Source organism: Kribbella sp. NPDC002412 (genome assembly GCF_053592935.1).
Genome location: NZ_JBSFBL010000049.1, coordinates 1 through 55,259, shown reverse-complemented (window position 1 = coordinate 55,259; position 55,259 = coordinate 1). Strand labels below are relative to the sequence as shown.

Sequence of the window (55,259 nt, the reverse complement as noted above, 5' to 3'; positions counted from 1 at the left end):
GACGCCCTCGCTCGCCGAGATGACGAACAGGGCGCAGTCGGCGGCCCGGAGTCCGGCCCGCAGTTCGCCGACGAAATCGGCGTACCCGGGGGTGTCGATCAGGTTGACCTTGATTCCGTCGTGCGGCAAGGAGGCCAGCGAGAGCCCGACCGACCGCTGCTGGCGGATCTCGGCGTCGTCGAAGTCGCAGACCGTGGTGCCGTCGAGGACGGTGCCGGGTCTGGACAGCACGCCGGAGGCCACCAGCAGGGCCTCGACGAGAGTGGTCTTGCCGGTCCCGGACGGGCCGACGAGCACCACGTTGCGGATGGCGGCCGGGCTGTCCACAGCGGGGGCGGCTCCGGTGCCCTGGGAAGTGTTCGTCTTGTCTGCCATGACGTTCCTCCTGGTCCACCCACGATTCCCCCAACGGCCACTCAGCACAAGAGTCTTCAGCTTGCGTTTTCCGCTGACACGTCAGCGTCGTTCCACCGGCGGACCCTCACGCTCGGTACTGTCGCGCCATGCGAAGGGCCCTCTTCACCGCGATCACGCTGCTTCTCACCGCACTGGCGCTCGCCGGTTTCGCGGCACCCGCGTCCGCGGCTCCCGGTGACGAGGTGAAGAGCTTTCGGATCGACTACACCGTCACCCCCGACGGCGTCCTCCAGGTGAAGGAGACGATCGCCTACAGCTTCGGCAGCACCGGCCGGCACGGCATCTACCGCGACCTGGTCATCCGGGAGCCGTGGCGGGACGACGACTCCAAGGACCAGGAGTACCAGGTCTCGAACATCGCGGTGCAGAGCCCGGACGCGCGCGCCGACTTCAGCACCGAGACGACCAAGTCGAACCACGACCGCTACCAGACCCTGCGGATCAAGATCGGCTCCGAGGACGAGACGATCTCCGGGTACGACGCGACCTACGTGATCACGTACGACGTCCGCGGCGCGCTCCGGCACTTCGACGACCACAGCGAGCTGTACTGGGACGCGACCGGCTCCAGCTGGGAGGCCGTCCTCAACGAGGTCACGGTCAACGTCACCGTGCCCGAGGGCGTCACACAGGTCGAGTGCTTCACCGGTACGGCGGGATCGACGCAGGACTGCCCGCAGAAGACGGTCAGCGGCGGGAAGGGCGTCTTCGGCGCCAGTGACCTGCCTCGGGGCGAGCAGCTGACCATCGTCGCCGGGATCAAGCCCGGCGTCGTGAGCAACGACACCCCGATCCTGGTCGACCCGCCGAGCTGGATGGAGCGGGAGGGCATCACCGTGCCCGCGCTGATCACCTCCCTCGCGGCGACGGTGATCGCGATCGCCGGCGCGGTGGTCTACGCGAAGAAGGGCAGCCCGGACCAGCGGTTCGCCGGCCTGCCGCCCGGGACGTTCCCGCCGGACGGGATGGCCGCGCAGCCCGTCAAGGACGAGCTGTCCGAGGACCAGATCCCGGTCGCGTTCGCGCCGCCGCGGATCCCGGTCGCGGAGGGTGGCCTGTTGATCGATGCGAAGGCGAACACGACCGAGACCGCCGCGACGCTGATCGAGCTGGCGGTGCGCGGCGGCGTACGGATCGAGAACACCGGCAACTCGCAGAGCGCCGTACTGGTGAATCCGGCCGCTGCGACGGCGCCGCACGAGCAGGTGCTGCTGTCGGGGCTGTTCCCGTCGCTGCAGCCGGGGGAGTCGGTTGTCCTGCGGCGTGGCGCGGTCGGCGATCACACCATGCGGCGAGCGCACGACGGGATGATCAAGGCGCTGCGGGAGCAGGTGAAGCAGCGCGGGTGGTACCTGCGGATGCCGCGCCAGGGCGGCGGCTCGGTCTTCAAGAACGGATTCGGCTGCGCCTGTATGGCGATGATCGGGATCTGGGTGTTCGGCGCCGGACTGATGGGGACCATCGTCGGGGCGGCGACCGGGGGACTGGGCCGGGCAGTGGTGATCGGGCTGCCGGTGGTCGCGGTGATCGTTGCCATTGGCATCTGGATCGGCAAGCGGGCGCGCGGGCAGCGAAACCCGGCCGGGCGGGCGGTGGCCGATCAGCTGATCGGGTTCCGGAAGTACCTGGCCACGGCGGAGGCGGAGCAGCTGCGGTTCGAGGAGGGCGAGGACATCTTCAGCAAGTACCTGCCCTGGGCGATCGCCTTCGGCCTGGCCGACCGGTGGCAGCGGGTCTGCGCCCAGCTGGTGGCAGCTGGGCGGATCACCCCGGACCCGTACTGGTACGTGGGCCCGTCGTACTACAGCTCGGGCTGGACCGCCGGGGCGCTCAGCAGCACCGTCGCCAGCACCTTCGACCCGCCACCCACTCCCTCCAGCTCCTCGGGCGGCGGCAGTTCCTCCGGCTTCAGCGGCGGCTCCTCCGGCGGGGGCGGAGGCGGCGGAGGCGGCGGCTCCTGGTAGTCCGCCTGCCCCCGGACCGTCTCAGCGCGAGCAGACCCTCAGACCTTGCCGCCGGCAATGGCCGGCGCCGTGGGATCGGAGACCCCACCGTCGCCGGCGCCCTCGCGGGCCAGGAAGTCCTCGAGGTGGAACAGGTTGTCACCGGCCCGCTTCGCCACGTTGACGAGGGTGTTCATCGCGGCGACCTCCTCGACCTGCTCCTTGAGGAACCACTGCATGAACTGCTCGCCGATGTAGTCGCTCTCGTCCCGCGCGGTCCGGGCCAGCGTCTCGACCTGCTTGGTGACGGTGATCTCCTGCTGCAACGCGAGCTCGAGCGGCTCCAGCGCGGACTTGAAGTCGGACTCGACCTCGCCGACGCTCGGGATGTGCGGCTTGATGTCCTTGTCGAGCAGGTACTGCACCATCATCATCGCGTGGTTGCGCTCTTCCAGGGACTGCTTGTAGAAGTGCGCGGCCAGCCGCGGGAGATCCTCGGCGTCGTACCAGACAGCCACTGCCACGTACTGCTGTGACGCGGTGAATTCGTTACGGATCTGTTCTTGCAGAAGTTTCTCGTACGTGCTCATTGCGCCAATCTAGTGGTCCCGAGCGCTTTTCTCACGGTTGGCGAGCCTGCCCTAACCGACTCGATCCGAACCCAGTTCGACCACCTCGGCGCCGCCGCCGGGCAGACTGATCCGGACCGTCGTGCCGTCCACCTCGACATTGATGCCTTCGGCAAGCGCTTCCGGCCGCAGCGCGTCCCGGGTGAGCAGTACGGCGCTCACCAGCACGAGCGGATCGCCGTCGTGCGGAGCCGTCAGGTACGGCGTCGCCGAGTGCACCCCGAACGGGTTGGCGCCCAGTCCACGATGCACCCCGGCCTCGTCGTACCCGTGCAGTCCGACCATCGCCGACAGCAGCCCGTCGGCGTTCCGCGCGGACGCCGCCCGGTACCCGCCGGTTGCCTCAGGCAAGGACTCCCCGGCGACCGCGAACCCGCCGCTGCGCACCATCGCACCGGCCGGCCCCTCGACCAGCGCGCACCGGATCTCCCAGCCCCCGTGCACGACCGAGGTCGTCTCGATCCGCCACGGCCCGCTCGACCCCAACCACGCCTTGTGCCACGACGACGCCGTACGGCCGCTGACCGAGATCCGCCGGATCCGCCCCCGCGCGCTCGACCGTCCGTCGGCATCGACGAGTGAGATCAGGTTGTCGATCCGCGGCGCGTGGTCGGACAACTCCGGACCGGCGTGGTTCGCATACGCCAGCCGGTTGTAGTGCGCATCGCCCTCCGGCTCCACACCCTCAGGCTCAGCGACCGGCGCGTGGTCGGCGCCGTGGTTCACCAGCTGGACCACCTGGTCGTGACGGCTCGCGTGCACGATCCAGCCCGGCGCCGGCATCGCCCGTACCTGGTCCGCGTCGTCCAGCGGCACCGAGCCCTCCGGATCGGTCCACACCGGGTGCTCCGGCGGCAGCACCAACCCGATGAACCCCTTCGAAGCCCAGTACGGCGAGCCGGGACCGGAGTACTGCTGTGTCGTCGGCAGGAACGTGTCGTACCACCCCAGCGTCAGCAGCCCACGCTCATCCGGTACGTCGTGCTGCACGAAGTGCCGCGCGATCCCAGAGCACAGCCGCCGCGTCTGCCCCGGCGACAGGGGAGTGGCATCCAGCAACGCGCCCATCCAGTACGGCGTCGCCGCAGCCATGCGGTAGGTCAGCGACCGCCCCTGGTACACCGGTGCGCCGTCGTTGCCGACCAGGTGGACCGCGTCCTCGAGGAACAGCCGCAGCCGCTCGCGGTAGAGCTTCAGCCGGTCCTCGTACTCCGCACCAGGCGTGGCGGCTGCCATCCGCGTCCACAGCCCCGGGTAGAGGTGCATGGCCCAGCCGATGTAGTTGTCGAAGTTCTGCCCGTCGCCGTCCGAGTACCAGCCGTCGCCGACGTACCAGTCCTCGATCCGGTCCAGCCCGCCGTCGATGTCCTCCTGCCGGTACGGCGCTCCGACCGACGCGAGGAACTGCTCACTCACGACCTGGAACAGACGCCAGTTGTTGTCGTGCGTCGTCGACCCGTTGAACCCGCCGAGCCACTCCGCCACGTGCTCCTGCGCCCGGGTGTCGAGCCGGTCCCAGATCCACTCGCGGGTCTCGTGCAGCGCGACCGCGATCGCTGCGGCCTCGACCATCTGCTGCGACCGCGGGGTCAGCCGCAGCCACGCCTCGGGGTGGTCCGGATTCGCTCCGTTGGCCACGCCCCGCGCGTACCGCTCGATGAGCTGCTCGCAGCCCTTGCCCTGCACACCCGCGATCCGGAACGCGGCCAGCATGAACGACCGCGCGAAGCCTTCCAACGCGTCCGACGCCGTACCAGACCGACTCGGCCGCCCGGGCAGCGCGATCAGTGACGCGCCGGGAGAGAAGTACGGCACCAGCGAGTCGAGTAGGTGATCGGCCAACGCCTCCCAGTGCCCCCGGCTCCACCCGGTCTGACGAGACAGCACACGATCGGTATCAGGCAGGACGAGGCGGGTCATGCGATTCTCCCAAGCTCGGTGGGGCTGATGGCGTGCTGGAGGGGTTGGCCGGCGATCAGGCGTTCGAGCTCGCTGACGGCGAGCTCGCCGAGGCGGGCGATCTCGTTGCCGACGGCGCCGGCGACGTGCGGGGTGACGAAGACGTTCGGCAGGTCGAGCAGTGGCGAGTCCGGCGGCAGCGGCTCGGGGTCGGTGACGTCGAGTACGGCGTCGATCCGCCCGGCCACGCACTCACGCTCGAGCGCGGCCGCGTCGATGATCTTGCCGCGGGCGGTGTTGATCAGCACCGAGCCGTCCCGCAACAGCCCCAGCAGGCGCGCGTCCACGAGACCGACGGTCTCCGGAAGCAGTGGCGCGTGCACGCTGAGGATGTCGCTGCGGGTGAACAGCTCGTCGTTGCTCACCAGCTCGGCGCCGAGCGCGGCCGCTTCGGCCTCGGTGAGGTACGGGTCGCTGATCAGCACGTGCAGGTCGAAGGTCCGCAGCCGCTCGGCGACCATCCGCCCGATCCGTGACGCGCCGAGCAGCCCGACCGTTGTGCCGTAGCTGCCTGGCATCCCGTGCGGGTCCGCCTTCTTCCGCTCGGTCCGGTACTGCGCCGCGAGCCGGAACGCCCGCTTCCCGGCCAGCACGACCGCCGCGACCGTGAACTCGGCGACCGGCAGCGCGTTGGCGTGCGCCGCCGACGACACCTTGATGCCCCGGTCGAACGCCTCGGGCGCGACGATCGCCTTCACCGAGCCTGCCGCGTGCAGGATGGCCTGCAGCTTCGGCGCCGCCTCCAGCACCTCCGGGCTGATCCGCGGGCAGCCCCAGCCGGTGAGCAGTACGTCGACGTCCGGCAGCGCGGCCAGGATCTCCGGGTCGTCGAGGAACGTCCGGCCCGGTCCGACCGGTAGCACGGTGGCGATCGCGTCCAGCCGCTCGCGGACGCGCGGGACGAGGACGCGAGCCCGGCTGGCGTCGTTCATCGCCAGCATGACGGTCAGGGCGGAGTCTGGTTCGCTGCTCACGCTGCCAACCTAGCAAGCGCTTTCCAATGCTGTCTTCCCCCGCGCCGGATATTGAAAAGAACCTTAAAGATTCCAGTCGCGGAATTAAGCCCCGGACGGCGGGCGTTGACACTCGTGAGGGCAGGATAGAGGGGCCTACCCGCCCTGTCGGCCACTGTGAAGGAGAACGACGATGCTGCGACCGGACGACCTCTACGAGATCGTCGACGAGTCGGTGGCCACCGGCCCGGCGGCGACGCCGAAGGTGCTGGTGCATTCGCTGGACGGATTCATGGACGCGGGTCAGGCGGGCCGGGTGACGGCCGACCACCTGCTCGAGGTGCTGGACAGCCGGTTGCTCGCGCGGTTCGACGTCGACCTCCTGCACGACTACCGGGCCCGGCGGCCCGAGGTGACGTTCGCCGAAGACCGGTTCATCGACTACACCCCACCGCACCTGAACCTGCACCTGCTGAAGGACGACGCGGGCGTCGAGTTCCTGCTGCTCGAAGGCGTCGAGCCGGACAACCACTGGAACCGGTTCGCCGGCGCGGTCCGGCAGCTGATCGAGCGCTACAACGTGACGCTCACGATCGGCGTCCACGGCATCCCGATGGGCGTTCCGCACACCCGCCCGCTCGGCCTGACCGCGCACGCGACCCGGCCCGAGCTGGTCACCCGGTCGAACATCTGGGACGGCGAGATGCGCCTGCCCGCGAGCGCCGGCACGATGCTGCAGGTCCGGCTCGGCGAGGCCGGCAAGGACGCGATGGGCTTCGCGGTCCACGTTCCGCACTACCTGGCCGAGAACCGCTTCCCGGGCGCCGCGCTGGCGCTGGTGCACGCGATCTCGGCGGCGACCGGCCTGCTGCTCCCTAGCAAGGCCCTGCTCGACGAGGCCGCCGTGACCGGCCGGCTGGTCGACGAGCAGGTCGAGGCGTCGGAGGACGCGAGCGCAGTGGTCAAGGCGCTGGAGACGCAGTACGACGCAGCCGCCGGCTCGGTCAGCCGCGGCAGTCTCCTGGCCGGCTCTACTCCGTCGGCCGAGGAGCTCGGTGCCGAGGTCGAACAGTTCCTCGCCGAGCTCAACCGCGAAGACGACAAGTAGCCCGTCGGGGCGTTGACCACCCACGCGGGGCCGTGAACAGGAAATAGCCTGTTCACGGCCCCGCGTTCGGGGGTGGGGTCCCGTCAGGCGGCGACTTTGGCCCGGCTGGAGGAGCGGTTGAAGATGCTGTCCAGGCTCACCCGGCCGGCGCCGACCACGGCGAGGGTCAGCGACAGCAGCCCGAGTACGCCGACCAGCTCCCACCCGCCGTTCGCGACGAAGACGCCGTTCGACAGGTGCACGAACGCGAGCGCGCCGACCATGTCCAGCGTCAGCAGCACGCCGACGACCGGCGTCAGCACCCCGAGGATCAGCGCGATGCCCCCCAGCAGCTCGATGCCGGTCGCGTAGTACGCGGACAGCGTCGGCGCCGGGACGCCCATCTTGTCGAACATCGCGGCCGTCGCGTCCAGGCCGTTGGTGCTGAACTTCTGCCAGCCGTGCGCGACGAAGACGACTCCGAGCCCGACTCTCGCGAGCAGCAGGACGAGATCGCGGGCGGCGGCGGTGCGGGACAGGCTCACAGAGGGTCTCCTCAAACAAGTGTTTAGTGATTGAGCGTTCAATCATAGCCTACCGACCGCCACCGAAAGCTCACCGAAAGAACCCGAGTGACCGGAACCACAGCCCGCACGGCGTCCGCGGCCACCGACCGTGCGTCGCCGTACCCGCCGGACCTGTCAGGATGAGGCATGCCTGAGTCGCTGGAGGATCTGGTCGAGCTGCTCGACCTCGAGAAGATCGACGTCGACCTGTTCCGGGGGCGGCAGCCGCAGACCTCGATGCAGCGCGTGTTCGGCGGGCAGGTGCTCGGGCAGGCGCTGGCCGCGGCGAGCCGGACCGTCGAGCCGGAGCGGATAGTGCACTCGCTGCACGGGTACTTCCTGCGTGGCGGCGACACCTCGGTGCCGATCATCTACCGGCCGGAGCCGACCCGGGACGGCGGCTCGTTCAGCAGTCGGCGCGTGGTCGCCTCGCAGAACGGCAAGCCGATCTTCTACATGTCGGCGTCCTTCCAGCGGCCGGAGTCCGGTCTGGACCACCAGGACCCGGTGCCGGACGACCTGGTCGCGCCCGACGAGGCGCCGACCTTGGCGGCCGTCCTGGAGGCGCGGTCGGGGCGCAAGGCCGCTGATTGGGACAGGGAGTGGGCGGCTCTCGACGTACGTCTGGCCGGGGTGACTGGACGGCAGTTCTGGATCAGGGCCGCCGGCAAGCTTCCTGACGATCCGGCCTTGCATGCTTGTGTTCTGGCGTACGCGAGTGATCTGACGTTGCTGGGGGCAAGCTTGCTGCCGCACAACATCGTGATCGGTGACCGCCGGATCCAGCCGGCCTCTCTTGACCACGCCCTGTGGTTCCACCGGCCGTTCCGCGCCGACGAGTGGCTGCTCTACGACCAGGCGTCTCCGTCCGCTTCCGGCGCCCGCGGCTTCGCCACCGGCCGCCTCTTCACCGAAGACGGCCACCTCGTCGCCTCGGTGGCCCAAGAAGGCCTCATCCGCCCAGTCGGCCTCGACCTCGACTAGCTCAGCGCGCCTGGACGGCGAGGGCGATGGCGTCGGCGACCCGGTCGGCGTCGGGGATCGGGAGGCCGGTGGCGATGCGGATGCAAGGTGGCGCGGTCTTGGTCCAGCTCGCGCTGGCTCCGGCAACGGCGATCCCGTGCGAGGCGAGCACCAGCAGAGCCTCGTGCTCACTACGCACCGGAACCCAGATCGCAAGACCGTCCACCCCAGCCGACGCCACGCCGCGCTCGGCAAGCAACCCAGCAAGATGCTCCCGACGCTTCTGGTACGTCGTCCGCGCGGTGGCGACCGTGGTCCGTGACTTCTCGTCCTCGAGCAGCCACGCCAGCGCGTTCTGCAGCAGGCGACTCGTCCACCCCGAGCCGAACTGCCGGTAGACGCGGACGCGCTCGATCGGCTCGGCCGCACCGGCCATCACGCCGAGACGCAGATCGGGGGAGTGCGACTTCGAGTAGCTGCGGACGAGCACGCTCTGATCCGGCAGCAACTCCGCGACCCCGTGGTAGTCGAACGCGCTCAACTCACCAAGCCCGTCGTCCTCGACCACCAACGTGTCCGTCCCGGCGAGTAGTGCCGCCAGCTCGTCCCGCCGCCCAGGCGTCACCGAGGCGCCGAGATACGAGCTACTTCGAGGCTCGTAGACGAACGCGACCGGATCGAGCCGGAGGGCGTCTCGCAGGGACGCAGGAATGGGGCCTTCGGCATCAGTCGCGACGGGTACGGCGCGAGCGCCGACGTTGTCGAGGATGTCGAGCAGCCGGGGTGTCGCCGGGTCCTCGATCGCCACGTGCTCGCCGGGCACGACCGTCGTACGCATGAGGAGCAGGAGGCCTTCGTAGCCGCCGTTCACGCACATCCAGTTGTCGGTCTCGAAGGGCCAGGTGTGTCCGGCGGCCGCGCGGAGCGGTTCGCTGATCGACACGACGTCGTACGAGTGCACGTCGGGGTCGCGGAGGGCGTGGACGAAGGCGGCCGACATGCTCGGGAGCAGGGCCGGGTCGGGGACGGCGCGGGAGAGGTTGAGGGTCTGGTTGGGCCAGAGGCGGGAGATGTTCTCGTAGCGGGCCGGCCGGGGGACCGCGAGGCCGCCGAGCACCCAGGTGCCCTGCCGTCCGCCGCCGGCCACCACGCGTTGCTTGCGCAGGGTCGCCCAGGCCGCGGACACGGTCGCCGGGCTCACGTCCAGGCGTGGTGCGAGGGCGCGAACAGTCGGCAGCCTGGTCTGCGGCGCAAGCTCGCCGTGCCGCACCAGACGCGCGATCGCCGCCGCGATCCCAGCCGCGCTGGCCTCGCCGATCTGCTCGGCCAACCAAGCAGACGAAACCGCCGGCCCATCCTGCGGCGGAACCTCCTCAGCCAACTGAACCGCCCACCCTTTTTGATCAGTAACATTCGAGAGCATTGTTCGAGCAAACGTGCTGAACATAGGCTACCGAACATTCCCCCTCGCGACAGTGTGGTCGCGACACCGACCCGGACCCCACGAGAGCGTCCCGGCAGCAAAGGAATGACACCGCGTGAAGCTCGAGCTCGGCGTTCGCCACTGGGACCACGTGATCCCGCTGGCCCTCGGCGACGTCCAAGGTCCGGTCGTCACCCGCCTGGAGGCGACCCCCGACCTGTGGTCGTCGCCGGAGTACGACGGCGGCGAGACGTCGTTCAGCCGGTACGTCCGGGCCCGCGCCGCCGGTGACGACCGGGTGGTCGCGCTGCCGGTGTTCCTGATGCGCGGCTTCCGGCACCGCTGCATCATCGTCCGGCGCGACTCCGACGCCGAGACCGCCGCCGATCTCAAGGGCGCCCGGATCGGCCTGACCGGCTGGCCGGACAGCGGCAACACCTGGACCCGCGCGATCCTCGCCGAGGCCGGGATCGGCATCCACGACGCCGAGTGGCAGGTCGGTCCGCTGACTGCCGCGCACCCGGTCGTCGACCGCATCGGCGGTGTTGCTGTCAGCAACAACGTCCGGCACACCACCGACGGCGCCCGCCTGGTCGACCTGCTCCGCGCCGGGGTACTGGACGCGGTGATGACTCCGTTCATGCCACCGGGCTTCCACGACGAGGACTCGCCGTTCCGCACGCTCTTCCGCGACACTCGCGCCGAGGAGCAGAGCTACTACGCCCGCCACGGCTTCATCCCCGGCATCCATCTACTTGCCCTGCGCAAGGAGGTGCTCCGGCCTGAGATCGCCCAGCAGCTCATCGACCTGTTCGAGCAGGCCAAGCAACTCAGCTTCCGGCGCCGGAACAAGCTGATGGACGTCACCCCCTGGCACAACGAGGAGGTCGGCGTCACCACCCGCATCTTCGGCGCGGACTGGATGCCGTACGGCGTCTCGCCCGACCGCCGCATGGTCGCCGCCTTCCAGGAGCAGCTCGTCGCCCAGGAGCTGCTCGCCCACGCCGTACCGGAAGAAGACCTCTTCCCGTACCAGATCGATCCCCTGGAGAGGACCGCATGAGCACGCTGAAAGTCGCGGCCGCGCAGTTCGTCGCGAGCATCGACTGGCAGGAGAACCTCGAGACCGCGCGTGGCCTGATCAAGCAGGCCGATGCCGACGGCACCGATCTCCTGGTCCTGCCCGAAGGTGTGCTCGCCCGCTTCATCGAGGAGCGCGAACGCATCCGCGAGCACGCCCAGCCCCTCGACGGCCCCTTCGTCGAAGGACTCCGGCAGGCCACCGTGGGCCTCGAGGTCACTGTCGTCGTCGGCATCCACGAGAAGTCCGGCAGTGAGAAGCCCTACAACACCCTCGTCGTCCTCGAGGACGGCAAGATCACCGGCCTCTACCGCAAACTCCACCTGTACGACGCGTTCAGCCAGCTGGAGTCCGACAACGTGACCCCGGCCGACGTCGTACCCGAGCTGGTCGACGTCAACGGATTCAAGGTCGGCTTGATGACCTGCTACGACGTCCGTTTCCCGGAGCTCGCCCGCCTGCTCACGCTGCAGGGCGCGGACGTCCTCGTGCTCCCGGCCGCCTGGGTCAAGGGCCCGCTCAAGGAGCACCACTGGCAGACCTTGGTCACCGCCCGCGCGCTGGAGAACACCGTGTACGTCGTCGCCAGCGGCGAGTGCGGTCAGCGCAACATCGGCCAGAGCCTGATCGTGGACCCGCTCGGGGTCCCGCTCGCCCAGGCGGGAGAAGAGCCGGCCACCATCTCGGCCGTCGTCTCCGCGCAGCGTCTGACCGACGCCCGCCACCGCCTGCCGGTCCTGATCAACCGGCGCTTCACCGTCAGCCCCACCCCTCGACCGGTCGAAGCTGTCCCCAGCAGCTGACCCCGTAGGAGTAGTCATGTCACGCAGAACCGCCGTCGCCGTACTGGCCGCCAGCCTGCTCGGCGTCACCGCCTGCACCGCCGACCCTGTCGCGACCGGTGCCGGCAGCGACGCCAAGGCTCCGGCCGCCGCGATCCCGCAGCAGCAGGTCGACAAGGCCCTGCACGACCAGTTGCCGGAGAAGATCAAGACGGCCGGCAAGATCATTGCCGTCAACAACGGATCGTTCCCGCCGTACGTGATCGTCGGCACCGACAAGGGCGCCCCGGTGGAGGGGGCCACCGCCGACCTGTCCCAGGCGGTCGGCCAGCTGCTCGGCGTACAGATCGAGCACACCACCGTCGACGGCCTGGCCAGCGTGCTGTCCGGCATGCAGGCCAAGCGGTACGACCTGGACATGGGGCCGACCGGTGACTTCGTCGAGCGGCAGAAGCAGGCGACCTTCATCGACTACGTCCAGGAGTACGTCGTGTTCGCCGTACGCAAGGGGAACCCGAAGGGTATCGAGGACCTCGACACCGCCTGCGGCAAGCGCGTCGGCGTGATGGCCGCCGGGTCCGCGGAGAAGGTGATCAAGGCGCAGTCCGCCAAGTGCGTCGCGGCCGGGAAGCCGGCGGTCGAGGTCCAGTCGTACAAGGACCAGCCGTCGTCGATCCTCGCCGTCCAGTCCGACCGGGCCGACGCGTTCTTCTCCTCCCAGGCGCCGCTGACGTACTTCGTCGCGCAGTCCGGCGGCAAGCTGGAGCTGGCCGGGGTCGGCAAGGGCAACGGTTTCGAGGACCTGTTCCAGGGGGCGCTGGTGCCGATCGGCTCACCGCTGGCCGGCGTACTGCTCGCGGCCCTGGAGAAACTGCATGCCAACGGCACCTATGACGCGATCATGGCCAAGTGGGGCCTGGAGCAGAACAAGCTCGCCAAGCCGGGCCTGAACCTCGGGAAGAGCTGATCATCATGACGACAACCGTGCAAGACGCCCCACCGGCCGGCGCGGGCCTCGACGTCCGCGACGCCGCCCGGCGCAAGCATCCGTGGCGCTGGTTGTCGGCGTTCGTCGTGCTGGTGTTCGCCGCGCAACTGGCCAAGATGCTGGTGACCAACGAGAACTTCGGCTGGGACGTGGTCTGGAGCTGGCTGCGGGCGGAGTCGATCGTCCGCGGCCTCGGCATCACGCTGATGCTGACCGTGGTCGCGATGCTGATCGGCGTCGTCCTCGGCGTCCTGCTCGCCGTGTGCCGGATCTCGGCCAACCCGCTGCTGCGCGGCGCGGCCGGTCTCTACATCTGGTTCTTCCGCGGGACCCCGACCCTGGTCCAGCTGATCTTCTTCTACAACCTGTCCGCGCTGCTGCCGCAGCTGAACGTCGGCATCCCGTTCGGGCCGGTGTTCGCCAGCTTCGACACCAACACCCTGATCACGCCGTTGCTGGCGGCGATCCTCGGTCTCGGCCTGAACGAGGGCGCGTACATGGCGGAGATCGTCCGCGGCGGCCTGCTCTCGGTCGACGCCGGGCAGAAGGAGGCCGGCCAGGCGCTCGGCATGACCAACGCCCGGATCATGAAGCGGATCATCCTGCCGCAGGCGATGCGGTTCATCGTGCCGCCGACCGGCAACCAGGTGATCAGCATGGTGAAGGCGACCGCGCTGGTCAGCGTGATCGCGCTGTCCGACCTGCTCTACACCGCGCAGTCGATCTACAACCGGACCTTCGAGACGATCCCGATGCTGATCGTGGTGTGCCTGTGGTACCTCGCGGTCACCTCGGTCCTGTACGTCGTCCAGTCGTTCATCGAACGGCACTACAACCGGGGCGCCCGGCACCAGCCGGCCAGCTTCTGGGACTTCCTGAGAATCCGTCCGAAGGGGAGTGCGGCATGAGTACGGCGGTTCTGCAGGCCCGCGGCGTCCGCAAGAGCTTCGGCCACACGGAGGTGCTGTCCGGGATCGACCTCGACGTGGCATCCGGCGAGACGGTCGTCGTACTCGGCCCGTCGGGCTCCGGCAAGTCGACGTTCCTGCGTTGCGTCAACCTGCTCGAGTCGCTCGACGCCGGCCGGATCACGGTCGACGGTCGCGACGTCGGGTACGACGTACGCAACGGCCGGCTGCACGAGTTGCGGCCGAACGAGATCGCGCGGCGGCGCCGGGACATCGGGATGGTGTTCCAGCAGTTCAACCTGTTCCCGCACATGACCGCGCTGGAGAACATCATCGAGGCGCCGATCGCCGTGCTGGGTGAGGGCCGCCGGGAGGCGACCGCGCGGGCCGTCCAGCTGCTCGACGAGGTCGGGCTGGCCGGGCGCGAGAAGGCGTACCCGCGGCAGCTGTCCGGTGGGCAGCAGCAACGGGTGGCGATCGCCCGGGCGCTCGCGATGCGGCCGAAGCTGATGCTGTTCGACGAGCCGACGTCGGCGCTCGACCCGGAGCTCGTCGGCGAGGTGCTGGTGACGATGAAGAAGCTCGCGTCGGCCGGGCTGACGATGGTCGTGGTCACGCACGAGATCAGCTTCGCGCGCGAGGCCGCGGACCGGGTGGTGTTCATGGACGACGGGCAGGTGGTCGAGCAGGGGACGCCGGAGCAGGTGATCGACAATCCACAGCACGAAAGAACTCGGGCGTTCCTGTCCAGGTTCCTCTGATACCGTGAAGGCATGTTGCAGCGCGCTGTAGTGACGACGCCGGAGTCCGTCCCGGCGCGCTGACACCTGACTGTCCGACAAAGCCCCGGGGCGAGTGCCCCGGGGCTTTCTCGTGCTCCGATGGCTCCTCGCCCCACTTCGCGAGGAGCGAACGATGTACGACCACCGCAAGATCGGCCGCGAGCTCGGCCTGTTCGACTCGGACCCGCTGATCGGAGCGGGCCTGCCCTACTGGTTGCCTGCCGGTGCCGCGGTTCGGCACGCCTTGGAGAGCTACATCGCCGAGGTGGAACGAAGAGCCGGGTACCAGCGGGTCTACTCACCCGTGCTCGCCAAGCGGGAGCTGTACGAGATCTCCGGCCACTGGGCCAAGTACAGCGACGACATGTACCCGCCGATGGACATGGGCGCCGAGCAACTCGTGCTGCGGCCGAGCATCTGCCCGCACCACGCGCTGATGTACCGGTCGCGGTCCCACAGCTACCGCGAGCTTCCGCTGCGCATCTCCGAGCTCGGCGGGCAGTACCGCGCTGAGCTGTCCGGCGCGATCGGCGGCCTGAGCCGGGTCCGTGCGATGCAGCTCAACGACGCGCACATCTTCTGCCGGCTCGACCAGGTCGCGGAGGAGGCCGGCAACGCGCTGGCGCTGATCAACCAGGCCTACCAGGACATGGGGATCAGCGCATCGCGCTACGTCCTGGCCTTGCCTTCCGAGGAGGCAGTCATCGGCTCTGAGGAGAGCAAGTACGTCGGCGATCCGGCCAGCTGGGCGCGCGCCGCCGGCCTCCTGCGCGAGGTGTTGGACAACGCCGGAGTGGAGTACGAGGAATCGCCTGGTGATGCGGCGTTCTACGGACCGAAGATCGACATCCAGCTCGCGGACTCGGCCGGCCGCGAGTTCAGCCTGTCGACCGTGCAGATCGACTTCCACATGCCGAACCAGTTCGGCCTCGAGTACGTCGGTGCCGACGGCAACAAGCATCGTCCGGTGATGGTCCATCGGGCGATCGTCGGCAGCATCGAACGGGCGATGGCGCAGCTGATCGAGGTGCACGGCGGGGCCTTCCCGGCCTGGCTGGCGCCGGTGCAACTCGTCGTACTCCCGATCTCGGACGCCGAGGAGAAGCTGGCCGTCGAGGTGGCCCGGCGGGCGTCGGACCGCGGCCTGCGGGTCGAGGTCGCGCATGCCGACGAGGGCAGTCTGGGCGCGCGGATCCGGGAGAACCGGCTGGCGCCGTACCAGGCCGTCATCGGTGCACGCGAGGCCGCGGACGGCGACCTCGCGATCCGCGAGCGGAACGGCCGGCAGCGCGAAGCGGCGCCGGTGGGCGCGGTGCTGGACCGCATCCGGGCGGAGGTGGACGTGTTGGCGGACCGCCAGGCCATCGCAAACGATGCCCCTGCACCGAACTGAGCGTGCCGGCCGGCCGGGGCGGCGGATTGTGATGGCCTGGCGGTTCAGGCCAACCGCCGGCGCAGGATCCACGCCGCGATCAGCACCACGATCAGGGCGCTCACTGCACTTCCTCGGTCCAGGCGAGGAAGTGCGGGTCAGTGTTCCTGCAGCTGTCCGATGAGGTGGGTGAGCTCGCGGCGCTCGTCGTACACGGCGAAGTCGGTGGTCTTGCCGGACGTCTTGTAGCCGAACTCGACCCGGGACGGGAGCAGCAGCGGCTTGCGGAAGTCGACGCGGACCGTGTAGGCGTCCGGCAGTTTGGTGGTGCGCTGGATCGAGGCGAGCGACGCCGCCTTGGCCCACATGCCGTGCGCGATCTGGCGCGGGAACCCGAACGCCTGAGCGGTCAGCTTGAACAGGTGGATCGGGTTCCGGTCGCCGGACGCGGCGGCGTACCGGCGGCCGAGGTTGCCGCGCAGGTCCCACCAGGCCGTGGGGCCGACCGCGGGGTCCGGCAGCAGGTCGACGTGCGCGTGCTCGGTCCCGGTGGAGCGGCTGAGCAGCGTGGTCAGGTCGGTCCACACCACCTCGCCGTCGACGCTGACCTCGCTGACGATGTCGAACATCGTGCCCTTCGGGTGCGGGCGTTCCGCCGTGCTGTGCACCCGGATGGACGGCTCGGCGTGGATCGGGATCGGCTGCAGCTGGCTGATCGTGTTCGACAGGTGCACGATCCCCATCGGCTTGTAGGGGAACGAGGGGTCGGACATCAGGTCCAGGTGCAGCGGGAACGCGAGCACGTGCGGGTACGTCACCGGCAGCGCCGGGCCGGCGGTGAAGCCGGTGACGTCCCGGTACGCCGTCAGGTGGTCCTGGTCGATCGCGGACCGGGGCAGCTCGAGCGTGAGGCCATCGGCGTCCGGCTCGTAGTCCGCCCGCCGCAGCGTGGCCCGCACCGTCCTTGCGTAGAGCGCGCCGAAGCCGGGCGTGTCGTCGTACTTGCGGGTCGGCATGTCACGCACCCAGCATGCTCTGGCCGCAGACCCGGACCACGTTGCCGGTCACGCCGGCCGAGGCTGGGTCGGCGAACCAGGCGATCGTCTCGGCCACGTCGATCGGCAGCCCGCCCTGCTGCAGCGAGTTGATCCGGCGGCCGACCTCGCGGATCGTGAACGGGACCTTCGCGGTCATCTCGGTCTCGATGAAACCGGGGGCGACCGCGTTGATCCGGATCTGCCGCTCCGCCAGCTTCGGCGCGAGCGCCTGGACGAGACCGATCACGCCCGCCTTCGAGGTGGCGTAGTTCGTCTGGCCGTTGTTGCCGGCGATCCCGGCGATACTCGCGACCCCGATGATCGAGCCGCCGTCGCGCAGGGTCGCCGAGTCGACGAGGTGGCGGGTGATCCGCTCCGGCGCCCGCAGGTTGACGTCGAGTACGGCGTCCCACGCGTCGGTGCGCATGTTCGCCAGCCGCTTGTCGCGGGTGATGCCGGCGTTGTGGACGACGATGTCGAGGCCGCCGTACTGCTCCTGGGCGTGCGCGGCGATGCGCTGCGCGGCGTCGACCGCGGTCACGTCGAGCAGCAGCTCGCTGCCGCCGATCCGGGAGATCACCTTGCGCAGGGCGTCCGCGTTCTGCGGTACGTCGACGCCGATCACGGTCGCGCCGTCCCGGGCCAGCGTGTCGGCGATCGCCGCGCCGATCCCGCGGGCCGCGCCGGTCACCAACGCGATCCTGCCGCTCAGCGGGCGGTCGGGGTCGTTGCTGACCAGCGGGCCGGTCCCGATCCGCGCTACCTGTCCGTCGACGTACGCCGACTTGGGGGAGAGGAAGAAGCGGAGCGTCGAGTCCAGCTGCTCATGGGCGTCCGGAGCGACATACACGAGGTTGACCGTCGCGCCGCGCTTCACCTCCTTGCCGAGGCTGCGGGTGAAGCCCTCGAGAGCGCGCTGGGCGATCTGCTGCTCCGGCGACTGCGCGAGCTCCGGCGTCCGGCCGACCACGATCACCCGGCCGGCCGGAGCCAGTTGGCGGATGACGGGGGAGAAGAAGCGCTGCAGGCTGGTCAGCTCGGTGGTCGAGGTCGCGCCGGTCGCGTCGAAGACCAGCGCCCTCGGCCTGATCTCACTCGATGCGATGCCCTCGGTCGCCGTACTGAAGGAGGCGCCGATGTCCCGGAGCAGGGCCTGGATCGCCTTGCCGGTGTCGGTCTCGGCGATCGCGCCGAACACCACCGGCCCGTCGACCACCGGCGAGCCCTCGATCCAGCGGGGCAGGGGAGTCGGGTCGGGCAGACCCAGGTTCTTCACCAGGGTCTGGCCGAGCGGCGTCCGGGTGAAGGTCTGGTAGCGGTCCGTCATCTGTCAGCTCTCCCACTTCACTTCTCGAGGATGGCGACGACACCCTGGCCGCCGGCGGCGCAGATCGAGATCAGGCCCCGGCCGCCGCCGTTCTCGTCCAGTTGCTTGGCCAGCGCGGCGACGATCCGCCCGCCGGTCGCTGCGAATGGATGGCCGGCGGCGAGTGAGCCGCCGTTCACGTTCAGCTTGTCGCGGTCGATCTCGCCCAGCGGCGCGTCCAGGCCGAGGCGCTCCTTGCAGAAGATCGGATCATCCCACGCCTTCAGGGTGGCCAGCACCTGGGAGGCGAACGCCTCGTGGATCTCGTAGTAGTCGAAGTCCTGCAGCGTCAGACCGGCGCGTGCCAGCATGCGCGGTACGGCGTACGCAGGAGCCATCAGCAGGCCCTCGGCGCCCTTCACGTAGTCGACCGCGGCCGTCTGCGAGTGCGTCAGGTAGGCGAGCGGGCGCAACCCGTGCTGCTCCGCCCATTCGTCGGTGGCCAGCAGTACGGCGGACGCACCGTCGGTCAGCGGGGTCGAGTTGCCGGCCGTCATGGTCGCCGTCTCGCCGTTGCCGTACACGGTCTTGAGCTTGGCCAGCTTCTCCAGCGTGGTGTCCGGCCGGAGGTTCTGGTCCTTCTCGAGGCCCAGGTACGGCGTGATCAGGTCCTGCTGGAAGCCGCGGTCGTAGCTGGCGGCGAGGTTGACGTGGGAGCGGTAGGCGAGCTCGTCCTGCGCCTCCCGGGTGATGCCCCACTCCAGCGCGGTCAGCGCCGCGTGGTCACCCATCGACTTCCGCGTCCGCGGCTCGGCGTTGCGCGGGATCTCCGGTACGACGTCCTTCGGGCGGACCCGCGCGAGCACCTTGAGGCGGTCCTGGAAGGTCTTGGCCCGGTTCAGGTCGAGCAGGACGTTGCGGAGCCGGTCGTTGACCGCGATCGGCGCGTCGGACGCGGTGTCCACGCCACCCGCGATCCCCGCCTCGATCTGGCCGAGCGCGATCTTGTTACCGACCAGGATCGCGGCCTCCAGCCCGGTCCCGCAGGCCTGCTGGATGTCGTACGCCGGGGTGGTCGGCGCCAGCTTGGAGCCGAGGACGACCTCGCGGACCATGTTCCAGTCCCGGGCGTGCTTCAGCACGGCGCCGGCGACCACCTCACCGAGCTCCTGCCCGCCCAGGCCGGCCCGGTCGACCAGGCCGTTGACCGCCGCGGTGAGCATGTCGGAGTTGGAGGCGTGCCGGTACGTCTTGTCCTGCCGGGCGAACGGGATCCTGTTCCCGGCGACGACGGCCACCTTGCGGGTCTCGGTCACGATTTCTCTCCTGCTCTGCTGGAGCGCTTGGGTAGTGCCTTACGACCTACTGCGGTTGCGAGCGTGGCGGTGATCGCGGTCGCCCGGACGGTGGCGACATCGGCATGATGCACCACCGGATGGCCCGGCTGCCCGCTCGACACGATCAGGCCGACCCTTGCCATGTGCAACGATCCGAGCGTCTGGGTGTAGAGGTGGTTGGCCAGGTAGTCGGTGTCGACCCCGTCGAAGACCCCGGAGCGTTGCCCGGCCTTCAGGATGGCGGCGATCCGCGCCAGCGCCGCGGCCATCGCCGTACCCAGTTTGGTCATCACCGGCTCGGTGATCTCGCCGAAGAGCTGGTCGCCTGTTCGTCGCAGCAGGCTCATCGCGCAGTCGGTGAACGCCGGGTACTCGAGGCAGAAGTCGACGAAGACCTCGCTGAGCGCGCGGAGCCGGTTGAGTGGAGCCTTCCGCGAGCTGTCCACCGTCTCGAGGCGCTCGTCCAGCTCGCCGAGGTAGTCCACCAGGGTGAGCGCGAACAGCTCTTCCTTGCCGGCGAAGTGCCGATAGATCAACGCCTTGTTGATGCCGACCCGTTTGGCGATATCGTCGATCTGGGCGTCGATCGTGCCGCGCTCGTCGAACAGCTCGCGGGTGGCCCGGATGATGTCCCGCTCCCGGTCGCGGCGACGCTCCGCCGTCGTCCGGCGGCGTCCGATCGCGAGCAGCGCGGAGCTCATGGATCGATCTTAGCCACAGTGGTACCCCTTGGTGCAAACGACAGTTACACTCGTGGGTAACATTTGACCTTGTGAGGATTGTTCGATGAGCGACCCTGTTGTGTCCGCGCACGTGATGACGCTTGCCGGTGAGCTCGGCGCCGAGCGCTCGAAGCCGGGCTGGAGCACCTTCTCGCTGGCCCTGAACGAGGAGCAGAAGGAGATCCGCGACTGGGCCCACACCTTCGCCGCCGACGTGATCCGCCCGGCCGCCTCGGAGTGGGACGAGCGCGAGGAGACCCCGTGGCCGGTCATCCAGGAGGCCGCCAAGATCGGGCTGTACGGCCTGGACGCGAACGTGAACCTGTTTGTGGACCCGTCCGGGCTGCTGATGCCGCTGGTCCACGAGGAGCTGTTCTGGGGTGACGCCGGGATCGCGATGTCGCTGAAGGGCACCGGGCTGGCGTCGTCCGCGATCTTCTCCAACGGCACACCTGAGCAGTGGAGCCAGTGGATGGGGCGGTGCTACGGCACCCCGGACGACGTGAAGGTCGCCGCGTTCTGCTCCTCCGAACCGGGGGCCGGGTCGGACGTGTCCGCGATCCGTACGCGGGCGACGTACGACGCTGTGACCGACGAGTGGGTGATCAACGGTCAGAAGGCCTGGGCGACGAACGGCGGGATCGCGGACATCCACGTGGTGGTCGCGACGGTCGATCCGGCGCTCGGGACCAAGGGGCAGGCGGCTTTCGTCGTACCCAAGTCCGAGGTGCGCGGCCTGGAGCAGGGGACCAAACTGCGGAAGCACGGCCTGCGGGCGTCGCACACCGCGGACGTCTTCTTCGACAACGTCCGGATCCCGGCGGGCAATGTGCTCGGCGGCAAGGACAAGCTCGACGAACGACTCGCCCGCGCGCGTGAGGCTTCCTCCGGCGGCCGCAACGCCTCGATGGCCACCTTCGAGATGACCCGCCACATCGTCGGCGCCCAGGCCATCGGCATCGCCCGCGCCGCCTACGAGGTCGCCCTCGACTACGCCAAGAGCCGCGAACAGTTCGGCCGCCCGATCATCGACAACCAGGGCATCGCCTTCAAACTCGCCGACATGGCCATGGAAATCGACGCCGCCCGCCTCCTCGTCTGGCGCGCCGCCAACATGTCCGCGGCCCTCATGCGCGGCGAAACCCCCGACTACCGCCACGGCGAAGGCTCCATGGCCAAGCTGAAGGCCGGCGAGGTCGCGGTCCGCGTCACCGAAGAAGCCATCCAAATCCTCGGCGGCAACGGCTACACCCGCGAATACCCAGTAGAACGCATGCACCGAGACGCCAAGATCTACACCATCTTCGAAGGCACCTCGGAGATCCAGAGATTGGTGATTGCCCGCGCGATCTCCGGCATGCGCATCCGGTAGGTGTTTCCGCAGGTCGGAGGCCGATTTCAGGTTGGTCCGGGTACAGGCCGTCGTCCGGCTCCCAGGGGGTAGTGGGGGAGCGGACGGCGGCCTGCTCCGGACTGCTACGTGGGATTTCAGAGAGAAGAGTTGGGCCAGCCTGGAGTCCACAGCCTTACGCGCCCGCTCATGCGATGACGGCAGCATGTGGGTGTACAGCCTGCGTGTGAACCCGGGATCGCCGTGCCCGAGGTACTCCGCCAGCTCCTTGATGTTCACGCCTTCGGCCAGAGTGATGCTCGCGTAGTAGTGCCGCAACGCGTGCATCCCGTTCTCCCGGCTGGACACATACTGCCGCCGCCCGCGCCGGTCCGTCTTCGGTGCAGCGATCACCCCCGCATGGAACAGCGCCGGCTTCCAAACCAACTCGTCGTATGTCCGAGCTCGGACGTGTTTGTCATCCGTCCACCGGAACGTGAGCTTGACCGTCCGCGGCTCCCCGTCAGTCTTCTCCCGAGGCAACGTGTACGGACGTGGCGCATGAGCCTCGATGTGCTCCTTCAGAATCAGTGCCGTGCCGTCCGACATCGGCACGGTCCGCTCGCTGTCGTTCTTCGGCAACGCGAACACGAACTCCCGCCCGAGCTTCTTCACCTGCCGCCGCACGTGGATGACCATCTCCTCGAAGTCGATGTCCTCCTCCGCCTGCCCGAACAGCTCCCCCCTGCCGCAACCCACACGCAGCCCCCACGGACGCGACCGGCCGATACTCCGACGGGTGCCCCTCAACGATCTTCAGTACGACGTCATCGCTCCAGGCAACGACCTTCCCGCCCTTCGGCGACGGCACCGTGACCGCACGTGCCTTCGCCGGATTCTTCTTGATCGTCTCATCATCCACCGCCAGATCCAGCGTCCCGTGCAACACCAGAAACGCCGTACGCGCGCAGTCGACGACCCGAACCGCGCATCCAAATCAGCAACCCAAGCCGCAATCTCCGACGGCTTGATCGTCCTCAACTGCCGCCGCCCAAACACCGGCCCCACATGCAGCCGAAGCGCCGACTCGTACTTGATCGCACTAGCCGGATCCACCACCCGCGACGCCAACCACCGCCCGCACCTCCTCAGACCGAACCTTCCCAGCCTCCGGATCGATGTACTCCCCACGCTCCCGATCCGTCTCCATAGCATTCGCATGCCGCTCAGCAGGCCCCTTCGTACTGAACGCCTTCGTCCGCTCACGCCAGTTGGATCAACCCATCCAGCCAGCCACCGCTTGCCGTGTCCCCACCTCTCATTCCGCACGTGCGCGGTCGTCCCATCCGCCTGCTTAACCGGCCGAGTCCACTGATCCTTCACGTACGCCATCCCGCCGCACCTCCAGCTGTCGTTGATGTGCGGCAGCTCAACGTGCGAGCACAGGAGTTCCGGAGATCAACGCGGCGTACGGCGACCCCGTTAAGGGCGAGTACGGTCAATAGCCCGGCGGTGTGTCGCTGCCATCCGTGCCTGCGGATGACTCAGTCGCGCACGGCCTCGATGGCGAGCTTCCAGGGGTAGCTCGCCATCGCGGTATCACCGGTACGCGGCGGGTGCGGCTCGAACTCGCCCGGACCGAAGAGGATGCGGACACCTGCGTTGCGCAGTGTTTCAACGCTTTGAGAGAATGCGTGGTTTCGGGCCAGCGCCTGATTGACAAACGGAAGTACGACGATCCGCACTCCGAGCCCAGTGAGCTCCGCTAATTGCGTGAGAACGTAGTTGTCTGCGATCCCCGCCGCCCATTTGTTAATGGTGTTGTAGGTGGCGGGAGCAACGATTACAGCATCGGGCTGTGGTGTGGGCGTATTGCCAGCTGTGCGGTACGTCGTGCGGACAGGATGCTGCGTGATCCTTGCCAGCGAATCCGTATCGATGAAGTGCTCTACAGCGCTATCGGTTGCGACGCAGTAGACGTCCCATCCATCACCATGGGCGAGGTCGAGCAGGTCTTGAACTCGCTTGGCCGGCCCGGCGCCACAGATGAACAGATGCAGTACGCGACTTGCTGTCATCCCGTGAGACCTGCCCGCGTCGCCATGTTGTGAACTGTCCGACTGAGCGATCCGTTGGTGCTGGTCAGGAGGGCTCGAAGCAGACCATGTGCCAGTGGTCGGCATCGCACCTCTTGCGGTGCAAGTCGTTCTGCCTCGGTCAAAGACCGCACCGCCTCTTCGTACCTTCCGGTGTAGGTGTAGGAAGTGCTTAGGTCAAGCAGATAGTTCGCCCGACGCTCGGTGGGCAGGGCGACCATGATCGTGGGGTCGATATTCGCGACGTACTCGAGCGCCCGGCCGCCCTCGCGAAGGCGCGTCAAGGCTGCCACTCGATGAGCGGCGACATTTGCTGGACCGAAGACGGTGTAATGCGTCCGATGCTCGTCGCTCAAGCGTGCGACGACGGCATCGGCCTCATCGTGCATCATCAGCGCGACTGCATGATCATCAATCTTCGCGGCTGCTATGGAAGCCGCCAGGAACAGCATGCCGAACAAGGGCAGCAACTCCCCGTCGGACTGTTGCAGGTTCGGGCGCATCCGGTCTGCCATATTCGCCAGCGCCGCGATCGCGTCGGATTCCTGGCCCGCGCTGGTCATTGCTCGCGCAACACTCCGAGTGGCACGAGCCAAGGCCACGGTGTCATCGGTTGGCAGCGCTGTTTGCATGGCTCGGTCGGCCGCGAGCCAGGCAATGTGGTTCGCGTCGAACTTGAGCAGCATCGATGAAGCGAGCCTGTACGTCATGACCAGGGAACGTCGTGCGGCCAGATGTTCAGGCCCGGTGGACGCGATCTCAACCGCGATCTGGGCATCTTCAATCAACTTTGGAAGATGCTGAGCAACTGCCGTGAAGTTCGAGGACAACCAGGCTTGGCCCAGGTAGTCCAGCTGCCGCACGACTTGCGCGTGGGTTGCCGGGGTTGCGCTCGACAGCTTCGCAGAGAGGGCAGGATAGCGGCCGAGAGCAGATCGAATCGCCTGCACTTCGACGGCGTCCACGCAGTCGGCTGCGCGGTGTGCCGCTGGACCGTCCGTCAGTATCTCAGGGGCCACTCCGAGGGCGTCAGCGACGCGCTCGAGCATCGGCAACCGCAGGAGGCTTCGCTCGCCCTTCTCGACCTTGTCCAGCCATGACATGGACCGCCCCACCATGTCGGCGAAGCGCTGGCGGTCGAGGCCGCGACGCCGACGCCAGTACCGCACCCGGTTGCCCGATCGCCTGCGCCTGGTCATCCATGCCCGCTCGCACTCCCTCCTGCTGGTCGCCCACAGAATAGCTAGCCCTGAGTCACACATTTTGTACAGCCAGTGTCTCGCGCCTGCTCGTAGATTCGCCACATGAGGCCCGGCCAGGCTCGGCAAGGCCATGGTGACTCGAGAGGAGATGACCCGTGAGCACTACAAGTGACGTAGGCGTTGCCGGCGCTGTCGGGACCATCAGGCCGACCGCGGATGGGACAAGTCTCGTCCGGGTCTGGTGGGGGCCGCACGTGATCATCAGGTACGAGAACGAGGCTGCGGGAACGTCCGCGTTTGAGGTGGCTATGCAGCGTCGCTACTCGTCGTGCCGGGTTACGAATGATCCTGCGCGATGAGTATTTCGATGTTGATCATGTAGGTGCTCGCTGTGAGCGCCTACGTCCCAATCGTCCGATCCATTTCTCGTGAGCTTAGGGACAGGTAGGCACGGAGCGCCGGGAGGAAGGCTCAGGTCCGGTGACGTCGGAGCTCGTACGAACGGGTCGTTGCTGCTGCCGAGTCAATCCTGATTGTTCCGAGTCTGCTGCACTTCGCGGGCCTCGGCAATCCAGTTGAGGTTCGAGCTGATTTCGAGAGACATGGGGTGACGACTCTGACTGCTCAGCAATGAGCGATGGATGCCTTATCCGTGCGAGTAGAGCTGCAGCGTCTTCGCCGCACTCGGACCTGGCGTCAAGCGCTCTGGGAAGACTGCGCAGGCTCGCGCACTCTGAGCCGGCGGGGCGGATGTGCCGAGTGTGGCGAGATTTCTCTTCGTCCCCTGCGACTCCGCGTCCGTTCCGCCGTTCCAGCCGGCGCTCAGCTTCGGCTGGCGACTCCTTGATGACCACTGTGGCACGACGCCACATCTACGGATAGGCAGCCGTATGTCCGCCGTGCAGCAACTGAAGATGCAACTTCATCAGGTCTCGATGGACGCCAACCGCGCGGCGTGCGGACTCGCCGGATTCCAGCACTCCTACACCCAGAGCAGTGCGCAGGTCCAAGCGCTCATCGCGGGCTCCGCGACGAGCGCTGACCGAGACATCAGCGAGTTGTTGGACGCCGCCAGTCGCGCCGTCGGCCAGGCAGTCGAGGCGCTGCAGATCGCGGCCAGGGGCTGCGCGAGCTACGCCAACCAGATCTAGCGCGCCGCGGTATGCCGTCCGAGCTGCAACGCATCGCGCAGGAACTGCTGAACTCCATCGAGCGCATCCCAAACATGGTGAGCTACCTGCTCAGCTTGGCGCGCCAGCTTCGCGACCAGGCGGCAGCAGTCGGTGCGATGCAGTCGGCAAACCCTGCCGCTCGGTACGCCGCGGTGCAGCTCGACGCCGCTGCCACGGCATGCGAGGAAGCTGCTCACTACGCCGGGCAGGTACCACCAAGGGCGACAGCTTGGGCTCAACAGATGGTGAGCGGCGAGCGGGCTGTCCCCACCAAGGGAGCTCCGAAACCCGACCCAACTTGGCAGCGTGATCCGGACCGGCCAAGGTCGGAGCCCGACTCTGTGGATCCCTTCGACCCAACCGCCAGCCGCGTCATGCGTGATCTGCCGAAGCGGAAGCCGAAGGACAAAACTCGAGGCATCTGGGTCGACGATGCAGGCGAGCGTCATGAGTGGGTCAGCGGCTTCGACGGGTACCGCAAGCAGGCCGACGACCTAGCCGTTGAGTTGGGTCTCGGCCGTCTGTGGACCACATCGCACGTCGAGATAAAGTTCGCGATGTTCATGCGCGAACGTGGCCTGACGAACGCACGCCTGGTCTTGAACAACATCCCGTGCGACGACGAAGAGTTCTCCTGCGAGAACCTGCTGAAGAGGTTCCTCCCGCCCGACTCGAAGCTGACGATCTACGGACCCGACAACTTCAAACGCACCTACCCCCAATCAGACGACGGGAGCGACCGATGACCTACACCGCACGCGCCAACAACAAGCGCGCCAAGAGTCCAGTCCAGATCACCGAACCGCAGGACGTCGAGACGCTGCTCCTTGACCTGATCAACGACGAAGGCGACAACACAATCGCCGGCATCTACATCAACGAACGTCCGCCCACCTCCCAGGGCCTCCCGGATCACGAGCTCCGCATCGCGATCGACGGCGAGCGCAAAGTAGGGGCCATCCGCTACATGTCCGGCAACAACGCCTGGTACGCCGCCGGCCAAGAATCCGCCCTCGACGAGGTCCTCTACTTCTACATGGGCCACGAGGAGCAGTACCCCCAAGACTCCGAGGTAACGGTCGACGAGATCCGTACAGCCGTACAGGAGTTCATCGCCTCAGGAGGCGAACGCCCGACCTCCCCGACATGGTCCGAATGGCCACCGAACCTGTAGCGATCTACGTGATTCTTGGACCGCGGCTGTGCCGGATTCCGGCAGGCCCAGCGCGCGAAGGAGGCTCCCAACTGCATGTCTCGATCACCGAAATCAGTCGGTTCGCTCACGAGGAGCTCCCAGATGATGCCGCGACGCTGAGTGAACTTGGTCGAAAGCGCGGCCGGTGGGCTCCGAATCCTGCTCGGATGAAGTACTGCCGGGACACGTTCGGCGGCTCGTGGCGTCCACTGCTGCCCTTCTCAGCGCTGCGAGTCGTCGAAGAGACCCCAGTTGCGACACCTGGTGCGAGACGAGACCAAGCGCATCTGTGCCTGAGACAGAGTTTCACGGAGCGCGGTCGCGGTTCGGGTCGGCGGCCAAGCTTGCGGCCTGGGCCGGGGTCGCACCCGGGGTCTATGAGTCGGCCGGCAAGCGCACCCCGACGGGCAAGCGGCACGGCAACAAGTGGCTGACCGCGATGCTGGTCGAGGCCGCCGGCTCGGTCGCGTGGATGCACGGCAAGAACTATCTCGCCGCGCAGCACGCCCGGCTCGACAAACGCCGCGGTGCCGGACGAGCCCAGATCGCCGTCGCGCATTCCATCCTCGTCGCCGCTCACCACATGCTCAGCAAGGACGAGCCCTACCGCGATCTTGGCGCGGACTGGCTCGCTCGCCGCACCGACGAAGCCCACACCCGCCGGCTCGTCGCACAACTCGAGAGGCTTGGACACACCGTCCAGCTCGGCCCGGCCGCCTAACCCCAGTCACCCAGGAACGTGTCGGGCGAAGCCCGACGCGCTGACGCGCCTGCGCACCAACAGGTGATTCACGGGTCTGTGACGGTGTGACGGTGTTGGGGTGGTCGTTTCGGGCGCTGGGGCGGGACCTCGTTGACAGGCGGGGATGGCTCAGTGATTATTGAGGCAATGAGTGTTGAGGGAAGATCTCTGGTGGAGCGGGCTCGGGTGCATGCGGCGCTTGGGGATCCGGCGCGGTTGGCGATTGTGGATGCGTTGGCGGTGGGGGATGCGGCGCCGGGGGAGTTGGGGGCGTTGCTGGAGATGCCGACCAACCTGGTGGCGCACCATCTGAAGGTTCTGCAGGAGGCTGGTCTCGTGGTGCGGGGGCGGTCCGAAGGTGATCATCGTCGGACTTACGTGCGGCTGGTGCCTGAGGCGTTGTCGATGGTGGGGATTCCTCCGCTGAATGAGGTGCCGCGGGTGGTGTTCGTGTGTACGCGGAACTCGGCGCGGTCGCAGTTGGCGGCGGCGATCTGGGCGCGGCGTAGTCATGTTCCGGCGGTGTCGGCGGGGACTCGGCCGGCGGAGCGGGTTCATCCGCGGGCGGTGAAGGTGGCTCGGCGGCGTGGGCTGGATCCGGACGGGTGGCGGACTGCTCAGGTGAACGACGTGGTGAAGCCGGACGACTTGGTGATCGCGGTGTGCGACATCGCGTACGAGCATCTGCCGGCGGAGGCGCGTCCGCGGGTGCACTGGTCGGTGCCGGACCCGGCACCGGCGGACACTGATGCGGCGTTCGAGGCCGCGTACGACGAGCTCGCCGGCCGGATCGATCGGCTGGCGCCACTGGTGGCACACAGCAAGAGGAAGGGGACCGGCACATGACCGAAGTCAGTGGGTACCACCGGGAGGATTTGTCGATCGACCAGCACCTCGCGTTGCGCACGGCAGCGTCCCGGCTTGGGGAGCAGTTCGCCGGGATCTACGGGCCGGAGACGATCGAACGGTTCCTGCACTCGAGCTACGACCAGTTCGCCACCGGAAGCACGATTCCGAACTTCCTGCCGCTGCTCGCCGAGCGCTTCGCTCGCCAGCGGCTGACGGCGCTGGCCAGGGTCGAGGGGCATCACGATGATGGGCGGCCGGTCGTGCTGTTCCTGTGCGTGCACAACGCCGGGCGGAGCCAGATGGCGCTTGGGTTCTTCGAGCACCTGGTCGGCGACCGTGCCATCGGCTGGTCCGGTGGCTCCGAGCCAGGTGTCGAGGTGAATCAGGCGGCGGTCGAGTCGATGGCTGAGCGCGGCATCGACATCTCGACCGAGTACCCGAAGCCTTGGACGGACGAGGTGGTCCGAGCGGCAGATGTCGTCATCAGCATGGGCTGCGGTGACGCGTGCCCGATCTTCCCGGGCAAGCGGTACGAGGACTGGGTCCTCGACGACCCGGCGGGCCTCGCGGTGGCCGACATCCGGCCGATCCGCGACGAGATCGAGCGCCGGGTCCGTCACCTGCTCGACGAACTCGACGTACCCGTGGCGAGCGGCCGGTGAACACGACTCCACTGTGGCGACGGGCAGTTGCCGAGGGCATCGGAACAGGGCTCCTGGTCACCGTCGTCATCGGATCCGGCATTGCGGCGTCCGGGCTGTCGCCGAACGACGTCGGACTGCAACTCCTCGAGAACGCCTTCGCGACTGCACTCGGGCTCGCCGTGCTGATCCTGATGATCGGCCCGGTGTCCGGCGCGCACTTCAACCCGGTGGTGTCGGCCGTCGACTGGTGGCTCGGCCGGAGCAGCGGCACCGGCCTGACCGCGCAGGACCTCGCCGCCTACATCCCGGCGCAGATCGTCGGCGCAATCTTCGGCGCCGTACTGGCGAACCTGATGTACGGCGAAGCCGCGGTCTCGTGGTCGACGACGGAACGGGCTACCGGGCCGCTGTGGCTCGGTGAGGTGGTCGCGACGGCCGGCCTGATCGTGCTGATCTTCGCGCTCGCGGCATCCGGCCGGGCCTCGGTCGCGCCGGCCGCGGTCGGCGCGTACATCGGATCGGCGTACTGGTTCACGTCGTCGACATCGTTCGCCAATCCCGCGGTCACGATCGGGCGGGCGTTCAGCGATACCTTTGCAGGGATCGCTCCTGGCTCGCTGCCAGGGTTCGTGATAGCGCAAGTTGTCGGCGCGGCAGTCGGAGTCGGACTGCTGGCGGTGCTGTATCCGGCTGCGGGGCGTGCCGCAGACGCTGTGGTCACAACATCTCAATCAAGTGGAGCATCCAAGTGAGCAAGCCAAGTGTTCTGTTCGTCTGTGTCCACAACGCCGGCCGGTCGCAGATGGCCGCGGGCTGGTTGCGGCACCTGGCGGGCGACACCGTCGAGGTTCGTTCGGCCGGCTCCGCGCCGCGCGACCAGATCAACCCGGTCGCCGTCGAGGCGATGCGGGAGGTCGGCATCGACATCACCGGCGCGGTGCCGCAGCTGCTGGAGACCGAGGCCGTCCGGGAGAGCGACGTCATCGTGACGATGGGCTGCGGCGACGCGTGCCCGATCTTCCCCGGCAAGCGGTACGAGGACTGGGAGCTCACCGACCCGGCCGGTCAGCCGATCGAGGTTGTCCGCCAGGTCCGCGACGAGATCCGCAGCCGCGTCGAGAAGCTCGTCGGTGAACTGCAGGCCACCTGAGTCATTGACCGCTACATAGACGGTGGTGAATATAGACGCATGTCGAAGCCGGGGGGACCGCGGACGGTCGCCATGCCGCTGTCGCGGGAGGACGCCGAGCGACGGGCGGCTCAGCTGAGTGTCGTCGCGGATCCGACTCGACTGCGTCTGATGAGCCTTGTGCTGACCCACCCGGCAGGCGAGGTGAGCATGGGGCAGCTTGCTGCCGAGTTCGATCAGTCGCACACGACGATCAGCCATCACCTGCGGCTGCTGTGCGACGCCGACCTGCTGACCCGGGAGCGGCGGCAGTCGTTCAGCTACTACCGGCCCACACACCACGCCGTCGCGCAGTTGGCGACCTTGCTCGGGGTGGAAGTGCCCGAGCAAGGCGCTGCTCGTGAGTCTGGGTTCGATCTCAGCTCGGCCGTGCTCGATCGCCAGCTCGAGCACATCGCGGAACAGTTGGCGACGCGCTTCACTGGGGTCTTCTCTCCAGGGACGGTACGGCGGTACGTCGGGGAGAGCTACGACCTGCTGGCGGCCCGGTCCCGGGTCCGCAGATTTCTGCCGTCCCTGACCGCGAACTTCGCGGCTGAGCGGCTGACTGCACTCGCGAAGGCAGAGGGCAGGACGCACACCAACGTGTCCGAGCTCCTCTTCGTCTGCGTCCGCAACGCTGGACGATCCCAGATGGCGGCCGGCCTGCTGAGCCAGCTCGCCGGTGACCGCGTCCTCGTGCGGTCGGCCGGTTCGTTGCCCGTGGCACTCGTCGACGCGAACGTGGTCACCGCCATGGATGAGGTCGGCGTCTACCTCGGCGGCGCGTACCCGAAGCCGTTGTCCGACGAGATCGTCCGGGCCGCCGATGTCGTTGTCACGATGGGATGTGGCGACGCCTGCCCGGTCTACCCGGGCAAGCGTTACCTCGACTGGCCGATCGAGGATCCCGAGGGCAGGCCGCTCCCCGAGGTGCGCAGGATCCGCGACGAGATCCATCGCCAGGTCCGGGACCTGGTCGCCGAGCTGTTCGCACCCGTGTGATCAGAGATTGGCGACGAGGTCGCGGGCTCTGCGGCCGGCGCCGATCAGCGTGGCCGACGCCGGTCCGGTCCAGTCGCCGTAGCCGATCAGGTGCAGACGCTGCTCTTTGAGAGCCTGGGTGCCGTCGGTCGGGATCTGGCCGTCGGGTCCACGCAGACCAAGGGCTGTCAGATGGCCGAGGGCGGGGCGGAAGCCGGTGCACCAAACGATCGTGTCGAAGGACGACTCGGTGCCGTCGTGCCAGCGGACGCCGTGATCGACCAGTCGGGCAAAGGGGCGACGGGCATGAAGTACGCCGCGTTCGCGGGCCTCGCGGACGCTGTCGACCATCACGATGTCGCCGAGACCGGCCACCCCGCCGGAGTCCGGTTCGCCCAGCTGACGGGCCCGGTGCCGCCGCGTCGCGATCTCGAACAGGGCCCGGCCGTCGACGTCGTCGGGGAGAAACCGTGGCGGTCGCAGCGTCACCCAGGTCGTCGCCGCGACCTCCGAAACCTCGGCGAGAACCTGCGCGGCGGAGTTGCCGCCGCCGACGATCAACACCCGCTGGCCGGCGAAATCCGATGCGCGCCGGTAGCCGGCGGTGTGCAGTTGGCGGCCGGCGAACGATCCCGGGTACGCCGGAACGAACGGCCGTGACCAGGTTCCGGTCGCCGACACGACCTGCTCGGCCGTCCACTCGCCACGCGAGCTGTGCACCTGAAGTAGCCCGTGACGGCCGCGCGTCACGGAACGCACCGCAACAGATCGCCGTACGTCGAGGTCGTAGCGCTGCTCGTACCGGGTCAGGTAGTCGACGACGTGGGCCGCCGGCGGGTAGCCGGTGTCGCGGGTCCAGGGCGGCATCATCCAGCCGGGCAGCGATGAGTACTGGGTGGGGGAGAAGGTTCGCAGGGTTGGCCACATCTGGGCCCAGGCGCCGCCGGGTTCCGCGGCCGCGTCGAGGATGAGGAAGTCCTTGCCGGGCACGAGACCGGAGCGCCGCAGGTAGAAGCCTGTCGCGAGGCCCGCTTGTCCACCGCCGATGACGACGACCTGCACCATCTCGGCCGTCAGACGGTGGTCGGAGCCGGGACCGAGAGGAGCGTTGACAGCCAGGTCAGGCGTTCGCGGCGTGGCCAGTAGTAGACCCAGGTGCCGCGGCGCTCGCAGTCGACCAGCCCTGCCTCGCGGAGGACCTTCAGGTGGTGCGAGATCGTCGGACCGGAGACGTCGAACTGCGGGGTGATGTCGCAGACGCAGACCTCGTCGCCGGCCGAGGCGATGATCGACATCAGCCGCAGGCGGACCGGGTCGGCGAGCGCTTTGAAGACCGCGGCGCCCTCGGCCGCCGCGGCAGGCTCCAGGGCCGCGTCCACGATCGGGACGCAGCAACCGCTGCCGACAGGCCCGAGGGAGAGCTGCTGTTTTGACATGTGTCTATCTTGACTCATGTCTAATCAGGAGGCAAGGTGGTTGCCATTGATTAGATGATCATCAACTCAGGTCGGCGGCGCGGGTTCCGGGCGCCGGCCCTGCACAGAGTCTTGGGGAGTTGTTATGAGCGTTCCATCGAAGGACCTTCCGGTCGTGGTCATCGGCGCGGGGCCGGTCGGGCTGGCCGCCGCCGCGCACCTGGCCGAGCGCGGGCTGGAGTTCGATGTACTCGAGTCGGGCCCGAGCGTCGGCGCGGCGATCGACGAGTGGCGGCACGTGAAGCTGTTCAGCCCGTGGCGCTACGCCATCGACGGCGCCGCACGCCGCCTGCTGGAGCAGACCGACTGGATCGGGCCCAACCTTGACGACCTGCCGACCGGTGGGGACCTGATCGACGCCTACCTGGCCCCGCTGGCGAAGACGCCCCAGCTCGGTGACCGGATCAAGTACGGCGCTCAGGTCACCGCCGTGACCCGGGTCGGGTTCGACCGGATCCGGACCGCGGGTCGTGAGGAAGCGCCGTTCCTGGTGCGCTTGGCTGATGGTGAGGAGGTACTGGCGCGCGCGGTGATCGACGCGGCGGGGACGTGGCGCCGGCCGAACGTGCTGGGTGGTTCGGGGATCCCGGCTCGTGGCGAGGCTGAGGTGGCGGACGCGATCTCGGCTGCGCTGCCGGACGTCTTGGTCCGTGACCGTGAGCGCTTCGCTGGTCGTCGTACGGCGGTTGTCGGGGCGGGTCACTCGGCGGCGACGACGCTGCTGGAGCTGGGTGATCTGGCTGCGCAGGAGCCGGCCACCGAGGTGCTGTGGGTGGTTCGTGGCGCGAATCAGGCCCGGACCTACGGTGGTGGCGCCGACGACGAGCTTCCGGCCCGCGGCGCGCTGGGCACTCGGCTCAAGGGGCTGGTGCAGTCGGGCCGCGTCGAGTTGGTGAGCAGCTTCCGGATCGAGGCCGTCAACCGTACGGCGGATGGCCGGGTGGAGCTGGCCGCGGGGGACCGGACGATTGTCGTGGACACGGTGGTGAACTCGACCGGCTTCCGGCCGGATCACGAGATGGTCGGCGAGCTGCGGCTCGACCTCGACCCGATCCTGGGATCCACGCGCGCGCTGGCCCCGTTGATCGACCCCAACCAGCACTCCTGTGGAACGGTTCCGCCGCACGGCGTCGACGAGCTCTCGCACCCCGAGCCGGGGTACTACGCGGTCGGCGCGAAGTCGTACGGCCGGGCGCCCACCTTCCTGCTGGCGACCGGCTACGAGCAGGCCCGCTCAGTCGTCGCCGCGTTGGCCGGCGACTGGGACTCCGCACGCGACGTGCAGTTGAACCTGCCCGAGACCGGTGTCTGCTCGTCGAACCTCGCGTACGGCGACTCGGCCGACGAGTCCGTGGGCGGCTGCTGCGGCCCGGCGCCGCAGGCGGTCGGCATCGAGGCGCCGGCCGGGCGCGGCCTGGCCACGGGGATCAGCGGCGGTCTGCTGACGGTGGTCGAGGCCAAGCCGACCACTCAGTCGGGCTGCTGCAACTGAGATGACTGCGAATCCGGGTCTGGTCGAGCACCGAACGGCGGCCAGGGCCGGGTCGCGAGGTTTGGTCGGCGCGCTTGCCGTCACCCAGACAGTCGGGTACGGCGTTCTGTACTACGCCTTCGGCGTCATCCTCGGCCCGATGGGCCGCGACCTCCGGATCTCGAACGCGACTGCCGCCGGCGCCTTGACCGTTGCGGTCCTGGTCACCGGCCTGCTGTCCATACCGGTCGGGCGATGGCTGGACGCCCGGGGCGGTCATGCGCTGATGACCACCGGGTCGGTGCTGGGTTCGCTGGCGGTGCTGGGATGGTCGCAGGTCCATACCGCGGCGCAGCTCTACGCCATCTTCGTGCTGATCGGTGTGGCGTCCGCAATGGTTCTGTACGAGCCGGCGTTCGCGGTCGTCGTGGCCGTCACCGATCCGGCACGGCGGGCGAAGGCACTGCTAGGTGTCACTCTCGTCGCGGGCTTCGCGAGCTCGATCTTCATTCCGCTGACCGGTCAGCTGGTCGCCCGGCTGGAGTGGCGGCCGACGTTGGTGCTCCTCGCGGTGCTGCTGGCGGTCGTCACCGTGCCGCTGCACGGTCTGGCTCTGCGGCGCTCCAAGCCCGTCCTCGACCGGGCAGAGCGGCACCGGCGGCGATCGCCCAGTTGGGTGTTGTGTGATCCCGCCTTCTGGCTGCTGGCGGCCACTTTCGTGCTGCACGGTGCCGCGCTGGCCGTGATCGCCGTACATCTGGTCCTGTATCTGATCAGCCTCGGCCACCCTGCCGCCCTTGCCGCGACTTTGGCGGGACTTCTCGGACTGCTCTCGGTCACCGGGCGGGTCGTCACTACGCTCTCGACCCGATGGTTGCCGATGGCCACGATCGCGGGTGTGATCTTCGTCGGGCAAGGGGTGGCGATGTGGTTGCTGCCAGTCCTCGGGCGTCAGGTGCCAGGAGCCATCGGGTGCCTGGTTCTGTTCGGACTCGGCTTCGGCGTCGCGTCGATCGCGACACCGGCGATCCTGCTCGACCGGTACGGCGCCGCCGGCTACGGCACCGTCGCAGGAACTCTCGCGGCGCCCGTCCTGGTCGCCAAAGCCTCCGCGCCGCTCGGTGGCGCGTTGCTGGTCGCGGCCGTCGGCTACCGGCCGCTCGTCCTGTCCGTGGCGGGAGCCTGCGCGCTGGCCGGCGTACTCCTGCTGCTGGTCAAACGACAGCCTACTGCGCGGCCGGCATCTCTCCGGTGACCAGGAAGATGACGCGGCGGGCCATCGAGACGGCGTGGTCGGCGATGCGTTCGTAGTAGCGGCCGAGCAGCGCGAGATCGACGGCGGCCTCGACACCATGCGGCCAGGACGCGTCCATCATCAGCCGGAACTGGCTGCTGCGCAGCTTGTCCATCTCGTCGTCGGTCGACGCGATCCGCTGAGCGGCTTCGACGTCGCGAGTGTGGATGACGTCGCCGGCCTGGTCGACCATCTGCCGTGCGACCCGGCCCATGTCCTCGACGAGGCCCTCGAGGTCAACCGGGATGGCGGGCAACGGGTAGCGGAGCCGGGTGAGCTTCGCGACGTGCGCAGCGAGGTCACCCATCCGTTCGAGGTCGGCGACCATCCGCAACGCGGCGACCAGCATCCGGAGCTCGTTGGCGACCGGCGCCTGGCGGGCGATCAGGACGAACACCTTCTCCTCGACCATCTCGCCGGTGGCGTCGAGCTGGGCGTCGGCGGCGATGACCTCTTCGGCGGTGCCGAGGTCGGTGGTCAGCAGTGCGTTGGTCGAGCGCTGTACCGCGGTCGAGACGGCTCGGGTCATGCGTTCGAGCTCGGCGAGGATGTCGTCGAGTTGCTCGTGGTAGATGTCGCGCATGTGTGCCTCCGGGTGTGGTGCCGGTTATCGCGCTGCGAGCCAGTGCTGTGCCGCGAGCTGGATGGCGTCCCATGGGCTGCCCAGGGGCGGTGTGTAAGCGAGGTCGAGGTCGAGGAGCTGTTCGACCGTGCGGCCGGTTTGCAGTGCTACGGCGTACGTGTCAACGCGTTTGGCGATCTCGGCGCCGTGAGTACCGACCAGTTGGGCGCCGAGGAGCCGGCCGCTGTCGCGGTCGCCGGTGAGCCGGATGTGGATCGGGGTGGCGCCGGGGTAGTAGCGCTTGTGGTCGTCTGCGGTGCTCTGCACGGTGAGAGGTGCGTAGCCGGCTGCAGTCGCCTCGGAATCCCGCAGGCCGGTGGCGGCGACCACCCGGTCGAAGACGCGGACGACCTGGGTGCCGACGATCCCGGCGAACTCCTTGGCGCCGCCCGCGGCGTTCTCCCCGGCGACGCGGCCTTGCTTGTGGGCGGTGGTGCCGAGCGGGAGGTACGCCGGCCCGGCCAGCAAGACGTGATGGGTATGAACGCAGTCGCCGGCGGCCCAGACATCCGGAAGGTTGGTGCGCATCTGACGGTCCACGATGATCGTGCCGTGGTCGTTCAATTGTACGCCGGCGGCCGCGGCGAGCTCGGTGTTCGGCCTGACGCCGCTGACGACCAGGACGGCGTCGGCGGTCCACTTGGCGTCGTCGGCGACCACGGTCAGCTCACCGGCGTCGCGTCGTACCTCGGTGACGGTCGTGCCGCAGCGAACCTCGACGCCATGGGTCTCGAGCTCGGCGGTGATCTCGTCGGCGAGTTGCCGGTCGAGCGTGCGAGGGAGGACGCCGTCGAGCCGCTCGAGCACGGTGACGCCGATGCCCCTGGTCGTCAACGCCTCGGCCATCTCGATGCCGATGTAGCCGGCGCCGATGATCACCACCTGGCGGGCGTCGCGCCGACGCAGGTCGTCGTCGAGCCTGCGTGCCTCGTCCATGGTGTGCAGCAGGTGGACGCCATCGGCCGGTCCGAGAGTGTCGAGGCCGCCGACGGGCGGCCGGAGGGGTTCGGCGCCGGTGCCGATGATCAGCCGGTCGTGGTCCAGTTCGAGGGCTCCGTTGACGGTGACGACCCTGCGGGCCGAGTTGATGGCGGTCGCGGTGTGGTTGATGCGGACGTCGATGCCGGTCGCTTCGATGTCGGCCGCCGTACGGTGGGCGAGGTCGCGCCAGTCAGGGACCTCGCCGGACAGGTGATAGGGGACGCCGCAGATGGAGAAGTTCGGGTAGGCGTCGGCGACCAGCATGGTCACTGCGCTGTCAGGGGCGCACTCGCGCGCCCGCAGCGCAGCGCTGATCCCTGCGTCGGAACCGCCCACCACCAGAATCCGCATCGTCCCCAGCTCCCGTCGTCCGCAACAGACTTTGCCTCAGGCAAGCAAACCGGATGGACGGGCGGTTTCCCGGCCGGACATCATTCGGCGAATTCCTGGCCGACAACAGGTGGCACCTTGAACTGGTACCCGAGTCCACGGATGACCTTGATCCACTGCGGGTTCCGCTCGTCGTCACTGAGGCGTTTGCGCAGCCGCATGATGTGGACGTTGAGCGTGTTGCTCCGGATCGTCACGCCTTTGCCCCAGACGGCCTCCCGGACCTCCTCGCGGGTGACGAGCTCGCCGGGCCGCTCGGCGAAGAACCGGAGCAGCAAGAACTCCATCGGCGGCAGCTCGATCTGGCGGCCGTCGAGCCACATCTGCGGTACGGCGCCGTCGACCCGCAACCGTCCGAGGTTCAGTGCGAGCGGGCGCAGATCGACCTGGTTCGGGGCCGGTGCGAGTGAGTTGATCAGGGCGAGCAGCTCACGGACCCGGTACGGCCGGGGGACCACTGCGCTCGCGCCGGCGTCGCTGGCGCGGCTGGTGAACTCGCTGCAGCCGGCGTCCGCGCCGACGATGACCGGTTGCTCAGGGTCGTCGGCGCGGACGATGCTGAGGAACTCGATCGGGTCGAGCCGTCCGCCGCAGGGGCCGAGCAGGACGACATCGGGGCACAGCTTGCCGACATGGAGAAGTGCCTCGGCCGCATCGGTGCAGACGTGTACCTCGAGTGGCTGCGCGAGCGCGGCGGTGAGCAGTTCGTCGACCGCGTCACCATGATCGACGACCAGCACCGAGATGCGGAACTCCAGCTTCCGGTGGGCCGGGTGCGCGGATCGTCGGCGAGTGCGTACGGGGTGGTGGCCGTGTGACTCCCTGGCGTTCATCATCGGGGCGGTCATGGCGGATCAGCCGAACCGGCCGGTGATGTAGGCCTCGGTGCGTTGGTCGGACGGGTTGCCGAAGATCTTGCCGGTGTGATCGAACTCGACCAGCCGGCCGGTCCGCTGGCCGTGTTCGTCGGCCGCTGCGGTGAAGAACGCCGTCCGGTGGGAGACGCGAGCGGCCTGTTGCATGTTGTGGGTGACGATGATGATCGTGTAGGTCTTGGCCAGCTCGATCATCAGGTCCTCGATCTTGGCCGTGGCGATCGGGTCCAGCGCCGAGCAGGGCTCGTCCATCAGGATCACCTCGGGGCTGGTGGCGATCGTCCGGGCGATGCACAGCCGCTGCTGCTGGCCGCCGGACAGGCCGTAGGCGCTCTGCTTGAGCTTGTCCTTGACCTCGTCCCACAGCGCCGCGCCGTGCAGTGCCTCCTCGACGACGTCATCCATGTTCTTCGGCTTCATGCCGGTGACTCGAGGGCCGTAGGCGACGTTGTCGTAGATCGACTTGGGGAACGGGTTGGGCTTTTGGAACACCATGCCGATCCGGCGCCGGACTTCGATGACATCGACGCTGGGGTCGTACATGTCGACGCCGTGGAACGTGACGTTCCCGAGTACGTGGGCGCCGGGGACGAGGTCGTTCATCCGGTTGAGGCAGCGCAGTACGGTCGACTTGCCGCAGCCGGACGGGCCGATCAGCGCGGTGATCTCCTTGCTGCCGAAGACCATGTCGACGCCCGAGACGGCGAGGAACTTCTCGTAGTAGACCTCGAGGTCGCGCAGTTCGATCACGCCGTCGGGTTCGGCCGCCGGTGAGCGGTGGTTGGTGCGGTCGCCGAGCTCCACGTGGATCTCGTGCGGTGCGCCCGCCGCGCCGACCGTCTCGGGAACGGTGGCGAGGTCTGGTTCGACGTTCGTCATGGGGTGGTCTCCCGGGGTGGTCATGTCACCAGCGGCGCTGGTAGCGGTTGCGCAGCCAGATCGCGACGGCGTTCATGGCCAGCAGGACGGCGATGAGCAGCAGGATGGCGGCGTACGCGAGGTCGCGGAACGCGTCGCGGTCCTGCGGGACGAGGTTGTAGATCTGCACCGGCAGGGTGGTGTACTTCGACAGCACTCCATCGGGGTTGAAGGTGACGAAGGTGGTCGCGCCGACCAGGATCAACGGAGCCGCCTCGCCGATTGCCCGCGACATCGCCAAGATCGAGCCGGTCGCGATTCCGGGCAGGGCGGCAGGCAGCACCTGGAGCCAGGTCGTTTGCCATTCGGTCGCGCCGAGTGCGAGTGACCCGTCCCGGATCTCACGCGGCACCGCGCGCATCGCCTCCCTGGCCGTGATGATGATGACCGGAAGAATCAGCAGGGCCAGCGCGATACCGCCGGCCAGCACGACCGCGCCGACCGAGAGCGGGCCGCGGACGACGAAGCCGAGGGTGAGGATGCCGTAGATGACTGCGGGGACGGCGGCGAGGTTCTGGATGTTGAGCTCGATCGCCCGGTTCCACCATCTCGCCGGGTTCGCGTACTCCTCCAGGTAGACGGCGGCGGCGATGCCGAGCGGTAGTGCGATGAGGACGGTCATGGCGCCGACCCACAAGGTGCCGAGCAACGCGGACTGCACCCCGGCCGTCTCGGGCCGGATTTTCGACGGCTGGTTCGCGATCAGGCTTGCATCGAGGCGCGCGAGTCCCTTCTGCACGATCACCGCGAGAATGAAGAACAGGAACACGCAGATCAGCGCCAGGCACACCCAGAGGACCGTGGCGAAGATCGCCGAGACGATGCCGTCTCGCCGCCGGCCACGCGTCAGCGTGCCGGCCTGGATCGTGGTGGCTGTGGTCATCAGTAGGCCTGCCTGTACTTGCGCACCAGCCGGATGCTGGCCAGGTTGATCAGGAAGGTGATCGCGAAGAGCAGGGCGCCCACAGCGAACAACGAGTAGTAGACCGGCGAGCCTTGGGGCGCGTCGCCGCTGGCGACCTGGGCGATGAAGCCGGTCATCGTCTGTGCGCCTTCGCGCGGGTCGAAGGTCAGCTGGGCCCGGCTGCCGGCCGCGATGGTGACGATCATCGTCTCGCCGACCGCCCGCGAGAACCCGAGCACGATCGCCGCGACGATCCCGGACAGTGCTGCTGGGAACACGACCCGCAGCGTGGTCTTCATCCGGTTCGCGCCGAGGGCGTAGGACCCCTGCCGCAGTGCCAGCGGTACAGCGGACATCGCGTCCTCACTGAGTGATGCGACGGTCGGGACGATCATGAAGCCCATCACGATGCCCGGCGAGAGCATGTTGTGGATCGTGGTGAACTGGACGAGATTGCCGAGGATGGGCGTGAAGATCGTCAGCGCCAGGAAGCCGTAGACGACGGTGGGGATTCCGGCCAGGACTTCGAGCACCGGCTTGAGCACCTTGCGGACGCGCTCGGAGGCGTACTCACTCAGGTAGATCGCTGCCCCCAGCCCAAGGGGTACCGCGACGGCCAGGGCGATCAGTGTCACGATCAAGGTGGCGACCACGAGGGGCATCACGCCCCACGCCTTGTCGGTCCAGCTGAACTTGTTGCCGAAACCTCCGGTCCACTCCGTGCCGAAGAGGAAGTCACCGAGTCCGACGTGAGTGAAGAACGTGATCGTCGGGGCGAGGAGCGACACCACGATGCCGACAGTGACCGCGACGGACAGCCAGGCCGCCGCGACCAGCAGAATCTTGATGACTCGCTCACCACGCCGGGGGTGTTGCTGTCCCAGGTCGACCGCAGGCCCGCGCCAGGCGGGCGGGCGCCCCCTCCTCGCGGAGGAGGCACTCGTCGCGGTGTCAGCCGTTGTGTCCGGCATGGTCACTGGGCCTTCAGCTTGTCCAGTTCGGTCTTCGCGGTCGCCTTCTGGGCGTCCGTCAGCGGCACGAACTTGGCTGCCTCGACGATCTCCTGGTTCTTCTCCAGGTAGAACTCGACGAACCCGAGCACCTGCTTCTTCTGCAGGCCTTTGTCCGAGGGGTAGATGAACAGCGGGCGGGCCAGCGGGGTGTACGTGCCGTCCTGCGCGGTGGCCACCGACGGCTCCACGCAGCCCTTGCCGCCGTCGACCTTCACGGCCTTCAGCTTGTCCTCGTTCTCCTCGAAGTACGAGAAGCCGAAGTAGCCGAGCGCGCCCTTGGCGCCGGACACGCCCTGCACGGTGACGTTGTCGTCCTCGGTCGGGTTGTAGTCGGTGCGGCTCTTGCCCTCTTCGCCGTTGATCTCACCGGTGAAGTAGTCGAACGTCCCGGAGTCGGACCCGGCGCCGTACAGGGGGAGTGGCTCGTTCGGGAACTTCGGGTCGACCTGGTTCCAGCTCTTCACCTTCGAGCCCGGCTCCCAGATCGCCTTCAGCTGAGCGACGGTGAGGCAGTCGACCCAGTTGTTCTCCTTGTTGACGACGACGGTGAGCGCGTCGTTGGCGACCTGGAGCTCGGAGAACTTGACGCCGTTCTTGTCACAGAGCGCCTTCTCCTCGTCCTTGATCGGACGGGACGCGTTCGAGATGTCGGTCTCGCCGGCGCAGAACTTCTTGAAGCCACCGCCGGTACCGGAGGTCCCGACGGCGACGTCGACGCCGCTCTGCTCCTCCTTGAACAGCTCGCCCGCAGCCGCGGTGAGCGGCTCGACCGTGCTCGAGCCGTCGACGACCACCTGGCCGGACAGCGCATCGCCGCTGCCGCTGTCCCCGGAGCTCTCATTGTTGTTCCCACCGCACGCCGTCAGGGCGAGCAGGGCGGCCGCCGAGACGGCGACGTAGCGCATGTGCTTGACCGGGCGGATGACCACCGGGCAACCCTCCATGTTGTAGGCCCCGGAGACCGGGACACCGCGAGCTGCCACGCGTTCACGTGACAACTAGATCGAAGAAGTTCGATGTAAACGCCAGGTGAACGGGTGGTGATCAAAGGGCTGTAGATAGACGAATGTCGATGTATGGGATCCGGCCTGTGATCAGGCGGTCTCCACGGGTGGCTGTTCACCCAATGGTCACGGACTGGCCACTGGTAACTACATAGATGAGCGCCTATGTAGTTGTTAGCGTCGCCGCGACTGCTTCGATCTCCAGGAGGGGACGCATGACGCTCGCTGACGAGCCACGCCGGCTGCTGCCGCTGGCAGACGGCCATGGTGGCCGCAGTTCGATGACCTGTCTGTACCGGTGCGGGAACGCCTGCGCGCACCCGGCGCCGAACACATCCGGGAACGAGTACTTCGGTGATGCCGTCAAGACGGAGGTGTCGCGGCGCGGCATCTTCAAGGCGGGCGCGGTCGGTGCGCTCGTGATCGGGGCGGGTGCGGCAGGCGCCGTACCGGCCGCTGCTGCTCCGGCCGGCGCCGTGTCCGGCTCGTCGTCGCCGGGAGGCGGCCCATCCGGCGCTGGGCTGACCTTCAAGGCGATCCCGCCGAACACGCTCGACACGGTGATTGTGCCCAACGGGTACGAGGAGCAGGTGCTGATCCGGTGGGGTGAGCCGATCCTGCCGGGCGCGCCCGCCTTCAACGTCGACAAGCAGAGTGCGGCGGCGCAGGCTGGTCAGTTCGGCTACAACAACGACTTCCTGGTCGTGGTGCCGCTGGACCGCCGGTTCACGCGCGGCCTGCTGGTGGTGAACCACGAGTACACCAACGAGGAGCTGATGTTCCGCGGCTATACCGGAGGCGTGACGGCTACGGTCGCGCAGATGCGCATCGCGCTGGCCGCGCACGGCATGAGCGTGGTCGAGGTCGAGCGCGTTGGGCACACGGGGGAGTGGCGGGTCGTTTCGCACGGCCGGCGCCACTACAACCGCCGCCTGACCGGCACTACGCCGATGGAGTTCACCGGCCCCGCCGCGGGGTCGCCGCTGCTGCGGACCGCTGCCGATCCGCGCGGCCTACGGGTGCTGGGTTCGCTGAACAACTGCTCAGGTGGTCTGACGCCGTGGGGCACTGTGCTGTCGGGCGAGGAGAACTTCAACCAGTACTTCGTCGGAGCGGACGGCGCTCCGGCGGCCGCAAAGCCGGCACTCGCGCGCTACGGCATCGACGTTACCAAGCGCTACCCGTCGGGTAGCCGTAACTGGGACAAGATGGATTCGCGCTTCGACGTCACGAAGACACCGAACGAGCCCAACCGGTTCGGCTGGATCATGGAGGTCGACCCGTACGACCCGGACTCCACGCCGCGCAAGCACACCGCCCTCGGTCGCTTCAAGCACGAAGGCGCCGCTGTCGTGGTCGCCACGTCCGGTCAGGTCGTGGCCTACATGGGCGACGACGAACGCTTCGACTACATGTACAAGTTCGTCTCCGACCGCAAGCTCCGCGCCGGCAACTCGAAATCCGATCGTGAGAACAACCGCCGGCTGCTGGAGTCGGGCAGCCTGTACGTCGCCAAGCTCGGCTTCACCAGCCCGGCCGAGATCGACGGCTCCGGCAAGCTGCCGGACGACGGCGCCTTCAACGGGACCGGGACGTGGGTTCCGCTGACCCGCGGCGGCAAGTCACTGGTCGCCGGGATGGCGATCGACGAGGTGCTCGTGCACACGCGACTCGCCGCAGACAAGGTCGGCGCAACCAAGATGGACCGACCCGAGGACATCGAGGTCAGCAGGCGGACCGGCAAGGTGTACGTCGCTTTGACGAACAACAGCAACCGGGGTGCCGCCGGTCAGGCCGCAGCGGACGAGGCGAACCCGCGCAAGAGCAACAAGCACGGCCAGATCCTCGAGCTCGTCGAGGACGGTGGGAACCACGTGAGCGAGACGTTCACCTGGTCGCTGCCGATCGTCTGCGGTGACCCGGCGGATCCGTCGACGTACTTCGCCGGCTACGACAAGACGAAGGTGTCGCCGATCTCCTGCCCGGACAACCTCGACTTCGATGCCCACGGCAACCTGTGGATCTCCACCGACGGCAACGCGCTGGTCGACCATGCCGGAACGAACTTCCACGATGGGCTGTTCGCGGTTGCGGTCGAAGGGCCGGAACGGGGCAAGGCGAAGCAGTTCCTGTCGGTTCCGCGTGGCGCCGAGCAGGCTTCGGCGTACGTCGTACCGGACAACAAGTCGGTCGTCGTGTCGGTGCAGCACCCCGGTGAGATCACTGGCGCGTCGGTGGACAGCCCGGCCAGCACCTGGCCCGACGGCAACTTCGCCCGGCCCGCCGTGGTCGTCACCTGGCGGCCCGACGGCGGCGAGATCGGCGCCTGACATCCGGGCCGGCCGCCTCGCTGACCGGGGCGGCCGGACCGATGGTGTCTAGGTCGTGAACATATTTGCACCCAATACGTTTTCTGCGAGGGCAGCGATCTACACTATTGGCGTGAGCCCCCGTCAGAGCGCCGCGCAAGTCGGCGCGCAGAGCAGCGGCAGTGCTCACCAGGTGACCGGTATCGCGATCGACCGCGACGAGGCCGAACGGCTGGCCGTCATACTCAAGGCCCTGTCGGACCCGACGCGGCTGCAGCTCCTCGCGATGATCGAGGCGAGCCCGAACGGCGAAGCCTGCGTCAACGACCTGACCGAGCCGCTCGAGCTCAGCCAGCCGACGATCAGCCACCACCTGAAAATCCTCGCCACCGCAGGAATCCTCGCCCGGGACAAGCGCGGCCTGTGGTCGTGGTACTCGATCGTGCCGGAGCAGTTGCAGACCCTTCGGGCTCTCCTGCCCGGGCCTACCTTTCTGCGATAGCCCTCACCACGTACTCCGCGTCGCGCGAGACGCCCCGCAAAGTGTTCGATGAGAACGATCGCTGGAACTCGACGCCGAGGTACGCCAGCCCGGGGTGAGTGAGCGAGACTCCGCGCTTGTGGATCGGCGTCCCGGTGCTGTCGAGCGCGCCCAGGGCCTTCAGGTACGGGAGGTTCGGCCGGTAGCCGGTGGCGAAGATGACGGCGTCGACCTGCTCGCGGGTGCCATCTGCCCAGACGACGGTGTCCCCTTGGAAACTGGTGAACACCGGTCGTTGGTCAAGCCGGCCGGACTTCAGTGCGTCGGCGTAGATGCCGGTGTCCAGGACGAGAGTGCCGCGGACCAGCCTGCTCAGTACCGAAGGAGGCAGCAGATCCAATCGCAGCCGGTGCAGCCAGAAATGCAGGTCGCGGCCGCCGCGGACCTGGGGGACGAACTGGATGGGTCGCCGTACTGCCAGCGTCACCTTGGCGTGCTCCGCGAGCTCGTAGGCGACCTGGATGGCTGAGTTGCCGGCGCCGACCACGACGACGCGCTGACCGGCGTACTGCTCGGGCCTGCGGTAGTTGGCCACGTGCAGGAGTTGGCCGGTGAAGTCGCCGGGGATGTTCGGGATGTGCGGGTTGGTGAAGGAGCCGCTGGCGCAGATCACCGCGGCGGCTGGGAACTCGGCACCGCTGTCGGTGTGCACGACGTACCCGCGGCTTGACGTCTCTACCGAGGTTGCTCGGGTTCTGGTGTGGATCTCGGCGTCGAGGCCGAGCGCGATCTTCTCGAGGTAGGTCACCACCTCGTCCCTGGTCGGGTAGCGATCCCGGTCTCCCGGGAACGGCGCACCGGGGAAGCCGCTGTATCGGGCGGGGGAGAAGAGCGTCAGGCTGTCGTAGTACTGCGGCCAGGACCCGACCGTCCGACGGCCGGCCTCCAGCAAAACTGGACGCATGCCGGCATCGCGGACCGCGAACGCTCCGGCCAGTCCCGACTGCCCGCCACCGATGATCACGACAGACCTGTCTGTGGAAGTCATGACGCCAACATATCGTAATATCCCGATATGACGAAATGAAGATATTGGCTACCCTGAACGCATGGCGCAGCAAGCAGACCCGCAGACAGTGCCCGCCTGCGCCGCCGCCGAGCCGGTCGAGCTCCGCGCCGCCACCCACGACTTCCTCAAGGCCCTGTCGAGCCCAACCCGGCAGCGCATCATGCTCCTCTTCGCCCGAGGCGCGGAACTCTCCGTCAACGAGGTCGCCGACCAGGCCGGCATCGGTCAGTCCACCGCCTCCCAGCAACTGGACCTGCTCCGCCGCGGCGGAGTGGTCACCTCTCGCCGCGAAGGCAAGGCAGTCCTCTACCGCGCCGACAAACAAGGCACCTCAGCGGCCCTCACTGATCTGCAGACCTACTTGCGGAACTGCTGCTGACCTCGCATTCGGTTGGCAGCAGTCCTTGCTAGGTGGCGTCCGAGGTTGTCCTCCAGACTCCACGTTGCGGTGATGCGGCCGTTCTGGAGTGTGTAGATGCTGACCTCGTCGACGTTGTCGAAGCGTCTGCCGGTGGGCGGATGGCCCTGCCATGCGCCGTTGCCGTGGACGCGGACGGTATGTCCGGCGGTCACGAGATGTCGAGCAATTGGCAAAGACTCCTACTCCCGGCGACCTTGACCACACGCTGAGCCAGATCATGGCCGGCGGTACGCGTGCTCCTGGATGGCGCGCTTGATCGACTGGGGTGCGGTTGCGAGTTGGCGGGTGCTCGGCTGGCCGGAGTTGTGGCGTTCGCCTGAGTTGGAAGGCGATGGCGGCACGTGGTTCAGCGATCGCGGCGCGGGTCCTGCGTCGTGGGACGATGCGTTCATGGCTGATGAACTCGGGGGCCCGCAGCCGCCCGCGATGCTGGGAAAGCTGACGTTCCTGCTGGCGATGGCGGGCGGGTCGGCTCGGGTGAGGGTCGAAGAGGTGCTGTCCGCGTTCGGCATCGGGATGCGGGGATTGGGCATCCTGGCGCATATCGCGGCCGAGCCTGACCTGTCGTACTCCGCGTTGGCACGCCGTTCCAATGTCACGGCCCAAACCATGACGGCGTCGATCAAGGCGTTGCAGACCAGCGGCCACATCGCGCCGCGCGATCCCACCCAGGCCGGCCGGGCGGCGCGGCTTCTGCTGACGCCGCATGGACGGCGGACCCTGGCGGCCGCGGACCAGTCGATAGCCGCGATGTCTGACGGTTGGCTTCCGCTGGATGCGGACGAGCGCCAGACGCTCGCATCCCTGCTGGGGAAGGTCGTGCGAGCCACCGTCGAACGCGCCACCTGAACTGCCGCCCCAGACCAACCTACAGGGACCCTGTAGGTTGGGCTCCATGCTCTCCGACTCGAGACCTCCTGCGAAACGCGTCCGGCCGACGCGTCGTGCTGTTCTCACGCACGGCGCCTCGGCGGCCACCGCGGCCGCCGTCGGTGCGGGCGTGGGTACACAACTCCGTTCCACCGATGCCTCCGCGGCGCCGAGCCCGGTGGTGCCGTTCCATGGCGACCATCAGGCGGGCATCGTCACCGAGCAGCAGTCGAACGTCGTACTGGCGGCCTTCGACGTCACCGCCGACCGGGCCGGCTTGCGCCGGCTCCTCGACGGCTGGACAGCCCTCGGTGTCGCGCTGAGTCAGGGCAGCCCAGCCCCCGCACGCGAGCAACGGCCGACCGGTCTGGCGGCTGACTCGGGGATCGCCGCCGGGCTTGGTCCGGCGCGGTTCACGATGACAGTCGGTTTCGGCCCGGGCCTTTTCGATCGCCGTTTCGGCCTGGCCGCGCATCGACCGGCGAAGCTCGACCCGTTGCCTTCGTTTCCGGGCGACGCGCTCGACCCGTTGCGCAGCGATGGCGATCTGATCGTGCAGCTCTGCGCGGACGACCCCCAGGTGCTGAGTCATGCCTTTCTGCAATTGCGGGCGACCACCGTGGGACTGGCGATGCTTCGCTGGTCGGATACGGGTTTCATCAGCTCGCCCACCGGCGGGCGAGCTCCTCGCAATCTGCTGGGACTGCATGACGGTACGGCGAACCCGGCACCTGGTCCTGGCCGGGACCGCTTGGTCTGGGCCGACAACACAGCGGAACCCATCTGGATGCACGGAGGCACCTACCTGGTGTTCCGGCGCATCCGGTTGCGGCTGCCGGAGTGGTCGCTGACCCCGGTCGCCAAGCAGGACCAGGCAGTCGGACGCCGCGCCGACGGATCGCCACTCTCGGCGCCGCCCGGGGCGGACCCGTCCACGCCGCTCGACCTCGACGCGACGGATTCTGCAGGCGGCCCGGCGATCCCGGCCCGTGCTCACGTGCGGCAGATGCATCGTTTCGAGATGTACCGCCGCTCGTACAACTACGACCGGGGCTTTGATCCCCACGCGGCGTCAGGGCACGGGACGGAGGGGCAAGCGTCTCACGGTCACGGTCACGGACACGGGCACGATCACGCCGGGCACGATGGCTACGACGCCGGTCTGTTGTTCCTGACCTTCAACCAGGACCCGGTCCGGCAGTTCGTCCAGGCGCAGCATGTGCTGGCCACCGTGGACGATTTGAATCGCTTTCTGCAGCCCACGGGGAGCGGAATCTTCGCGATCCCTGCGGGAGTGCGCGCGGGTCGGTCATTGGCACAGGGGCTGGTCTGAGCTGCGGTGCAACTCGACGGCCGCGACATATAAGTTGTCTGGCTACATGTAGCTGAGCTAGCATTGTCGTCCTGTCTGTTCTGCGAGTGGCCGGAAGGTGATTTCGTGCTGAGGGCTCAACGTGCTGCAGCCGTCATCGGGGGTGGGGTCGGTGGCTTGGCCGCCGCCATCGGACTGCGTCAGGCCGGCTGGGACGTAGCCGTCTTCGAACGCTCCAGCGGACTGCCTCGTACCGGCACCGGACTGGGGATGTGGCCGAGTGCGCTGCGGGCTCTCGACACGCTCAGCGTGGGAACTCAAGCGCGGGACGTGGGCAGACTGCAAGGCAACGGAGTCTTCAGACGTCCTGACGGTACGGCGTTCGCGACGCTCGACGTCGCCCGGATCCAGCAACGCCACGGAGAACCCGTCTACCTGTTGTCACGACCCGCGCTGCTCGGCCTGCTCGCCGAGGCCCTTCCGGATGGCGTCGTTCGATTCGACTCGCCGGTCAGAGATGTCGACGAACTGCGTAGTCGGTACGACGTCCTGATCGGCGCGGACGGCATTCGCAGTGTGGTCCGGACAAACGTGTTCGGCGATGTCTCCCGATTGCGGTTCGCCGGTGCGACGGTGTGGCGCGGTGTGGCCGATGTCGACTGCCCCGAGGGCGGCGAGACGTGGGGAGCAGGGGTCAAGTTCGGACTGACGCCGTACGAGCCGGGCCGGACCAACTGGTACGCCGTTCTGACCGCGCCCGAGGGCTACCGACCGCCGGGTGACGACGTCACCGAACTCCGCAGGCTGTTCGGCGACTGGCATGACCCCATCCCGTCGATCCTCGGCCAGTACGACGCCTCGGAGGTACTGCGTCACGACCTGCATTACTTGGACCCGCCGCTGCGCAGGTACGTGCGCGGTACGGTCGCACTGCTGGGAGATGCTGCCCACGCGATGACTCCCGATCTCGGGCAAGGGGCCTGCCAGGCTCTGATCGATGGCGTGACCTTGGCCGAGTGCCTTGCTGCGACGGCGACGGTCGCCGAGGGACTGGCCGAGTACGACCGTCGGCGACGCCGGGCGACGCAACGCATCGCCCGGATGGCCTTGTGGGCCGGCAAGTTGAGCCAGGTACGCCGATACACACGAGCACGGGATCGCATTCTCAGGCTCGCGCTCGCGCTCGGAACGCCCGCCTGATATGTCGACAGTCGACGCAGCGGCTCTGTCGGATGCCGACCTTGGCCGAGGGCGTAGCGGCGGAGCGGGCCCACGCGCGATCGACGCGGCGCTGTGCCTGACCGTGACCGGGACGGTCTCGCTCGTCGTTGCCGCCCAAGCCAGTTCCCGGCCGGTCGACCCGATGCCCTATGTGTGGGCGCTTGGTCTGGGCGCGTTGATGATGCTGCGCCGGCAGGCACCGACCCTCGTGCTGGCGATGACCGCGGTCGGGTTCTTCACGTACTACGCAGCGGGCTTCCCGGCGATCGGGGTAGCCGTGCCGATCGCCGCCGCCCTGTACTCGGCCGCCGAAGCCCGGCACGCCGGAGCCGCCGTCGTGACCGGAGCGGTCGCTCTGCTCGCCTCGACCGGCTACCGGCTCGCGGCCGGGCAGCCGGTGGCCTTCGTGCTCGGCTACGAACTGGTGTCGCACGCGACGTTGATCGCAGCCGTGATCGCCCTGGGGTACAGCGTCCGGACCCGCCGCGAGATCGCCGAACGCGGCCGCGTGCTGGCGTACCTGACAGCGCGCGAACGCGAGCTCGAGACCGAGGCGCGAGGCCGCGAAGAACGGTTGAAACTCGCTCGCGATCTGCACGACTCCCTCGGTCATTCGCTGTCGGTAGCTGTACTTTTCACCGGAGTCGCCAAGGAGAGGTACGGCGACGCGCTTGGCGCCGGTGAAGCCGACGGCAGGGATGACCCACTCGACCGGGTGCGAGCCGCCCTGATCGAGGCGCTGGCTGACCTGCGGTCCACTGTGACGCTGCTCAGGTCGTCGAACACCGAGCGGCCGGCGGATCTCACCCTCGACGACATCCCTGCCATGCTTCACGATCCCGCGCTTGCGGGCGTGGCGATCGAGCTGCGCATGGACACCGATCTGCGGGCCGGCCCGGAGATCCAGCAAACCGTGTTCCGCCTGGTGCAGGAGGCGGTGACGAACTCGTTGAAGCATTCGGATGCCTCTCGCATCGAAGTGGACATCGGCTCTGACGGCGACGGGAACCTCGAGGTCTCCGTCACCGACAACGGCGGCGCGTCGCATCGATCGACGGCAGTTTCAGAGTTCGGCAACGGGCTGACGGGAATGGAGGAACGGATCCGCGCGCTGGCGGGAGTCCTGGAAGTGCACGCAGGCGACGGCTGGCGGGTCAGTGCCAGCATCCCGGTTGGAGGTCCGAGATGATCCGCGTACTGCTCGTCGACGACCAGGCATTGGTGAGAGCCGGTCTCCGAGCCCTCATCGACGCGTGCCCCACGCTTCAAGTGGTCGGTGAGGCCGGCAATGGCCGGCAGGCCCTCAGCGTGGGTCGTGAACTGCGGCCCGATGTGTATCTGATGGACCTGAAGATGCCAGTGATGTCAGGAATCGAGGCCACGCTCGCCATCCGTGCGGACCCTGTGCTCAGGAACATTCCGGTTCTGGTGCTGACGACCTTCGACGACCAGGACGAGATCCTCGAGGTAGTTCGGGCCGGCGCGACCGGTTACCTGCTCAAGGACATCGAACCAGGCGAGCTGCGGCGCGCGATCCACGCTGCTGCTCGGGGCGACGCGGTCTTGGCGCCCGCTGTTGCCAGGCAGCTGATGCATCAGGTGGCGCAGTCGGCCGGTCCGCACGAACGCGACCCGAGGATCGACGCGTTGACCGTGCGGGAGCTCGAGGTCCTCACCGAGATCGGCACCGGTTCGACGAACGCGGAGATCGGCCGCGCACTCTTCATCAGCCCGCAGACGGCCCGGACCTATGTCGGCCGGCTGTTGAGCAAACTGCAAGCGCGCGATCGTGCCCAGCTGATCGTGCTGGCCCACCGCTGGGGCCTTGTCGGTCGTTGACCGACCGACCCCCGAGCGGGAGCGCCACGCTCATCGACCGGCGGCGCGTCCGCGCAGGAACTGGATGAGAAGAGCGACCAGCCCGCACACCAGCCCGGTGCCTGCTCCGGTGAAGAGACTGCTGACGCTCATCGCGCCGCGCAGCACGACTTCCTCGGTGCCCGGGGACAACGTGCCGTCGAGATTGCCACCGAGACCGGGCGTGCCGGTCGTGAAGACCTCGTCCCAGAACAGGTTGTGCCCGAGCGCCAGGATGACGCCGTAGAAGATGCCGATGACCAGCAGCGTCAGCAGGGGCGATCGGGCGGGCGACCGCAACGTCGCCGCGATCCAGATGGCCGCCGGCGCGAACACCAGCACTGCGGCGACCGCGGAGTTCGGGATCAGGCTGAGATCGTGCAGCGCGACGCGGGGCGCGGCGAGGAGCGACAGTGCGGCGAGTTGCCACAACGGGCGCCCCAGCGTGCTTGTGGTGGTCTTCGGATTGGATGCAGCGTTCACCATGACGTCGACCGTAGAAGTGGCGGGGCCGGCGGACATCCCGCCAGAAGCGACATCGTGGTCGCTGGAACGCGACACCTTCCTCCGCGGTTGCGCACGCTCACGTCCGCGCGAACACCCACTCCAGGCCGGCGAGCGACTTGTCGACGTAGCGGGCACGGCCGGTCTCGAGGCCGAAACACAGGTCCTCCAGCAGCGAGCAGCATGCGTAGAACCCTGCGCGGTCACGAAGATCGTCGCCACCGGGGTACTGAGCGAGCGCCGCGTCCAAGGCTGCGGGACCCAGGTCGCGAAGAACGAGACCGAAGTCCCTCGCCGGGTCGCAGACGGCGGCGTCGGACCAGTCGATGATGCCGGTGACCTTCTCGGTGCCTGGAGCAACGAGAACGTGCTCGATGCCGAGGTCGTTGTGCGAGAAGACGAGTTTCCGCGCCGGTTCCGGAAGTGGGCTGCGCAGGAATGCCTCGATCCTGCGGTGGTGGCCTGGTGCCAACGCCGCAGCCACGTCCGCGTAGTGCTCGGCTGCTTCCTCGCGCCAGCCGGCCAACGGTTCGTCGTCGACGTCGACCAGGTCGGTCCACTGATCGAGATCCGACGTGTGCAGAACAGCGAGGAAGGCGCCGAGCTCAGCGCCGACGGGAACGGCGTACGACGCGTGGTCGGCAATCGGGACGTCGATGATCGGAGTTCCGGCGAGCTTCCGGTACGCCATGCAGTTGTGCTCGGCCAGTGCGAAGGCCGGCTCGGGCACCGGGAGCGGACTCACCTGTCCGAGCCGGGCCAGCAAGGCGGCCTCCCGTCGTACCGAACCGGGCTCGCGAGGGATCCGGACGACGAGTTCGCCGTTCACCTCGTACGCGACGTTGTCCAGTCCCGCGCCAAGGGGTACGACGATTCGGACGACGAAGCCCGGCAAGCCGATATCCACCAGGTGGCGAACGTCCGCGTCTGAGGACTGGTCCGGGTCAGCTGGTTCTTGAGGTGTCACGGGATCGAGCGTAGTTGACGATAAGTAGACAGGCAACCTATAAAGGGTGCGTGTGCAACCCCGCGATGTCCGTTGCTGATGGCACCTTGATGACGCCTTGCCGTCGTGGCCGAAAGACAGTGGCCGACTTCTTCGAGCTGGAGCCGGCATGACAGATCTGGTCGACCAGGCGGCGTGGGTTCTCGTCGTGGCCTTCGCGCTTTCTCTGACCTATGAGCTCTACCGCGCCATAGTCAAGGCCGGTACGTCGCCCCATGACTCCGTCGCGGCATTCGTGAAGTCCGACCTTGCGCTGTACGTCGTAGCCGCCGTGGTGATCGGATCGCTGTTCGCCGGCTTCCGCTGGGCGCCTTGGGCCGGCCTGATCTTCTCGGCGAGCGTGACCGCGGTGTCGATCCTGTACTACAACCCGAAGATCATGGCGGCGCGCAAGCCCGGAATCGTCGACTGGATCGAAGACCTCGTCTTCACCAGCCTCGTATTCCTAGCCATGGCATTGCTTGCCTACCAGGTGCTCGGCATCACCCTCAAACCATGATGTAACTCCCGCCGCGGCGCCGCCGCGCGTGCACACCCGCAGCGCATGGACGGATCGGCGCTGCGCGCTAGAGCGTTCCGGCGGGCACCGACAAGATCTACACCATCTTCGAAGCTCGGAGATCCAGCACCTGGTCATCGCCCGAGCGATCTCCGGGATGCGGATCAGGTAGTCCTCCCACGCGTGCTACGCGGGCGCTCGTCGTCGCTGCGCTCCTCGACGCGCCCGCTCCGCACGTTCCCGCCCACCCCCTCGGCTTGTCGCCGGTGCAGTTTTTCGTCGGCTGCCGCCGACAGTATGCGGGCTGCCGCCCGGCGAACTACGCGCTACCGCGCGCCCGACCACTGCTCGTCGTCGTCAGCGGCCTCCTGATCGTGCTCGCCCGCCCAGGCCTGCGCGGGCGCTCCTGAGTTGGTCTGGTACCGGCGGGGCGTCGTGCGGGCGTTGGATATTTGCGGGTTTGGGTTCGTTTGTACGGGTTTGGCCGGGGTACTGACGGTGCGCTATCAGCCGTCTGCTGGGAGGGATCGTGACCGTCTCGGCCGCGACCACACCGAGGGAGGAGACGCGATGGAGAACCCCAGGAAACAGGTCGCGGACTCGCCGAGCATCCAAAGCGACCACCATGACCAGGCGGTGGCGAACTCCGATCAGAGCCGCAGAGAGGCCGACGACAGTACTGCGTATGGCCCAGAAGTCAGCGTGGCCAGGGACCGGCACAGTGTCGTGGATCGGGAGAAGGAAGAATACGGCGGCATCAAGGCCGGGTCGGCCTTCTTCGGTTGGCTGACGGCTACAGGTACAGCAATCCTGCTGACCGCGCTGGTCACAGCTGCCGGCACCGCGGTCGGGGTCGCGACGGGCACCAGCGCCGCCGAGGCCACGGGCCGGGCAGATGCCAACTCAGGAACCATCGGCCTCGCCGGTGCCATCCTCGTGCTCGTCGTGCTGTTCATCGCCTACTACTGCGGCGGCTACGTCGCCGGCCGGATGGCCCGTTTCAACGGCATCAAACAGGGTCTCGCGGTCTGGCTGTGGGCCGTGGCCATCGCCGTCGTCGTCGCGATCGTCGTGGCGATCGCCGGCGATCAGTACAACGTCCTGGGCAGACTGAAAAGCTTCCCCC

57 protein-coding genes and 1 pseudogene (1 of these 58 running past the window's edge) are annotated in these 55,259 nt (G+C 68.1%); 31 read left to right on the top strand and 27 right to left on the bottom strand.

Features of this window, described 5'->3' with window-relative positions:
* A protein-coding gene (locus ACWCOV_RS31865) for an elongation factor G-like protein EF-G2 (RefSeq protein WP_449833040.1) crosses the window boundary here: on the bottom strand, window positions 1-375 show its beginning. It extends 1,755 nt beyond the left edge of the window; only the first 375 of its 2,130 coding nucleotides appear in the window; it begins with the start codon at window positions 373-375; the stop codon falls past the left edge of the window.
* 128 nt (window positions 376-503) lie between these two features.
* On the opposite strand from ACWCOV_RS31865, the gene ACWCOV_RS31860 reads away from it, so the two are divergent.
* On the top strand, window positions 504-2,381 hold the full coding sequence (locus tag ACWCOV_RS31860) for a DUF2207 domain-containing protein (protein WP_449833039.1): 1,878 nt from the start codon (window positions 504-506) through the stop codon (window positions 2,379-2,381).
* 38 nt (window positions 2,382-2,419) lie between these two features.
* On the opposite strand, the gene ACWCOV_RS31855 is transcribed toward ACWCOV_RS31860, so the two are convergent.
* From ACWCOV_RS31855 to ACWCOV_RS31845, 3 genes are read right to left on the bottom strand one after another with little or no spacing between them, the layout of a single operon-like run.
* A complete protein-coding gene (locus ACWCOV_RS31855; RefSeq protein WP_449833038.1) occupies window positions 2,420-2,950 on the bottom strand; it encodes a ferritin in 531 nt (176 codons plus the stop codon).
* A 51-nt stretch (window positions 2,951-3,001) separates the two neighbouring features.
* Entirely contained in the window at window positions 3,002-4,909 is a 1,908-nt protein-coding gene (locus ACWCOV_RS31850; protein WP_449833037.1) for a DUF2264 domain-containing protein, read from the bottom strand.
* Window positions 4,906-5,922 carry a hydroxyacid dehydrogenase gene (locus ACWCOV_RS31845; protein ID WP_449833036.1) on the bottom strand — a complete coding sequence of 339 codons (1,017 nt, stop codon included), beginning with the start codon at window positions 5,920-5,922 and terminating at the stop codon, window positions 4,906-4,908. The genes ACWCOV_RS31850 and ACWCOV_RS31845 overlap by 4 nt, the downstream gene beginning before the upstream one ends.
* 172 nt (window positions 5,923-6,094) lie before the next feature.
* On the opposite strand from ACWCOV_RS31845, the gene ACWCOV_RS31840 reads away from it, so the two are divergent.
* Entirely contained in the window at window positions 6,095-7,009 is a 915-nt protein-coding gene (locus ACWCOV_RS31840; RefSeq protein ID WP_449833035.1) for a proteasome assembly chaperone family protein, read from the top strand.
* Between the two features lie 83 nt (window positions 7,010-7,092).
* On the opposite strand, the gene ACWCOV_RS31835 is transcribed toward ACWCOV_RS31840, so the two are convergent.
* Window positions 7,093-7,533, bottom strand: coding sequence for a DoxX family protein (locus tag ACWCOV_RS31835; protein ID WP_449833034.1), 441 nt, complete (start codon window positions 7,531-7,533; stop codon window positions 7,093-7,095).
* A gap of 168 nt (window positions 7,534-7,701) precedes the next feature.
* Between ACWCOV_RS31835 and ACWCOV_RS31830 the strand changes: the two genes are divergently transcribed.
* A complete protein-coding gene (locus ACWCOV_RS31830) occupies window positions 7,702-8,538 on the top strand; it encodes an acyl-CoA thioesterase (protein WP_449833033.1) in 837 nt (278 codons plus the stop codon).
* Between the two features lies 1 nt (window position 8,539).
* Here the strand turns inward: ACWCOV_RS31830 and ACWCOV_RS31825 are convergent, their stop codons facing one another.
* The gene (locus ACWCOV_RS31825) at window positions 8,540-9,847 is read right to left on the bottom strand and encodes an aminotransferase class I/II-fold pyridoxal phosphate-dependent enzyme (protein ID WP_449833032.1); all 1,308 of its coding nucleotides are present in this window, start codon (window positions 9,845-9,847) and stop codon (window positions 8,540-8,542) included.
* A gap of 208 nt (window positions 9,848-10,055) precedes the next feature.
* Here ACWCOV_RS31825 and ACWCOV_RS31820 point away from each other — a divergent pair, with 208 nt between their 5' ends.
* From ACWCOV_RS31820 to thrS, 6 genes are all read left to right on the top strand, one after another.
* A complete protein-coding gene (locus ACWCOV_RS31820) occupies window positions 10,056-11,003 on the top strand; it encodes a hypothetical protein (protein WP_449833031.1) in 948 nt (315 codons plus the stop codon).
* Window positions 11,000-11,824, top strand: a complete 825-nt coding sequence (locus ACWCOV_RS31815; protein ID WP_449833030.1) for a deaminated glutathione amidase — start codon at window positions 11,000-11,002, stop codon at window positions 11,822-11,824. The genes ACWCOV_RS31820 and ACWCOV_RS31815 overlap by 4 nt, the downstream gene beginning before the upstream one ends.
* A gap of 16 nt (window positions 11,825-11,840) precedes the next feature.
* Entirely contained in the window at window positions 11,841-12,770 is a 930-nt protein-coding gene (locus tag ACWCOV_RS31810) for an ABC transporter substrate-binding protein (protein ID WP_449833029.1), read from the top strand.
* 5 nt (window positions 12,771-12,775) lie between these two features.
* The gene (locus ACWCOV_RS31805; RefSeq protein WP_449833028.1) at window positions 12,776-13,699 is read left to right on the top strand and encodes an amino acid ABC transporter permease; all 924 of its coding nucleotides are present in this window, start codon (window positions 12,776-12,778) and stop codon (window positions 13,697-13,699) included.
* Window positions 13,696-14,460 carry an amino acid ABC transporter ATP-binding protein gene (locus ACWCOV_RS31800; protein WP_449833027.1) on the top strand — a complete coding sequence of 255 codons (765 nt, stop codon included), beginning with the start codon at window positions 13,696-13,698 and terminating at the stop codon, window positions 14,458-14,460. The genes ACWCOV_RS31805 and ACWCOV_RS31800 overlap by 4 nt, the downstream gene beginning before the upstream one ends.
* Window positions 14,461-14,614: 154 nt before the next feature.
* Window positions 14,615-15,874: a threonine--tRNA ligase gene (gene thrS, locus ACWCOV_RS31795; protein ID WP_449833026.1), complete on the top strand. Its 1,260-nt coding sequence runs from the start codon at window positions 14,615-14,617 to the stop codon at window positions 15,872-15,874.
* Between the two features lie 137 nt (window positions 15,875-16,011).
* On the opposite strand, the gene ACWCOV_RS31790 is transcribed toward thrS, so the two are convergent.
* From ACWCOV_RS31790 to ACWCOV_RS31775, 4 genes are read right to left on the bottom strand one after another with little or no spacing between them, the layout of a single operon-like run.
* On the bottom strand, window positions 16,012-16,869 hold the full coding sequence (locus tag ACWCOV_RS31790; RefSeq protein WP_449833025.1) for a MaoC family dehydratase: 858 nt from the start codon (window positions 16,867-16,869) through the stop codon (window positions 16,012-16,014).
* 1 nt (window position 16,870) lies between these two features.
* The gene (locus ACWCOV_RS31785; RefSeq protein ID WP_449833024.1) at window positions 16,871-18,217 is read right to left on the bottom strand and encodes a 3-oxoacyl-ACP reductase; all 1,347 of its coding nucleotides are present in this window, start codon (window positions 18,215-18,217) and stop codon (window positions 16,871-16,873) included.
* Window positions 18,218-18,234: 17 nt separating this feature from the next.
* Window positions 18,235-19,512 carry an acetyl-CoA C-acetyltransferase gene (locus ACWCOV_RS31780; protein ID WP_449833023.1) on the bottom strand — a complete coding sequence of 426 codons (1,278 nt, stop codon included), beginning with the start codon at window positions 19,510-19,512 and terminating at the stop codon, window positions 18,235-18,237.
* A complete protein-coding gene (locus ACWCOV_RS31775) occupies window positions 19,509-20,234 on the bottom strand; it encodes a TetR/AcrR family transcriptional regulator (protein WP_449833022.1) in 726 nt (241 codons plus the stop codon). Before ACWCOV_RS31775 ends, ACWCOV_RS31780 begins: the two co-directional genes overlap by 4 nt.
* 85 nt (window positions 20,235-20,319) lie before the next feature.
* Between ACWCOV_RS31775 and ACWCOV_RS31770 the strand changes: the two genes are divergently transcribed.
* Window positions 20,320-21,627: an acyl-CoA dehydrogenase family protein gene (locus ACWCOV_RS31770; protein ID WP_449833021.1), complete on the top strand. Its 1,308-nt coding sequence runs from the start codon at window positions 20,320-20,322 to the stop codon at window positions 21,625-21,627.
* A 195-nt stretch (window positions 21,628-21,822) separates the two neighbouring features.
* Here ACWCOV_RS31770 and ACWCOV_RS31765 read toward each other — a convergent pair.
* From ACWCOV_RS31765 to ACWCOV_RS31750, 4 genes and pseudogenes are all read right to left on the bottom strand, one after another.
* A pseudogene (locus ACWCOV_RS31765) lies at window positions 21,823-22,344 on the bottom strand (tyrosine-type recombinase/integrase); the annotation flags it as partial.
* Between the two features lie 57 nt (window positions 22,345-22,401).
* The gene (locus ACWCOV_RS31760; RefSeq protein WP_449833047.1) at window positions 22,402-22,800 is read right to left on the bottom strand and encodes a tyrosine-type recombinase/integrase; all 399 of its coding nucleotides are present in this window, start codon (window positions 22,798-22,800) and stop codon (window positions 22,402-22,404) included.
* Between the two features lie 329 nt (window positions 22,801-23,129).
* A complete protein-coding gene (locus ACWCOV_RS31755; protein ID WP_449833020.1) occupies window positions 23,130-23,663 on the bottom strand; it encodes a flavoprotein in 534 nt (177 codons plus the stop codon).
* Window positions 23,660-24,880, bottom strand: coding sequence for a helix-turn-helix domain-containing protein (locus ACWCOV_RS31750; protein WP_449833019.1), 1,221 nt, complete (start codon window positions 24,878-24,880; stop codon window positions 23,660-23,662). The genes ACWCOV_RS31755 and ACWCOV_RS31750 overlap by 4 nt, the downstream gene beginning before the upstream one ends.
* Window positions 24,881-25,797: 917 nt before the next feature.
* On the opposite strand from ACWCOV_RS31750, the gene ACWCOV_RS31745 reads away from it, so the two are divergent.
* From ACWCOV_RS31745 to ACWCOV_RS31705, 9 genes are all read left to right on the top strand, one after another.
* A complete protein-coding gene (locus ACWCOV_RS31745) occupies window positions 25,798-26,034 on the top strand; it encodes a hypothetical protein (RefSeq protein ID WP_449833018.1) in 237 nt (78 codons plus the stop codon).
* 11 nt (window positions 26,035-26,045) lie between these two features.
* Window positions 26,046-26,801, top strand: coding sequence for a DddA-like double-stranded DNA deaminase toxin (locus ACWCOV_RS31740; RefSeq protein WP_449833017.1), 756 nt, complete (start codon window positions 26,046-26,048; stop codon window positions 26,799-26,801).
* Entirely contained in the window at window positions 26,798-27,229 is a 432-nt protein-coding gene (locus ACWCOV_RS31735) for an Imm1 family immunity protein (RefSeq protein WP_449833016.1), read from the top strand. Before ACWCOV_RS31740 ends, ACWCOV_RS31735 begins: the two co-directional genes overlap by 4 nt.
* Before the next feature lie 310 nt (window positions 27,230-27,539).
* Entirely contained in the window at window positions 27,540-27,971 is a 432-nt protein-coding gene (locus tag ACWCOV_RS31730) for a transposase (RefSeq protein ID WP_449833015.1), read from the top strand.
* Between the two features lie 168 nt (window positions 27,972-28,139).
* Complete coding sequence (locus tag ACWCOV_RS31725; protein ID WP_449833014.1) at window positions 28,140-28,838, top strand: arsenate reductase/protein-tyrosine-phosphatase family protein; 699 nt, start codon at window positions 28,140-28,142, stop codon at window positions 28,836-28,838.
* On the top strand, window positions 28,835-29,503 hold the full coding sequence (locus ACWCOV_RS31720) for an arsenate reductase ArsC (protein ID WP_449833013.1): 669 nt from the start codon (window positions 28,835-28,837) through the stop codon (window positions 29,501-29,503). Before ACWCOV_RS31725 ends, ACWCOV_RS31720 begins: the two co-directional genes overlap by 4 nt.
* Window positions 29,500-30,237: an aquaporin gene (locus ACWCOV_RS31715; RefSeq protein WP_449833012.1), complete on the top strand. Its 738-nt coding sequence runs from the start codon at window positions 29,500-29,502 to the stop codon at window positions 30,235-30,237. The genes ACWCOV_RS31720 and ACWCOV_RS31715 overlap by 4 nt, the downstream gene beginning before the upstream one ends.
* On the top strand, window positions 30,234-30,635 hold the full coding sequence (locus ACWCOV_RS31710; protein ID WP_449833011.1) for an arsenate reductase ArsC: 402 nt from the start codon (window positions 30,234-30,236) through the stop codon (window positions 30,633-30,635). Before ACWCOV_RS31715 ends, ACWCOV_RS31710 begins: the two co-directional genes overlap by 4 nt.
* Window positions 30,636-30,674: 39 nt before the next feature.
* The gene (locus ACWCOV_RS31705; protein WP_449833010.1) at window positions 30,675-31,658 is read left to right on the top strand and encodes a metalloregulator ArsR/SmtB family transcription factor; all 984 of its coding nucleotides are present in this window, start codon (window positions 30,675-30,677) and stop codon (window positions 31,656-31,658) included.
* Here ACWCOV_RS31705 and ACWCOV_RS31700 read toward each other — a convergent pair whose 3' ends face one another.
* Both ACWCOV_RS31700 and ACWCOV_RS31695 read right to left on the bottom strand, forming a co-directional pair.
* The gene (locus tag ACWCOV_RS31700; RefSeq protein ID WP_449833009.1) at window positions 31,659-32,702 is read right to left on the bottom strand and encodes an ArsO family NAD(P)H-dependent flavin-containing monooxygenase; all 1,044 of its coding nucleotides are present in this window, start codon (window positions 32,700-32,702) and stop codon (window positions 31,659-31,661) included.
* Window positions 32,703-32,710: 8 nt separating this feature from the next.
* Window positions 32,711-33,073, bottom strand: a complete 363-nt coding sequence (locus tag ACWCOV_RS31695) for an ArsR/SmtB family transcription factor (RefSeq protein ID WP_449833008.1) — start codon at window positions 33,071-33,073, stop codon at window positions 32,711-32,713.
* Between the two features lie 124 nt (window positions 33,074-33,197).
* Between ACWCOV_RS31695 and ACWCOV_RS31690 the strand changes: the two genes are divergently transcribed.
* Window positions 33,198-34,604: an FAD-dependent oxidoreductase gene (locus tag ACWCOV_RS31690; protein WP_449833007.1), complete on the top strand. Its 1,407-nt coding sequence runs from the start codon at window positions 33,198-33,200 to the stop codon at window positions 34,602-34,604.
* Window position 34,605: 1 nt separating this feature from the next.
* Complete coding sequence (locus ACWCOV_RS31685; protein WP_449833006.1) at window positions 34,606-35,838, top strand: MFS transporter; 1,233 nt, start codon at window positions 34,606-34,608, stop codon at window positions 35,836-35,838.
* Here ACWCOV_RS31685 and phoU read toward each other — a convergent pair.
* The 7 genes from phoU to ACWCOV_RS31650 form a co-directional block, all read right to left on the bottom strand.
* A complete protein-coding gene (phoU, locus tag ACWCOV_RS31680) occupies window positions 35,810-36,460 on the bottom strand; it encodes a phosphate signaling complex protein PhoU (protein WP_449833005.1) in 651 nt (216 codons plus the stop codon). The genes ACWCOV_RS31685 and phoU overlap by 29 nt on opposite strands.
* A 24-nt stretch (window positions 36,461-36,484) precedes the next feature.
* Window positions 36,485-37,831, bottom strand: coding sequence for an FAD-dependent oxidoreductase (locus ACWCOV_RS31675; RefSeq protein WP_449833004.1), 1,347 nt, complete (start codon window positions 37,829-37,831; stop codon window positions 36,485-36,487).
* Between the two features lie 80 nt (window positions 37,832-37,911).
* Window positions 37,912-38,718, bottom strand: a complete 807-nt coding sequence (locus ACWCOV_RS31670; protein ID WP_449833003.1) for a response regulator transcription factor — start codon at window positions 38,716-38,718, stop codon at window positions 37,912-37,914.
* A 6-nt stretch (window positions 38,719-38,724) separates the two neighbouring features.
* Window positions 38,725-39,624, bottom strand: a complete 900-nt coding sequence (gene pstB / locus ACWCOV_RS31665; protein ID WP_449833002.1) for a phosphate ABC transporter ATP-binding protein PstB — start codon at window positions 39,622-39,624, stop codon at window positions 38,725-38,727.
* Between the two features lie 25 nt (window positions 39,625-39,649).
* Window positions 39,650-40,546 carry a phosphate ABC transporter permease PstA gene (pstA, locus tag ACWCOV_RS31660; protein WP_449833001.1) on the bottom strand — a complete coding sequence of 299 codons (897 nt, stop codon included), beginning with the start codon at window positions 40,544-40,546 and terminating at the stop codon, window positions 39,650-39,652.
* Entirely contained in the window at window positions 40,546-41,538 is a 993-nt protein-coding gene (gene pstC / locus ACWCOV_RS31655; RefSeq protein WP_449833000.1) for a phosphate ABC transporter permease subunit PstC, read from the bottom strand. Before pstC ends, pstA begins: the two co-directional genes overlap by 1 nt.
* 2 nt (window positions 41,539-41,540) lie before the next feature.
* Window positions 41,541-42,563, bottom strand: coding sequence for a PstS family phosphate ABC transporter substrate-binding protein (locus tag ACWCOV_RS31650; RefSeq protein WP_449832999.1), 1,023 nt, complete (start codon window positions 42,561-42,563; stop codon window positions 41,541-41,543).
* 236 nt (window positions 42,564-42,799) lie between these two features.
* On the opposite strand from ACWCOV_RS31650, the gene ACWCOV_RS31645 reads away from it, so the two are divergent.
* Both ACWCOV_RS31645 and ACWCOV_RS31640 read left to right on the top strand, forming a co-directional pair.
* Entirely contained in the window at window positions 42,800-44,914 is a 2,115-nt protein-coding gene (locus ACWCOV_RS31645) for a PhoX family protein (RefSeq protein WP_449832998.1), read from the top strand.
* A 112-nt stretch (window positions 44,915-45,026) separates the two neighbouring features.
* Window positions 45,027-45,395 carry an ArsR/SmtB family transcription factor gene (locus tag ACWCOV_RS31640; protein ID WP_449832997.1) on the top strand — a complete coding sequence of 123 codons (369 nt, stop codon included), beginning with the start codon at window positions 45,027-45,029 and terminating at the stop codon, window positions 45,393-45,395.
* On the opposite strand, the gene ACWCOV_RS31635 is transcribed toward ACWCOV_RS31640, so the two are convergent.
* Window positions 45,379-46,422, bottom strand: coding sequence for a flavin-containing monooxygenase (locus tag ACWCOV_RS31635; RefSeq protein ID WP_449832996.1), 1,044 nt, complete (start codon window positions 46,420-46,422; stop codon window positions 45,379-45,381). The genes ACWCOV_RS31640 and ACWCOV_RS31635 overlap by 17 nt on opposite strands.
* 61 nt (window positions 46,423-46,483) lie before the next feature.
* On the opposite strand from ACWCOV_RS31635, the gene ACWCOV_RS31630 reads away from it, so the two are divergent.
* Window positions 46,484-46,822, top strand: a complete 339-nt coding sequence (locus ACWCOV_RS31630) for an ArsR/SmtB family transcription factor (RefSeq protein WP_449832995.1) — start codon at window positions 46,484-46,486, stop codon at window positions 46,820-46,822.
* Here ACWCOV_RS31630 and ACWCOV_RS31625 read toward each other — a convergent pair.
* Entirely contained in the window at window positions 46,801-47,016 is a 216-nt protein-coding gene (locus ACWCOV_RS31625; RefSeq protein ID WP_449832994.1) for an ester cyclase, read from the bottom strand. The genes ACWCOV_RS31630 and ACWCOV_RS31625 overlap by 22 nt on opposite strands.
* Window positions 47,017-47,107: 91 nt before the next feature.
* Between ACWCOV_RS31625 and ACWCOV_RS31620 the strand changes: the two genes are divergently transcribed.
* From ACWCOV_RS31620 to ACWCOV_RS31600, 5 genes are all read left to right on the top strand, one after another.
* Complete coding sequence (locus ACWCOV_RS31620; protein ID WP_449832993.1) at window positions 47,108-47,713, top strand: MarR family winged helix-turn-helix transcriptional regulator; 606 nt, start codon at window positions 47,108-47,110, stop codon at window positions 47,711-47,713.
* 199 nt (window positions 47,714-47,912) lie between these two features.
* Window positions 47,913-49,067: a Dyp-type peroxidase gene (locus ACWCOV_RS31615; RefSeq protein ID WP_449832992.1), complete on the top strand. Its 1,155-nt coding sequence runs from the start codon at window positions 47,913-47,915 to the stop codon at window positions 49,065-49,067.
* Between the two features lie 105 nt (window positions 49,068-49,172).
* The gene (locus ACWCOV_RS31610) at window positions 49,173-50,246 is read left to right on the top strand and encodes an FAD-dependent monooxygenase (protein WP_449832991.1); all 1,074 of its coding nucleotides are present in this window, start codon (window positions 49,173-49,175) and stop codon (window positions 50,244-50,246) included.
* Between the two features lies 1 nt (window position 50,247).
* The gene (locus ACWCOV_RS31605; protein WP_449832990.1) at window positions 50,248-51,456 is read left to right on the top strand and encodes a sensor histidine kinase; all 1,209 of its coding nucleotides are present in this window, start codon (window positions 50,248-50,250) and stop codon (window positions 51,454-51,456) included.
* On the top strand, window positions 51,453-52,106 hold the full coding sequence (locus tag ACWCOV_RS31600) for a response regulator (RefSeq protein ID WP_449832989.1): 654 nt from the start codon (window positions 51,453-51,455) through the stop codon (window positions 52,104-52,106). The genes ACWCOV_RS31605 and ACWCOV_RS31600 overlap by 4 nt, the downstream gene beginning before the upstream one ends.
* A gap of 30 nt (window positions 52,107-52,136) precedes the next feature.
* Here ACWCOV_RS31600 and ACWCOV_RS31595 read toward each other — a convergent pair whose 3' ends face one another.
* Window positions 52,137-52,610 carry a hypothetical protein gene (locus ACWCOV_RS31595; protein WP_449832988.1) on the bottom strand — a complete coding sequence of 158 codons (474 nt, stop codon included), beginning with the start codon at window positions 52,608-52,610 and terminating at the stop codon, window positions 52,137-52,139.
* Between the two features lie 97 nt (window positions 52,611-52,707).
* Window positions 52,708-53,595: a phosphotransferase family protein gene (locus tag ACWCOV_RS31590; protein ID WP_449832987.1), complete on the bottom strand. Its 888-nt coding sequence runs from the start codon at window positions 53,593-53,595 to the stop codon at window positions 52,708-52,710.
* 148 nt (window positions 53,596-53,743) lie between these two features.
* Here ACWCOV_RS31590 and ACWCOV_RS31585 point away from each other — a divergent pair, with 148 nt between their 5' ends.
* Together ACWCOV_RS31585 and ACWCOV_RS31580 are read left to right on the top strand one after the other, a co-directional pair.
* The gene (locus tag ACWCOV_RS31585) at window positions 53,744-54,133 is read left to right on the top strand and encodes a hypothetical protein (RefSeq protein WP_449832986.1); all 390 of its coding nucleotides are present in this window, start codon (window positions 53,744-53,746) and stop codon (window positions 54,131-54,133) included.
* Window positions 54,134-54,703: 570 nt separating this feature from the next.
* Window positions 54,704-55,259, top strand: a 556-nt coding sequence (locus tag ACWCOV_RS31580) for a hypothetical protein (protein ID WP_449832985.1), incomplete at its 3' end; no start/stop codon positions are given.

Excerpts from the sequence above, each read along its gene's own strand:
- ACWCOV_RS31860 (WP_449833039.1), top strand. The coding sequence starts at position 504 with ATGCGAAGGGCCCTCTTCACCGCGATCACGCTGCTTCTCACCGCACTG.
- ACWCOV_RS31855 (WP_449833038.1), bottom strand. The coding sequence starts at position 2,950 with ATGAGCACGTACGAGAAACTTCTGCAAGAACAGATCCGTAACGAATTC.
- ACWCOV_RS31850 (WP_449833037.1), bottom strand. The coding sequence starts at position 4,909 with ATGACCCGCCTCGTCCTGCCTGATACCGATCGTGTGCTGTCTCGTCAG.
- ACWCOV_RS31840 (WP_449833035.1), top strand. The coding sequence starts at position 6,095 with ATGCTGCGACCGGACGACCTCTACGAGATCGTCGACGAGTCGGTGGCC.
- ACWCOV_RS31830 (WP_449833033.1), top strand. The coding sequence starts at position 7,702 with ATGCCTGAGTCGCTGGAGGATCTGGTCGAGCTGCTCGACCTCGAGAAG.
- ACWCOV_RS31815 (WP_449833030.1), top strand. The coding sequence starts at position 11,000 with ATGAGCACGCTGAAAGTCGCGGCCGCGCAGTTCGTCGCGAGCATCGAC.
- ACWCOV_RS31810 (WP_449833029.1), top strand. The coding sequence starts at position 11,841 with ATGTCACGCAGAACCGCCGTCGCCGTACTGGCCGCCAGCCTGCTCGGC.
- ACWCOV_RS31805 (WP_449833028.1), top strand. The coding sequence starts at position 12,776 with ATGACGACAACCGTGCAAGACGCCCCACCGGCCGGCGCGGGCCTCGAC.
- ACWCOV_RS31800 (WP_449833027.1), top strand. The coding sequence starts at position 13,696 with ATGAGTACGGCGGTTCTGCAGGCCCGCGGCGTCCGCAAGAGCTTCGGC.
- thrS (WP_449833026.1), top strand. The coding sequence starts at position 14,615 with ATGTACGACCACCGCAAGATCGGCCGCGAGCTCGGCCTGTTCGACTCG.
- ACWCOV_RS31790 (WP_449833025.1), bottom strand. The coding sequence starts at position 16,869 with ATGCCGACCCGCAAGTACGACGACACGCCCGGCTTCGGCGCGCTCTAC.
- ACWCOV_RS31785 (WP_449833024.1), bottom strand. The coding sequence starts at position 18,217 with ATGACGGACCGCTACCAGACCTTCACCCGGACGCCGCTCGGCCAGACC.
- ACWCOV_RS31775 (WP_449833022.1), bottom strand. The coding sequence starts at position 20,234 with ATGAGCTCCGCGCTGCTCGCGATCGGACGCCGCCGGACGACGGCGGAG.
- ACWCOV_RS31770 (WP_449833021.1), top strand. The coding sequence starts at position 20,320 with ATGAGCGACCCTGTTGTGTCCGCGCACGTGATGACGCTTGCCGGTGAG.
- ACWCOV_RS31760 (WP_449833047.1), bottom strand. The coding sequence starts at position 22,800 with ATGCTATGGAGACGGATCGGGAGCGTGGGGAGTACATCGATCCGGAGG.
- ACWCOV_RS31755 (WP_449833020.1), bottom strand. The coding sequence starts at position 23,663 with ATGACAGCAAGTCGCGTACTGCATCTGTTCATCTGTGGCGCCGGGCCG.
- ACWCOV_RS31750 (WP_449833019.1), bottom strand. The coding sequence starts at position 24,880 with ATGACCAGGCGCAGGCGATCGGGCAACCGGGTGCGGTACTGGCGTCGG.
- ACWCOV_RS31745 (WP_449833018.1), top strand. The coding sequence starts at position 25,798 with ATGCAACTTCATCAGGTCTCGATGGACGCCAACCGCGCGGCGTGCGGA.
- ACWCOV_RS31740 (WP_449833017.1), top strand. The coding sequence starts at position 26,046 with ATGCCGTCCGAGCTGCAACGCATCGCGCAGGAACTGCTGAACTCCATC.
- ACWCOV_RS31735 (WP_449833016.1), top strand. The coding sequence starts at position 26,798 with ATGACCTACACCGCACGCGCCAACAACAAGCGCGCCAAGAGTCCAGTC.
- ACWCOV_RS31725 (WP_449833014.1), top strand. The coding sequence starts at position 28,140 with ATGAGTGTTGAGGGAAGATCTCTGGTGGAGCGGGCTCGGGTGCATGCG.
- ACWCOV_RS31720 (WP_449833013.1), top strand. The coding sequence starts at position 28,835 with ATGACCGAAGTCAGTGGGTACCACCGGGAGGATTTGTCGATCGACCAG.
- ACWCOV_RS31705 (WP_449833010.1), top strand. The coding sequence starts at position 30,675 with ATGTCGAAGCCGGGGGGACCGCGGACGGTCGCCATGCCGCTGTCGCGG.
- ACWCOV_RS31700 (WP_449833009.1), bottom strand. The coding sequence starts at position 32,702 with ATGGTGCAGGTCGTCGTCATCGGCGGTGGACAAGCGGGCCTCGCGACA.
- ACWCOV_RS31695 (WP_449833008.1), bottom strand. The coding sequence starts at position 33,073 with ATGTCAAAACAGCAGCTCTCCCTCGGGCCTGTCGGCAGCGGTTGCTGC.
- ACWCOV_RS31690 (WP_449833007.1), top strand. The coding sequence starts at position 33,198 with ATGAGCGTTCCATCGAAGGACCTTCCGGTCGTGGTCATCGGCGCGGGG.
- ACWCOV_RS31685 (WP_449833006.1), top strand. The coding sequence starts at position 34,606 with ATGACTGCGAATCCGGGTCTGGTCGAGCACCGAACGGCGGCCAGGGCC.
- phoU (WP_449833005.1), bottom strand. The coding sequence starts at position 36,460 with ATGCGCGACATCTACCACGAGCAACTCGACGACATCCTCGCCGAGCTC.
- ACWCOV_RS31675 (WP_449833004.1), bottom strand. The coding sequence starts at position 37,831 with ATGCGGATTCTGGTGGTGGGCGGTTCCGACGCAGGGATCAGCGCTGCG.
- ACWCOV_RS31670 (WP_449833003.1), bottom strand. The coding sequence starts at position 38,718 with ATGACCGCCCCGATGATGAACGCCAGGGAGTCACACGGCCACCACCCC.
- pstB (WP_449833002.1), bottom strand. The coding sequence starts at position 39,624 with ATGACGAACGTCGAACCAGACCTCGCCACCGTTCCCGAGACGGTCGGC.
- pstA (WP_449833001.1), bottom strand. The coding sequence starts at position 40,546 with ATGACCACAGCCACCACGATCCAGGCCGGCACGCTGACGCGTGGCCGG.
- pstC (WP_449833000.1), bottom strand. The coding sequence starts at position 41,538 with ATGCCGGACACAACGGCTGACACCGCGACGAGTGCCTCCTCCGCGAGG.
- ACWCOV_RS31645 (WP_449832998.1), top strand. The coding sequence starts at position 42,800 with ATGACGCTCGCTGACGAGCCACGCCGGCTGCTGCCGCTGGCAGACGGC.
- ACWCOV_RS31635 (WP_449832996.1), bottom strand. The coding sequence starts at position 46,422 with ATGACTTCCACAGACAGGTCTGTCGTGATCATCGGTGGCGGGCAGTCG.
- ACWCOV_RS31630 (WP_449832995.1), top strand. The coding sequence starts at position 46,484 with ATGGCGCAGCAAGCAGACCCGCAGACAGTGCCCGCCTGCGCCGCCGCC.
- ACWCOV_RS31620 (WP_449832993.1), top strand. The coding sequence starts at position 47,108 with ATGGCGCGCTTGATCGACTGGGGTGCGGTTGCGAGTTGGCGGGTGCTC.
- ACWCOV_RS31605 (WP_449832990.1), top strand. The coding sequence starts at position 50,248 with ATGTCGACAGTCGACGCAGCGGCTCTGTCGGATGCCGACCTTGGCCGA.
- ACWCOV_RS31600 (WP_449832989.1), top strand. The coding sequence starts at position 51,453 with ATGATCCGCGTACTGCTCGTCGACGACCAGGCATTGGTGAGAGCCGGT.
- ACWCOV_RS31595 (WP_449832988.1), bottom strand. The coding sequence starts at position 52,610 with ATGGTGAACGCTGCATCCAATCCGAAGACCACCACAAGCACGCTGGGG.
- ACWCOV_RS31585 (WP_449832986.1), top strand. The coding sequence starts at position 53,744 with ATGACAGATCTGGTCGACCAGGCGGCGTGGGTTCTCGTCGTGGCCTTC.